Annotated in this window: 61 protein-coding genes (1 of these 61 running past the window's edge); 19 read left to right on the plus strand and 42 right to left on the minus strand. The window is 43.4% G+C overall.

Translation table 11 applies throughout. From position 1 onward, the window contains the following. Positions 1–113: 113 nt before the first annotated feature. A complete protein-coding gene (locus Q1Q15_RS20095) occupies positions 114–653 on the minus strand; it encodes an IS1595 family transposase (protein ID WP_300464027.1) in 540 nt (179 codons plus the stop codon). 412 nt (positions 654–1,065) lie between these two features. Here Q1Q15_RS20095 and Q1Q15_RS20100 point away from each other — a divergent pair, with 412 nt between their 5' ends. From Q1Q15_RS20100 to Q1Q15_RS20115, 4 genes are all read left to right on the plus strand, one after another. Further along, a complete protein-coding gene (locus tag Q1Q15_RS20100; protein ID WP_300464029.1) occupies positions 1,066–1,911 on the plus strand; it encodes a hypothetical protein in 846 nt (281 codons plus the stop codon). Positions 1,912–3,425: 1,514 nt separating this feature from the next. Continuing rightward, positions 3,426–4,067, plus strand: a complete 642-nt coding sequence (locus tag Q1Q15_RS20105; RefSeq protein WP_300464031.1) for a methylenetetrahydrofolate reductase — start codon at positions 3,426–3,428, stop codon at positions 4,065–4,067. Positions 4,068–4,413: 346 nt separating this feature from the next. Continuing rightward, positions 4,414–6,534 carry a 5-histidylcysteine sulfoxide synthase gene (ovoA, locus tag Q1Q15_RS20110; RefSeq protein ID WP_300464033.1) on the plus strand — a complete coding sequence of 707 codons (2,121 nt, stop codon included), beginning with the start codon at positions 4,414–4,416 and terminating at the stop codon, positions 6,532–6,534. Positions 6,535–6,586: 52 nt separating this feature from the next. Beyond that, positions 6,587–6,712, plus strand: coding sequence for a lipocalin family protein (locus tag Q1Q15_RS20115; RefSeq protein ID WP_300464139.1), 126 nt, complete (start codon positions 6,587–6,589; stop codon positions 6,710–6,712). 95 nt (positions 6,713–6,807) lie between these two features. On the opposite strand, the gene Q1Q15_RS25555 is transcribed toward Q1Q15_RS20115, so the two are convergent. Next, on the minus strand, positions 6,808–7,128 hold the full coding sequence (locus tag Q1Q15_RS25555) for a DUF523 domain-containing protein (protein ID WP_363321021.1): 321 nt from the start codon (positions 7,126–7,128) through the stop codon (positions 6,808–6,810). Between the two features lie 204 nt (positions 7,129–7,332). Here Q1Q15_RS25555 and Q1Q15_RS20130 point away from each other — a divergent pair, with 204 nt between their 5' ends. Genes Q1Q15_RS20130 through Q1Q15_RS20145 form a run of 4 tightly spaced genes read left to right on the plus strand, consistent with a single transcriptional unit; the run spans position 7,333 to position 11,971 of the window. Next, complete coding sequence (locus Q1Q15_RS20130; RefSeq protein WP_300464035.1) at positions 7,333–8,868, plus strand: SDR family oxidoreductase; 1,536 nt, start codon at positions 7,333–7,335, stop codon at positions 8,866–8,868. Between the two features lie 18 nt (positions 8,869–8,886). Beyond that, a complete protein-coding gene (locus Q1Q15_RS20135; RefSeq protein ID WP_300464037.1) occupies positions 8,887–9,342 on the plus strand; it encodes a pyridoxamine 5'-phosphate oxidase family protein in 456 nt (151 codons plus the stop codon). Further along, complete coding sequence (locus Q1Q15_RS20140) at positions 9,339–11,534, plus strand: PEP/pyruvate-binding domain-containing protein (protein ID WP_300464038.1); 2,196 nt, start codon at positions 9,339–9,341, stop codon at positions 11,532–11,534. The genes Q1Q15_RS20135 and Q1Q15_RS20140 overlap by 4 nt, the downstream gene beginning before the upstream one ends. Positions 11,535–11,557: 23 nt before the next feature. After that, positions 11,558–11,971, plus strand: coding sequence for a DUF2177 family protein (locus tag Q1Q15_RS20145; RefSeq protein WP_300464040.1), 414 nt, complete (start codon positions 11,558–11,560; stop codon positions 11,969–11,971). 80 nt (positions 11,972–12,051) lie between these two features. Here Q1Q15_RS20145 and Q1Q15_RS20150 read toward each other — a convergent pair whose 3' ends face one another. From Q1Q15_RS20150 to Q1Q15_RS20170, 5 genes are all read right to left on the minus strand, one after another. After that, entirely contained in the window at positions 12,052–12,387 is a 336-nt protein-coding gene (locus Q1Q15_RS20150) for a hypothetical protein (protein WP_300464041.1), read from the minus strand. Between the two features lie 82 nt (positions 12,388–12,469). Next, entirely contained in the window at positions 12,470–13,375 is a 906-nt protein-coding gene (locus Q1Q15_RS20155; RefSeq protein ID WP_300464043.1) for an acyltransferase, read from the minus strand. 95 nt (positions 13,376–13,470) lie between these two features. After that, positions 13,471–14,841: a glycoside-pentoside-hexuronide (GPH):cation symporter gene (locus Q1Q15_RS20160; protein WP_300464045.1), complete on the minus strand. Its 1,371-nt coding sequence runs from the start codon at positions 14,839–14,841 to the stop codon at positions 13,471–13,473. Further along, entirely contained in the window at positions 14,841–15,440 is a 600-nt protein-coding gene (locus tag Q1Q15_RS20165; protein WP_300464047.1) for a chalcone isomerase family protein, read from the minus strand. The genes Q1Q15_RS20160 and Q1Q15_RS20165 overlap by 1 nt, the downstream gene beginning before the upstream one ends. 80 nt (positions 15,441–15,520) lie before the next feature. After that, positions 15,521–15,664 carry a hypothetical protein gene (locus Q1Q15_RS20170; protein WP_300464049.1) on the minus strand — a complete coding sequence of 48 codons (144 nt, stop codon included), beginning with the start codon at positions 15,662–15,664 and terminating at the stop codon, positions 15,521–15,523. A 287-nt stretch (positions 15,665–15,951) separates the two neighbouring features. Between Q1Q15_RS20170 and Q1Q15_RS20175 the strand changes: the two genes are divergently transcribed. Both Q1Q15_RS20175 and Q1Q15_RS20180 read left to right on the plus strand, forming a co-directional pair. Then, complete coding sequence (locus Q1Q15_RS20175) at positions 15,952–17,232, plus strand: FAD-dependent oxidoreductase (RefSeq protein ID WP_300464051.1); 1,281 nt, start codon at positions 15,952–15,954, stop codon at positions 17,230–17,232. Continuing rightward, the gene (locus Q1Q15_RS20180) at positions 17,229–19,190 is read left to right on the plus strand and encodes a DUF1365 family protein (protein WP_300464053.1); all 1,962 of its coding nucleotides are present in this window, start codon (positions 17,229–17,231) and stop codon (positions 19,188–19,190) included. The genes Q1Q15_RS20175 and Q1Q15_RS20180 overlap by 4 nt, the downstream gene beginning before the upstream one ends. Positions 19,191–19,231: 41 nt before the next feature. Here Q1Q15_RS20180 and Q1Q15_RS20185 read toward each other — a convergent pair whose 3' ends face one another. Beyond that, entirely contained in the window at positions 19,232–20,662 is a 1,431-nt protein-coding gene (locus Q1Q15_RS20185; RefSeq protein ID WP_300464055.1) for an SDR family NAD(P)-dependent oxidoreductase, read from the minus strand. Positions 20,663–20,809: 147 nt separating this feature from the next. On the opposite strand from Q1Q15_RS20185, the gene Q1Q15_RS20190 reads away from it, so the two are divergent. Next, positions 20,810–21,613: a class III extradiol ring-cleavage dioxygenase gene (locus Q1Q15_RS20190; RefSeq protein ID WP_300464057.1), complete on the plus strand. Its 804-nt coding sequence runs from the start codon at positions 20,810–20,812 to the stop codon at positions 21,611–21,613. Positions 21,614–21,680: 67 nt separating this feature from the next. Here Q1Q15_RS20190 and Q1Q15_RS20195 read toward each other — a convergent pair whose 3' ends face one another. The 19 genes from Q1Q15_RS20195 to Q1Q15_RS20285 form a co-directional block, all read right to left on the minus strand. Beyond that, positions 21,681–22,175, minus strand: coding sequence for a ferritin family protein (locus tag Q1Q15_RS20195; RefSeq protein ID WP_300464059.1), 495 nt, complete (start codon positions 22,173–22,175; stop codon positions 21,681–21,683). A 24-nt stretch (positions 22,176–22,199) separates the two neighbouring features. Continuing rightward, positions 22,200–22,751 (minus strand): peroxiredoxin-like family protein, encoded by a 552-nt coding sequence (locus Q1Q15_RS20200; protein WP_300464061.1) that lies wholly within the window; start codon positions 22,749–22,751, stop codon positions 22,200–22,202. Between the two features lie 17 nt (positions 22,752–22,768). Continuing rightward, on the minus strand, positions 22,769–24,133 hold the full coding sequence (locus Q1Q15_RS20205) for a deoxyribodipyrimidine photo-lyase (RefSeq protein WP_300464062.1): 1,365 nt from the start codon (positions 24,131–24,133) through the stop codon (positions 22,769–22,771). Between the two features lie 202 nt (positions 24,134–24,335). Next, positions 24,336–25,352, minus strand: coding sequence for an ADP-ribosylglycohydrolase family protein (locus Q1Q15_RS20210; RefSeq protein ID WP_300464064.1), 1,017 nt, complete (start codon positions 25,350–25,352; stop codon positions 24,336–24,338). Between the two features lie 8 nt (positions 25,353–25,360). Then, entirely contained in the window at positions 25,361–26,092 is a 732-nt protein-coding gene (locus Q1Q15_RS20215; protein WP_300464065.1) for an SDR family oxidoreductase, read from the minus strand. 62 nt (positions 26,093–26,154) lie between these two features. After that, a complete protein-coding gene (locus Q1Q15_RS20220) occupies positions 26,155–27,414 on the minus strand; it encodes an NAD(P)/FAD-dependent oxidoreductase (protein WP_300464067.1) in 1,260 nt (419 codons plus the stop codon). Positions 27,415–27,526: 112 nt separating this feature from the next. Further along, positions 27,527–27,829, minus strand: coding sequence for a hypothetical protein (locus tag Q1Q15_RS20225; RefSeq protein WP_300464069.1), 303 nt, complete (start codon positions 27,827–27,829; stop codon positions 27,527–27,529). A 281-nt stretch (positions 27,830–28,110) separates the two neighbouring features. Further along, entirely contained in the window at positions 28,111–28,872 is a 762-nt protein-coding gene (locus Q1Q15_RS20230; protein ID WP_300464071.1) for an SDR family oxidoreductase, read from the minus strand. Between the two features lie 217 nt (positions 28,873–29,089). After that, positions 29,090–29,686, minus strand: coding sequence for a CIA30 family protein (locus Q1Q15_RS20235; protein WP_300464073.1), 597 nt, complete (start codon positions 29,684–29,686; stop codon positions 29,090–29,092). A 114-nt stretch (positions 29,687–29,800) separates the two neighbouring features. Then, entirely contained in the window at positions 29,801–30,217 is a 417-nt protein-coding gene (locus Q1Q15_RS20240; protein WP_300464075.1) for a PAS domain-containing protein, read from the minus strand. Positions 30,218–30,457: 240 nt separating this feature from the next. Continuing rightward, entirely contained in the window at positions 30,458–30,871 is a 414-nt protein-coding gene (locus Q1Q15_RS20245; RefSeq protein ID WP_300464077.1) for a hypothetical protein, read from the minus strand. 13 nt (positions 30,872–30,884) lie between these two features. Then, on the minus strand, positions 30,885–31,871 hold the full coding sequence (locus Q1Q15_RS20250; RefSeq protein WP_300464079.1) for a hypothetical protein: 987 nt from the start codon (positions 31,869–31,871) through the stop codon (positions 30,885–30,887). Positions 31,872–31,890: 19 nt separating this feature from the next. Then, positions 31,891–32,163, minus strand: a complete 273-nt coding sequence (locus tag Q1Q15_RS20255) for a redoxin domain-containing protein (RefSeq protein ID WP_363321022.1) — start codon at positions 32,161–32,163, stop codon at positions 31,891–31,893. A 9-nt stretch (positions 32,164–32,172) separates the two neighbouring features. Next, on the minus strand, positions 32,173–32,376 hold the full coding sequence (locus tag Q1Q15_RS20260) for a hypothetical protein (RefSeq protein WP_300464080.1): 204 nt from the start codon (positions 32,374–32,376) through the stop codon (positions 32,173–32,175). Positions 32,377–32,457: 81 nt separating this feature from the next. Next, on the minus strand, positions 32,458–33,054 hold the full coding sequence (locus tag Q1Q15_RS20265) for a hypothetical protein (RefSeq protein ID WP_300464081.1): 597 nt from the start codon (positions 33,052–33,054) through the stop codon (positions 32,458–32,460). Positions 33,055–33,196: 142 nt separating this feature from the next. Next, positions 33,197–34,450: an FAD-dependent oxidoreductase gene (locus Q1Q15_RS20270; protein WP_300464082.1), complete on the minus strand. Its 1,254-nt coding sequence runs from the start codon at positions 34,448–34,450 to the stop codon at positions 33,197–33,199. A 158-nt stretch (positions 34,451–34,608) separates the two neighbouring features. Continuing rightward, positions 34,609–35,148: a hypothetical protein gene (locus Q1Q15_RS20275; protein WP_300464083.1), complete on the minus strand. Its 540-nt coding sequence runs from the start codon at positions 35,146–35,148 to the stop codon at positions 34,609–34,611. Between the two features lie 87 nt (positions 35,149–35,235). After that, positions 35,236–35,814, minus strand: a complete 579-nt coding sequence (locus Q1Q15_RS20280; RefSeq protein WP_300464084.1) for a lipocalin family protein — start codon at positions 35,812–35,814, stop codon at positions 35,236–35,238. Next, positions 35,795–36,181: a hypothetical protein gene (locus Q1Q15_RS20285; protein WP_300464085.1), complete on the minus strand. Its 387-nt coding sequence runs from the start codon at positions 36,179–36,181 to the stop codon at positions 35,795–35,797. Before Q1Q15_RS20285 ends, Q1Q15_RS20280 begins: the two co-directional genes overlap by 20 nt. Positions 36,182–36,217: 36 nt before the next feature. Between Q1Q15_RS20285 and Q1Q15_RS20290 the strand changes: the two genes are divergently transcribed. Both Q1Q15_RS20290 and Q1Q15_RS20295 read left to right on the plus strand, forming a co-directional pair. Beyond that, positions 36,218–36,838, plus strand: coding sequence for a hypothetical protein (locus Q1Q15_RS20290; protein WP_300464086.1), 621 nt, complete (start codon positions 36,218–36,220; stop codon positions 36,836–36,838). A gap of 128 nt (positions 36,839–36,966) precedes the next feature. Further along, the gene (locus tag Q1Q15_RS20295; protein ID WP_300464087.1) at positions 36,967–37,284 is read left to right on the plus strand and encodes a hypothetical protein; all 318 of its coding nucleotides are present in this window, start codon (positions 36,967–36,969) and stop codon (positions 37,282–37,284) included. 292 nt (positions 37,285–37,576) lie between these two features. On the opposite strand, the gene Q1Q15_RS20300 is transcribed toward Q1Q15_RS20295, so the two are convergent. Continuing rightward, positions 37,577–37,912 carry a helix-turn-helix domain-containing protein gene (locus tag Q1Q15_RS20300; RefSeq protein WP_300464088.1) on the minus strand — a complete coding sequence of 112 codons (336 nt, stop codon included), beginning with the start codon at positions 37,910–37,912 and terminating at the stop codon, positions 37,577–37,579. Between the two features lie 198 nt (positions 37,913–38,110). Between Q1Q15_RS20300 and Q1Q15_RS20305 the strand changes: the two genes are divergently transcribed. Continuing rightward, positions 38,111–38,614, plus strand: coding sequence for a lactoylglutathione lyase family protein (locus Q1Q15_RS20305; protein WP_300464089.1), 504 nt, complete (start codon positions 38,111–38,113; stop codon positions 38,612–38,614). A gap of 490 nt (positions 38,615–39,104) precedes the next feature. Here the strand turns inward: Q1Q15_RS20305 and Q1Q15_RS20310 are convergent, their stop codons facing one another. The 5 genes from Q1Q15_RS20310 to Q1Q15_RS20330 form a co-directional block, all read right to left on the minus strand. Further along, complete coding sequence (locus Q1Q15_RS20310; protein ID WP_300464091.1) at positions 39,105–39,788, minus strand: type 1 glutamine amidotransferase domain-containing protein; 684 nt, start codon at positions 39,786–39,788, stop codon at positions 39,105–39,107. A gap of 15 nt (positions 39,789–39,803) precedes the next feature. Then, the gene (locus tag Q1Q15_RS20315) at positions 39,804–40,853 is read right to left on the minus strand and encodes an NADP-dependent oxidoreductase (RefSeq protein WP_300464093.1); all 1,050 of its coding nucleotides are present in this window, start codon (positions 40,851–40,853) and stop codon (positions 39,804–39,806) included. Next, positions 40,840–41,976 (minus strand): NADH:flavin oxidoreductase, encoded by a 1,137-nt coding sequence (locus tag Q1Q15_RS20320; RefSeq protein ID WP_300464095.1) that lies wholly within the window; start codon positions 41,974–41,976, stop codon positions 40,840–40,842. The genes Q1Q15_RS20315 and Q1Q15_RS20320 overlap by 14 nt, the downstream gene beginning before the upstream one ends. A gap of 103 nt (positions 41,977–42,079) precedes the next feature. After that, positions 42,080–43,237, minus strand: a complete 1,158-nt coding sequence (gene yqhD / locus Q1Q15_RS20325; protein ID WP_300464097.1) for an alcohol dehydrogenase — start codon at positions 43,235–43,237, stop codon at positions 42,080–42,082. A gap of 59 nt (positions 43,238–43,296) precedes the next feature. After that, positions 43,297–43,893, minus strand: a complete 597-nt coding sequence (locus Q1Q15_RS20330; protein ID WP_300464098.1) for a TetR/AcrR family transcriptional regulator — start codon at positions 43,891–43,893, stop codon at positions 43,297–43,299. A gap of 553 nt (positions 43,894–44,446) precedes the next feature. Between Q1Q15_RS20330 and Q1Q15_RS20335 the strand changes: the two genes are divergently transcribed. The 5 genes from Q1Q15_RS20335 (at position 44,447) to queC (ending at position 47,975) form a co-directional block, all read left to right on the plus strand. Further along, a complete protein-coding gene (locus Q1Q15_RS20335; RefSeq protein WP_300464100.1) occupies positions 44,447–44,674 on the plus strand; it encodes a hypothetical protein in 228 nt (75 codons plus the stop codon). A gap of 144 nt (positions 44,675–44,818) precedes the next feature. Beyond that, entirely contained in the window at positions 44,819–45,319 is a 501-nt protein-coding gene (locus Q1Q15_RS20340) for a hypothetical protein (RefSeq protein WP_300464102.1), read from the plus strand. 931 nt (positions 45,320–46,250) lie between these two features. After that, the gene (gene queD / locus Q1Q15_RS20345) at positions 46,251–46,631 is read left to right on the plus strand and encodes a 6-carboxytetrahydropterin synthase QueD (protein WP_300464112.1); all 381 of its coding nucleotides are present in this window, start codon (positions 46,251–46,253) and stop codon (positions 46,629–46,631) included. Further along, positions 46,632–47,276: a radical SAM protein gene (locus Q1Q15_RS20350; RefSeq protein WP_300464114.1), complete on the plus strand. Its 645-nt coding sequence runs from the start codon at positions 46,632–46,634 to the stop codon at positions 47,274–47,276. It begins immediately after the preceding gene. Positions 47,277–47,285: 9 nt separating this feature from the next. Continuing rightward, entirely contained in the window at positions 47,286–47,975 is a 690-nt protein-coding gene (queC, locus tag Q1Q15_RS20355) for a 7-cyano-7-deazaguanine synthase QueC (RefSeq protein ID WP_300464116.1), read from the plus strand. Here queC and Q1Q15_RS20360 read toward each other — a convergent pair. The 9 genes from Q1Q15_RS20360 to Q1Q15_RS20400 all read right to left on the minus strand — a co-directional run. Next, positions 47,950–49,314, minus strand: coding sequence for a (Fe-S)-binding protein (locus Q1Q15_RS20360; protein WP_300464118.1), 1,365 nt, complete (start codon positions 49,312–49,314; stop codon positions 47,950–47,952). The genes queC and Q1Q15_RS20360 overlap by 26 nt on opposite strands. Continuing rightward, positions 49,307–50,554, minus strand: coding sequence for a phosphoserine phosphatase SerB (serB, locus tag Q1Q15_RS20365; protein WP_300464120.1), 1,248 nt, complete (start codon positions 50,552–50,554; stop codon positions 49,307–49,309). Before serB ends, Q1Q15_RS20360 begins: the two co-directional genes overlap by 8 nt. A gap of 33 nt (positions 50,555–50,587) precedes the next feature. Next, a complete protein-coding gene (locus Q1Q15_RS20370; RefSeq protein ID WP_300464121.1) occupies positions 50,588–51,760 on the minus strand; it encodes an MFS transporter in 1,173 nt (390 codons plus the stop codon). Next, complete coding sequence (locus Q1Q15_RS20375) at positions 51,733–53,040, minus strand: CCA tRNA nucleotidyltransferase (protein ID WP_300464123.1); 1,308 nt, start codon at positions 53,038–53,040, stop codon at positions 51,733–51,735. The genes Q1Q15_RS20370 and Q1Q15_RS20375 overlap by 28 nt, the downstream gene beginning before the upstream one ends. Continuing rightward, a complete protein-coding gene (locus Q1Q15_RS20380) occupies positions 53,040–53,906 on the minus strand; it encodes a UbiA-like polyprenyltransferase (protein ID WP_300464125.1) in 867 nt (288 codons plus the stop codon). Before Q1Q15_RS20380 ends, Q1Q15_RS20375 begins: the two co-directional genes overlap by 1 nt. Positions 53,907–54,105: 199 nt before the next feature. Next, entirely contained in the window at positions 54,106–55,116 is a 1,011-nt protein-coding gene (amrS, locus tag Q1Q15_RS20385) for an AmmeMemoRadiSam system radical SAM enzyme (protein ID WP_300464127.1), read from the minus strand. Positions 55,117–55,118: 2 nt separating this feature from the next. Then, entirely contained in the window at positions 55,119–55,886 is a 768-nt protein-coding gene (locus Q1Q15_RS20390; RefSeq protein ID WP_300464128.1) for a class I SAM-dependent methyltransferase, read from the minus strand. A 2-nt stretch (positions 55,887–55,888) separates the two neighbouring features. Further along, on the minus strand, positions 55,889–56,653 hold the full coding sequence (locus Q1Q15_RS20395) for an AAA family ATPase (protein ID WP_300464130.1): 765 nt from the start codon (positions 56,651–56,653) through the stop codon (positions 55,889–55,891). Between the two features lie 68 nt (positions 56,654–56,721). Next, positions 56,722–57,671 carry the 3' portion of an ATP-binding protein gene (locus tag Q1Q15_RS20400; RefSeq protein WP_300464132.1) on the minus strand. It continues 1,438 nt past the right edge of the window, so only the last 950 of its 2,388 coding nucleotides appear in the window; its start codon lies off the right edge, out of view; the stop codon is at positions 56,722–56,724.

Genomic DNA, 57,671 nt, shown 5'->3' on the forward strand with positions numbered 1-57,671 from the left:
GAGTCTTTGGGGGAGCTTTGTGACATAGTAAATAAGGAAAAATTTTTATACCCCGGGACAGAACTGAAACTGGTATTTAAGGCTGCATAAGCTGCATTTAAATTTGGCTAATGTCAGGAGCTCTGAACTTCTGCAGCTATTGCAACAATTATTGCTTGTTCTGTATTTTGCCCGTGTATTTTGAACTTCTTCCCACCTTGGATATGGAATACACCCATTTCGATGACTCCAGTCAATTTATCCCATTCAGGATTCACCATACAGCTACGAAGCTTGTGAAGCCAAGCCCATGTTGTGTTGTAGCTCCCCATTTCGAGTTTTTTTTGCAAACTAAAGGCGTTTATTTTATACGTTTTATCCGTCATCAACCAAATAGCCATAAACCAGGTTAGCAAAGGTTTACGTGTCTTATGAAATAATGTCCCAGATGTAATTGAAATTTGACGATTACAATTTTTGCAAAGGAAAAGGCCACGAGCTGTGGCAGAAGGGTTATCCGTAGTTTTTTCACAACTCTCACAGTAAAACCCATTTGGCCAACGAAGTTTAAAAAGATAATCCATACAATCTTGGTTACTTTTAAAATATTCATTAAATGCTTTAGTTGATCCCGGAAAGGCAATCTTTGTTTTTAAACCTTGTGAAGTAGCCATCCCACAATAATATTCTATTACTCTACTTAAGTAAAGTGCATATTAAATCTTCAAGAAATATTTATGCAATTAAATTAATAATTATTTATATCTAATAATTTAAGATAGTTACATAATATTATATGCTAAAATATTGTTAATTTAAAAAAAACATCATTCATAAGTGAATTCCAAACCCCTTCTTTCTATTAAATAATTACAAACGTAATGATTTTTTGAATAGGAGGAAATGTAATGGGAAAGAAAAAAGTAATAGCTACAGCAAGGGGGATTGCAACCCAAAAATTTGATGAAATGCTGGCCAAATGGTGAGTTCCAAATTCTCAACTAAATACAAGGGGGAAGCCTAAAAAGATATACCTATAATAATAAGAATTTAATACCACAAGGTGGTAGATGGAGATTGATTCCCATGGCAGATTTTATACCGAGCTGGAACAAGATTTTGAAGGGCAGGGAATTTGTCTCCCATGTAGACAATGTGGTTTGCAATATCAGGTTGTCTACAATGGGAATCAAATCAAAAGGACGACCAGCTCTAACTGTTTATAAGAACCTGTTTGATGCTTCAGGCGTTCTCAGAAGTTTTCACATAACTGGAAGAGACAAATATGGGGCTACTTACCAACTTAGGGATGAAGAAACAGGCGTTGTGATCAAGTTTAGGGGCTCATATCTAACCATTGCCATGCCAAGGCATTGGACCACCTATGACCAAACCAGGGTCACCTATAACCAGATTTTGACAACCATGGTTTCCAACCTGCTATCCCTGAACTTCATAAAGTTCGGCACCGGGAAATCAAACTACCAGACCGCCCGCCACCTGCTATTAACCAGGGGAACCATTTATATTGAGCACGCCATTGACTTGATAGAGGTGAAAGCCTGCCCCCTTGTCGAATCAGATAAAAAAAACAAATGGTATCAGCGCAAAGGACTTTCACGCCTGGAGGTGGTTTTAGCCTTCAAATACTGTGACATCAAGCACGCCCTGAAACAAAGGAATTCCCTACCCCTGATAAATGAAATGGGAATAAATGACGTTGTTAAAAGGCACACCAAGAATATCATGAACAAGATGCCGCCATGGAAGATAAAGGAGGTTTTCGGAGTGAAACCGGGCAAAGACCGAGCCTATACTGTACAGCGGTTAAAACCGGTGCTGCGTGAGATCATCACCAACCACGACATCTCGGCCTTTCCAGCGGCAACTCAAATCAAGTTACATGGCTACACCCATCAGAACTATATATAACCCCGTATGTATAATGCCCATCCAAATTATGCTGTCTACATCCATTCCGATTGGCAGGATATAAAACTGACAACTCAACCTTAATACCAATGAAGGATATTACAAATCATTCTGAGAAAGGGGATGGTTTTGATAATTTGGGTGTAAAAAAGGCTGTTTAACCCAATGAATGACGTCATAACCCATATTATGTAAATCTTTTATTTTGACATGGTAAAAGGCTCTTGCCGATAAATCTCTCCGGCGGTCTTCCCGGAGGTATCAATCAGCGGGACAAGGTCGCATGGAGGAATTGGGATGGCATATAAAGAGTAAGGATTCAAAAGTGGAGCTGGCGGAACTTATGGATGCCTACGCTTTGTGCCATACCAGCTCTGGAGTAAACCCCGCCTCAATATCAAGCCTTACGGCGTTTGAGCCCTTAAAATTTAAAAAGAATGGTGGGTGATGCGATGGGGGTTCTGGAAGGGATAATGGCCCGGTTTTCTGTTAATCAGAAAGTCCCCTCTCATATGCCCTCTTTTTAGGTACCAAGGGGCGATGACGTTATCAGGCAGAATCTCATGCAAAGCCCTCACGTTCGATTTAAAGGCCATTTGTCGTCTTCTGGGGCAATGACATATCCAGCAGTCCAAAAACAATTCTTTGCCACCGCAATGCTAACCAAATGATAAGTAATGGATATCTGGAGTAATGAAATTTGAATTTTAGAGATGTGTGTCGCTTTTCTTTTTTGGTTCAAGATGGAATTATTAAAATGTATTTCCATAATAATTTTGGGGACTTTGTGATTTAAAAAGGAAATATAAATACATCTCACACAAGAGCTTTTTAGGTGCATTTAAAGGCCTTTGTCATTTCTCTATACACTGCCATATCTGCCAGTCCAAAAAGGCTTATTTGATACTTTTAATTAATCGACATAATAAGTAATGGATCTATGGAAGTAAAAGATTTGTGGGTGTTTTTGATTAAACTTTTTCTCCAATAAAATTTACAGCAAGCTTTTTAAATTTGACTTCAGGCTATCCCATATAATTTAATTTTAAATCTGAGGATGAAAGATTTGTCCATACCAGATATGGTATTCTGGAAATAATTAAAAAGCCCGGACTGGTGGATCAAGCGCTCGGTAAGTTGGGGAGTTTGACTCGTCTCTATAGATACCATCTATAGTCGCGAGTAATTCGGTTGAAACTTATGAATTCTTTTTGCATTATTAGAATGTTTATTATATTGTGAATTTGGTCCAATATGCTTAAAGACATTAGTTGAATTTTTGAGGGTTCAAGAAACAATGACTATTGCAAGTATGGCAAATTCTAAATTGAAGAGTCATTGTTTATGATATGTCTAATGAGGTAAACATGTTTAATTATCCTTATATAATCGAATTACTGTCACCTAAAAGGTCCATTGAGGGTCAAGCGGTTGATCATCATCTGGATAGATTCGCAGATCGATATCAGAGAATCATTGATGTTGGGCTCGGTCTATCGATACCGGATAATCCCATGGGCCAGCCACGAATGGGCGCACTGGAAAGTATTGGGCTAAAAAGGCTTCAAATAGATCCCAATAGAATTTTTATGAATTTGAACACGTTTCATACAAAAAATGAACTTGACGAGATGTTGAAAAAAGCGGCGTCTGCGAAATTAAGATATATTCTGGTCGTCAGAGGCGATGGAGGACCTTTACTTTCTAAACTCGAACCCAAAAGCATCGGTGGTGCACGAAGCATTTCGACATCTATTGATTTAATTCGATATATCAATGTGGAATTTCCTGGTAAGTTCATAACTGGGGCCGCGTATAATCCCTACAAACCTCTGTCATTCGAGCTAAAACACATGACGCAAAAGATAAAAGCTGGTGCAAAGTTTGCGGTTACCCAACCAATCATCGGTCAAGACCAGAGTGTTGACGAACTGAAATTGTTGAACATTCCGATCATCGTAGAAGCATGGATGTCGAAAAACGTAGATCTACTTTATAAGAGTGTTGGAAAAAAGAAAGATGAAACGGCCGAGAATTATGATCCCATTGACAATCTGAAGGCTCTACATGCGATTTATCCGGAATGCTGTATCTATCTTTCAATGCTAAGCTTTATGCAAGATTGGCATCAAATCTTGCCAAAATCTATTGAATAGCATCCGTAGCTGATTGAGGACCCAGCTCATACAGCTTGTTCTGTCAGCAAACAGACTCATTTGATGATGCGTTGTTCATATTTCCATGATTCTGCGGCATATTTCAGCTCATAGAATAGGGGTTGGTTAGAGACATAATTAATAAGTTTTTGATGTAGTAAGAATCGTTCCGTCAAGGTCCGGAGAAATATCTTGTCGTCCACAACTAATTGATCTATAAATAACCCAAGAAAATGTTTATATGAACTGAATTCCTTTGATATCCGTGCCCCATCGTGAACAAAAAAAAGTTGGCTGTAATACGGCACGCCGGTCCTACGAGAATCTTATCGAGGAGGCATAGAGCATGAATTTACGCAATACCCGAACAATAATTTTGAATGAAGGAAATGCTGAAGAGAAAAGAGCGGCGGTTCGTGATTATTTTCACAAGACATACAGCATCGATGAACAACTCTATGAAACCCTTCTGCACGAGGAAAGTTTTTATATCCGAGCGGAGCCGTTGAGGCATCCTCTGATTTTTTATCTGGGCCACACGGCTTGTTTTTATATCAACAAGCTGATCACTGCAAAAATTATTGAACACCGAATCAACCCCGCATATGAAGCTATGTTTGCTGTTGGCGTGGATGAAATGTCATGGGATGATCTGGATGAATCTCACTATAATTGGCCTGCTGTGTCTGAAGTCAAAGCATATCGGGATAAAGTCCGTAAATTTTTGGATACCTTGATCACTACTATGCCCCTGACGATGCCCATTACCTGGGACCAGCCTTTCTGGGCAATCATAATGGGTATCGAACACCAAAGGATTCACCTTGAGACCTCTTCGGTCATTATCCGACGACTGCCCATTGATCATGTCCGGATGCTCCCCTTGTGGGAGATCTGTGCCGAAACCGGCGATGCCCCGGAAAATGAATTGCTGCCCGCGGCAGGTGGCCGGGTAACCTTAGGAAAACCCCTGGACAGCCCTCTCTACGGCTGGGATAATGAATTTGGCCACCATCAGTTTGATGTTTGGGATTTTTCGGCTTCCAAATACCTTGTTTCCAATCAGGAATTCTTGGGTTTTGTAACGGATAAGGGGTATTCCCGTCATGGGTTGTGGACAGAGGAAGGGCTGCGCTGGGTGGGTTTTACCCGAGCCGAACACCCGTTTTTCTGGATAAAAAAAAAGAACCGGTATCGGCTTCGGACCATGACTCAAATTATTGACATGCCCTGGGACTGGCCCGTTGAAGTCAACTATCTTGAGGCCAAGGCGTTTTGTAATTGGCTCGGAGAAAAACATAACCGGGCGATCCGGCTTCCCACAGAAGATGAGTGGTATCGTCTGAGGGACCTTCACGACATCCCGGATCAGCCTTTCTGGGAGCAGGCGCCGGGAAATATCAACCTGGAACATTGGGCCTCACCCTGCCCGGTGACCCGGTTTGGTTTTGGAGACTTCTATGACATTATCGGAAATGTCTGGCAATGGACAGAAACACCCATTAGCGGATTCCAGGGATTTAAGGTCCACCCGTATTACGACGATTTTTCCACCCCGACGTTTGACACCCGGCACAACCTGATAAAAGGTGGTTCCTGGATTTCAACGGGGAATGAAGCCACCCGTGATTCCCGATATGCATTTCGGCGCCATTTTTTTCAACACGCAGGATTTAGATACATCCACTCAGAGCAACCTCTGGAGGAGCCACAAGCCATGTATGAAACCGACAGCGCCGTATCACAATATTGTGAGGCGCACTATGGACCTGACTATTATAAAGTTGACAATTTCCCTGCGACCTGCGCTAAACTGGCACTCGGGTATCTGTCAGATCGTCCGAAAAAGAAAGCGCTTGATCTGGGGTGTGCTGTAGGACGCTCGACATTTGAACTTGCCCGGTCGTTCGATGCGGTGACCGGTCTTGATTTCTCTGCCCGTTTTATCCGTATGGCCATTCAAATGCAGGAGAAAGGCACGATTCATTATGAATTGGCAGAAGAGGGGGATATTGTATCATTCCATGAGAAAAGACTGGAAGAATTTGGGTTGGAGCAGTTCAAGAACAAAGTGGAATTTTTTCAAGCGGATGCTTCTAATCTTAAGTCTCGGTTTACGGGTTATGATCTTATTCTGGCGGCCAATCTTATCGACAGACTCTACGACCCGGTGAAATTTCTTACCACTATTCACATGCGACTTCGTATGAACGGATTGCTGGTGCTAACCTCTCCTTATACCTGGTTGGAAGAGTTCACAAAAAAAGAGAACTGGGTGGGCGGGATTCGAAAGGCCGGCGAGCCATATACCACACTGGATGGGTTAAAAGAACTTCTCAGCGCTCATTTCAAGATGCTCGATGAGCCCCGTGATATTGAATTTGTAATTCATGAGACCCGGAGAAAATTTCAGCATACAACAGCCCAGATGACGATGTGGGAAAGAGTAAATCCAATCGAAGACTAAAAAGATGAAAATTTTTTTTCTGAGTATCGTATCATTGGTGTTGGGCGGATGCATGGGGATTCTGGAGTCTGTGTTGCCGGTCAAAGAATTCGAACTCGATAAATATCTCGGTAAATGGTATGAAGTTGCTAGTTTGGATCATTCTTATGAGAGAGGGCTGGAACAGTTAACCGCCTGAGTATTCATTGCGAAAAACCGGGGGTATCCAAGTCAAAAACATCGGTTTTTCGGTGAAGACAAGCGAATGGCGAACAAGCTTCGGCAAGGCCTTTTTCATCCGAGAATCAAATGAAGGGTTCTTGAAAGTTTCTTTTTTTGGCCCATTCTATGGTTCCTATATCGTGTTTGCATCTGTGCTGTTTTGTCCACCCCGGTTTTCTGCGTCAATAATCTTGGATTCTCGGTGGGGCCTACCAACCTGACCGCTTCACGGGGGGTTGGCATACCGCATTCAACTTCGGGACAGACAGGTACATACGCTGCAAACAGTCCAAGCGTTTGAGTCAGGAATCTATCATGAATGTGTCCACCGTCATAACGAACTTTATTTCCTAAAAGACAGGAGCTGATGCCTATTTTGATGGGTGTAAGCATTTGGATTCTCCATTAATCAAGATAAAACTGCCCAATATTATCAAGAGCTATGAGTGAATTATATAATTATCGATTAACTATATTAGTTTTTGAAATAATTGACACTCATTTTCTTGATTAAACCGTCTTTTTATCGGTATAAGTCATATACAGACAACATTTTCATTCTTTGATTCTGACAACAGATTATTTCAGGGAGCCCGGATGATTAACGTAAAACCCATTTTAGTGACAGGAGCAACCGGCTATGTTTCTGGCCGTCTTATCCCTTTATTATTGGCAGACGGCTACAAGGTGAAAGCTATGGGGCGTTCCATACCCAAAATGACCGACCGGCCATGGGGGCAAAATAAAAATGTAGAACTGGTTAAAGGAGATATCCAGGATATAGCGTCGCTAAAAAATGCGACTAAAGGATGCGGGACTGTTTATTATCTTGTCCATTCTATGATTTCCCAAAAAGGCAAATACCGAGATGCAGACAAAACTGGTGCAAAGAACATGGTTCAAGCAGCCGCAGAGGAAGGATTAGAGCATATTATATATTTAGGTGGCCTTGGAGACATAAGCCATAAAAATATCAGCAAACATCTTATTTCCAGAAATGAAGTTGGTAAGATTCTCATGGAAGGACCTGTTCCAACAACGGTTCTTCGAGCTGCCATGATCCTGGGATCAGGCAGTGCCAGTTTTGAAATATTAAGATATCTTGCCGAGCGGTTGCCTGTAATGGTCACTCCTAAATGGGTAAGTATGCCCACCCAGCCGATATCCATAACTAACGTTTTAGGATATTTAAAAGGCTGTTTAGAACACCCTGAAACAAAAGGAAAAACCTTCGATATTGGCGGACCTGACGTTGTCGCATATAAGGATCTGTTCCGAATCTTTGCCAATGAATCAAAATTACCAGTTCCATTTATGATTCCGGTCCCCGTATTGACGCCCAGATTATCATCTCTTTGGATTCACCTTGTAACCCCGGTTCCAGCGGCCATCGCACAACCCTTAGCGGAAGGTTTAAGCGTTCCCACCACCTGCACAGAAGACAGCATTAAACAGATTATTCATCAGGATCTGATCTCATGTGCCGAGGCAATTCGCAGGGCACTTGAGCCGGTCATCCAGGAACAGGTCGACACCTGCAGGGCTGATGGAGGTAAAATCAAACACCCTGAATGGTCACATTATGGAGACGCTTCCTATACAGGCGGGACCCTCTTTTCCTGTGGATATCAGGCTATTGTAAAAGGAACTCCCGGCGATCTATGGAAACCCATTGAAAAAATCGGCGGAAGGACAGGATATTATGGAGCAGATATATTATGGAAAATTCGTGGTATCATCGATACATTTGTCGGAGGTGTCGGATTATCCGACAGCAGTCACTCGAAAAAAGCGCTAAGGGTTGGTGCCACAGTTGATTTCTGGAGAGTCCTTGAGATGGCACCTGAATCAAAACTGCTTTTACTGTCTGAGATGAAAGCTCCTGGGCAAGCACTTTTGGAACTAAGAATAGAGGACATGGATAATGGACAAAGCCAAATTATTTTGCTGTCACGTTTTCTGCCCAAAGGATTAATAGGTCTTTTATACTGGTATATTTTATTCCCATTTCACCAATATGTATTCATACAAATGTTAAAAGGACTGGTAACCGCTTCCGGTTTAAAATTGTTGACACAACCGGGAAAATATCATCCACACCCTTCAGATATCTGTCGGTGGTCGAACAAATAATTTTAATAGGATACTTTCATGAGCGATAACAAAAAAGAAAAATTGAATAATATCTCTGAGCTATTTGAATCCCAGAGTCTTGCTGTACTCTCAACCCAGAAAAACGATCAGCCATATTCAAGTCTTGTTGCATTTGCTGCAAGTTCCGATCTTGAATCTGTTTATTTTTTAACCCCCAATACAACCCGCAAATATGAGAACCTGATAACCAACCCCAAAGTCACTATACTGGTCAATAACAGCGTGAATCAAGCCGATGACATTTATAACGCAATTTCCGTAACCGGTATCGGAACTGCAGCAGTTGCAGCGGCATCTGACCGAACACAACTTTTAAACGTGTACTTAAAGAAACACCCTCATCTTAAAGGATTTTCGAAAGCGCCTACAACCGCTTTTATCTGCGTATCAATGAAGCGGTATTTTATGGTCAACCAGTTTCAGAATGTCGTTGAAATCCAGGTAAACTCATGAAACCGGTCCTCGAGATAGAAGACTTTATAAATGCCGGTATTGACCAAGTCGGTGGAAAGGCTCTCTGCCTGGCCAAAATCCATGAACAGGGATTCATCGTTCCCAAAACAATTTGTATCCCTTGTCAGATATACGAAACTTATCTCAAACAGACCCGGCTTAAAAACACGATTCTTCTTGAGATCAACCGAAAGCCGTTCAAACATATGCGTTGGGAAGAAATCTGGGACATCTCCCTTCGGATCCGAAATTTATTTTTAACCACACCGATTCCACCGAACATCCAAAAAGACCTTTTTTCTTTAATCGTTGAATCCTTTGGGGATCATCCGGTTGCCGTAAGATCCTCGGCACCTGGTGAAGATAATGCGGCCAGCTCTTTTGCAGGCCTCCATGATTCTTTCCTGAACATTATCGGAGCCGATAATATTGTCAAACATATCCGGTTGGTATGGGCTTCGCTCTATTCAGATGCTGCGCTTTTATATCGAAAAGAGTTAGGGCTTGACATTCATACCAGCCAAATGGCGGTTGTTCTTCAGGAATTGATACCCTCTGACAGGTCCGGTATCTTTTTTGGGTTGAATCCATCCAATTCAAACGAATCGGTTATAGAATCAGTCTATGGCTTAAACCAGGCCCTTGTAGATGGTGACGTTGAGCCGGATCGATGGATTTTAAGCCAATCTTCAGGCAAAATATTAAACCATATCGAACCTGTTCGAAAACAATACGCATACCCCAACGCACAAGGGGTTGGTTTCGCTGATTTGTCCGAAAGAAAGAATCAGACACCCCCTTTGGATGATCAGGAAGTTTTCCAAATATGGGAAACCGGCAGAAAAATGGAAGCATTGTTCGGCAGACCCCAGGATATGGAATGGACGTTTTGCAACGATCAGTTGATTATCCTTCAGTCAAGGCCGATTACCAGTGTTGGCTTTAAAGACTCCGATGATAAAAGAAGCTGGTATTTAACATTGCATAGAAGTTACGAAAATTTAAAAAAATTATACGTTAAAATTGAACACCATTTGATTCCCCAGATGATTGACGAAGCAACGCGTCTGGGACAGATAAATTTTCAAACCATGACCACAAAACTGCTCTGTCAGGAGATAGAACAAAGACAAACGCTATATGATCATTGGGTAAAGGTTTACTGGGCTGAGTTTATACCCTTTGCCCATGGTATTCGATTGTTCGGGCAGGTTTACAACGATGCTGTCACACCGGATGATCCCTATGAGTTCATGGCCCTTCTTGAAAATACCGGCCTTAAAAGTATGGCCAGAAATCATCTGCTTGAAAAACTTGCCCAAATGATCCGGTGTAATATGGGTCTAAAAACGATGCTGGACGATGACATGATCCCAGAAATGGATCACCCCTTCAGGCGCCTGCTGGACAAATTTGTTGAAGAGTTTGGTGACCTTTCCTGCACCACCGGCAGCGGGAACGAATGTCAGCATGGGAACAATGGTATTATCAGACTTTTGATCGAATTTGCAAAGCAGCCGCCCAGACAAAAACACACAGATGGACCTGATGTTAAGCGCCTTCAAGAAAATTATATGGACAGTTTCCCCGCCCCCAAAAAAAAGTTTGCAGCAGATGTACTTCATTTGGGACGTGAGAGTTATCGACTGCGGGACGACGATAATATTCATCTGGGCAGAATAGAAGCCCGATTAATCGAATCGGTGTGGGAAGGGCAGTCCCGGCTGTCAGACCCCCTAATCGACACAGACGAACAAAAAATGCTCGCCCAAATCCCCGCCCTCAGCAGGGTGCCTGATGAACCATCGATATCCATTGAGCTAACCTTATCTGATAAGACGTCCAAGAGATGGTTCAAATCCCGCCAGATCGTCGGTCATCCGGCAGGACCGGGTATCGCAACCGGAAAAGCAAAACGTATTCAAAATCCCCAGGACCTGCTGGATTTTAAACAGGGGGATGTCCTTGTCTGTTCGGGAGTGGATCCGAATATGACATTTGTAATACCGCTGGCATCCGCCGTAGTGGAAGAACGCGGGGGCATGCTCATTCACGGTGCCATTATTGCCAGGGAATATGGATTGCCCTGTATTACAGGCGCTTCCCAGGCCATGCAGCTTATTAAAAATGGCGATCAGATAACGGTTGACGGATATCTTGGCATTATCACATGTAAAACAGATGAACTGTAAGTCTTGTTCTCAAGGGAGACAAAATGATTCGCTGCCTTAAAGTATATGGCGTTGCATTATCTGCATTTCTTGTCGTTGATCTGATATGGATCGGTTTTATTGCCCGAACCTTTTATAAGGATCAACTGGGTTTTATTCTGGCATCCTCCCCCAATTGGATAGCAGCCATCATTTTCTACCTGATGTTCGTTGCCGGTCTATTGTTTTTTGTTGTCTTGCCTGGATTGAAAGACAATTCTTTAAAAATGAGTTTTTTGCGAGCCGCCGTTTTTGGGGCCCTGACCTACGGGACCTATGATTTAACGAACCTTGCACTCATTGAAGGCTGGCCGGTTTTGGTCACTGTTGTGGACATAATCTGGGGAATGGCATTGAGCGTAATTGTAAGCCTGGTAAGCGTGAAGGCCGGCAGGCATTTTGATTCACCGTCAATTTAATTATTACCAAGCCCCGTGCCCCCATGACAAACATGATGGGCCTAAAACTGTCAAGGCGGACACGGGGGTTGATTGGTGTTTCATACAAAATTTAATATCATGCTGTCATTGGCAGTATACTGCGTAAAAGGTAAATTCGCGGTCTTTGCAATATATTCGGGTACGGCTAATCCATTGGCGTACTCAGCATAATTGACAAATGTACGGCCGTCAATACGCACCTTCATTCCAGGCTGTGGATCTTTCAACGCCACCACCCCCTCTCGTTTCAGGTATTTCTTGTGAAGGGTTTTGAAACCCAACTCCAATGCAACCTTGCCAATATCCACGTTAAGATAATTGCGTGCACCGGACATTGCTTTATCGCGGTATGTTATATTTATATGTTCGAGAACTTTCATCAGTTGTTCGTTCATTTTTTCACCTCTCGTTACGGTTAAATCCGAACCATAAAATAATAAAATCACCAGGTTTCAAATAGCCTGGATTTTTTGATTACTATGCACTTGAACCATACTTTTGTGACAGATGTGTCAGGGTCGCATCTTTTTTTTCCCAAAGCCCATTTAACCAAACCTGAAAACGGGATTTAAATTCTGAATCCATAAAATAGTCACCCAGGATCTCTTCGGTAACTGGCAGTTTTTCAACTCTGACAACCACTTCGTTGACTTCTCCGCAAAAAAACTGCCAGATTGCCTTAGCTCCCTGGGGATAATAAATGGTAACATTCAAAATTGCCTGCAGCTGCGTTCCTAAGGCGTCCAGGACAAGCGCTGTCCCACCCGCCTTAGGGCGCAAAATATTTTTATACGGAGACTGCTGATCCTTTTGCTTTTGGGGTGTAAACCTTGTTCCTTCCACAAAATTCATCACAGATACCGGAAGTTCCTTGAACTTTTCACAGGCTTTTCGGGTAATCTCTAAATCTTTTCCCTTGAGATGCCTATTTTTTTCTAAGAATTCTTTTGAATACCGTTTCATAAAAGGGAACTCCAGGGCCCACCAGGAAAAACCCAGTACCGGAATCCAAATCAGTTCCTGCTTGATAAAAAATTTCAAAAAAGGAATCTTGTCAAGAAAGATCTTTTCAAGAACAAGGATATCAACCCATGTCTGATGATTACAAATGACCAAATAAGAATCCGATTTTTTTAAATTTTCAAGCCCCTGGACATCCCACCGGACATTCTGCATCAGATCAATGAGTCGGTTATTCCAGCTATTCCATCTGGCGCAGACATATGTGACGGATTTGTTACAGATTTTACGAAATTTGGCAGCAGGTACTAAAAGCTTGAAAATCCCTGATATAAAAAGTGGGATCATCCAGAACAACGTATTCATTATCAAGAGGATTAGAAATGCAATAGCGCGAAATTGGCGGGTTATTTTTTTCTTCACAGCTCTCTCTTTTCCTCTTTCTGCCTGCCTCTTTTAAATCTGAATCAATAAAGTTTCTCAAAAAAAAATTACTATATTTAAAAAAACAGACCTTTTCAATGTCTATTTTTTTCAATATCAGACCGAATTTGGGCATGATATTTTTCTGTAATAGGATAAAAAGAAATAATCAGAATGGACAGGCCATTGCAGATAGAAGGCACCAACGCATATAGAACCCTCAGAATATCGACTGTTTTAATATCCTGTTCAACGTTCGGCTGATAGCCGGTACTGCCCAGCAGCAAAAGCCCAATTCCAATCCCAAATGCAGCCGCCATTTTCTTTGAAATAGACCATAGGCCAATATACCGTCCCTCTCGTCTTTGACCGCTCATCAGTTCATCATAGTCAATCACATCCGCCTGAATGGATGACGGCAGTGCCAATCCTGCACCAAAACCAATTCCTGAAACAAATACCAGTATGCCGTAAAGTTCAACGTCTCCCGGTCCTAAAAAATATACACCCGTAAAAGCACCGGTGTTGATGATCATCGATATGATCCATGCATTTTTTTTGCCGATCTTCTTTGAAATCCCAACCCAGAAAGGTAAAAATATAATCCCGGTTATGAAATAAATTAGAAGAAATCCTTCGGCATGGTCTGCCTGTAATACATACTCCACGTAATATAAAATAAGGGTTGCCGGCAGGTTACTTCCAAAGGCACTGATGGTATACGCTAGTATAAGAATAACAAACGGCCGATTTTTCATGACATCCGCCAGCCCCTGAAAAAAAAGATCTTTTCGGACGTTCGGATAAATAAGGACTTCTTTTACCTTCCATATACAAATAACGGACGAAAGGAGAATCATCGGTGCATAAACATATGCCATGATAGAGAATCGAAGGTTTTCAGAAGATTTTTGGTTCAGCATTTCAAGCGCCTGGTCAATCAATACAGGAAAAGACGCCGCCAGAAGTGTTCCACCGATAAGGAATCCATCCCTGAGACCGAACAGCGCTGTACGCTCGTGGTAATGGGTCGTCAGTTCAGGACCAAGAGATTCATATGGGATGGTAATCAATGTCCAAAACAAAAAAAGGACAAACAACCAGAACCCAAAATAGAATGTCAGATTTGTCCCGGAAGAAACCGGCGGTATAAAGAGAAAAAGTATGGAAATACTTAAACCGGCAGCGCCGAGAGCAATAAATGGCTTTCGCCTTCCAAACCGTGTTGATATCTTGTCGGACGCATAACCGATCACAGGATCTGTCAGTGCATCAAAAATCCTTACTGCCATCAACAGCATTCCCACAGTTGATATACTGATTCCCATGGTATCACTGTAAAATTTGGGCAGATAAACATAGACAGGAATACCGATAACGGCTAATGCCATTGCCGGAAATGCATATGAAAACCGTGTAACCCATGAAAGGGGGATGTAAGGACTTTTTTTAATTTGGTTGGCCATTATATTTTCCCAAGAAGTCTGTCTCGAAAGCCCACATCTATCGGATTTTCACCTATCCAGATCGAGAACAGCGCTTTGGAAAATTCTATCCCTTCAATGGTGCCGAGAGGGATTGTGTTGTAGGTCAATGTTGTTCCTTTCCCCGGAATATAGGTCAACGCATACCGATCTCCAGAATTAACATCTCTGTATAACCGGTTTAATTGATTTATCTTTGGATAAAGTCGATTGTAAACCTCATTGCTCACAGATTCTTTTATCTTTATTGTTGTTGCATCAGCAAATTTACTTGCAGAAATGCCTACCCGGTAGTCCAGAACCAGATGTCTGGGTATATTTTTAAGCGCTTGATCTGATCTGATATCTTCCGGCAGATAAAGCGCACCGGCATATGCCTCTATAAATACAAGATATCTCAATAATGCTGTACCTTTGAGTTGAAGCTGATAATCCGAAACCGTCAGTATTTTGTAAAAGGATGTTCCATCAACGTTTATCGTCTGAGCATACACCACACTTTTTGAAGACAGCAGTATAAACATAAGGGACAGGTTTATAAACCGCAAAGCAAATTTTTTTATGTCGTCTGATATTTTCATTATTTTTCGACCTTTTGAATAAAAAAAGGCAGAGCCTCAAAGAGGCTCTGCTGTTTCATATTTCTGTCTCAAAGTTTGTATCATCCGGCAACATCGATTCCAGGATCGCAACCAAGGTTTTTATCGGGTGTTTCACACTCAAAGTTTTTACTACGGGTATCTTCGTGACCTTCTTCTGACTCTTCTTTGCTTTCTGTATAATCTTGAGTTTTATTTGTCGTCATTTTACCACCTCATTGCTTCGGGTTAATTGAAATTATATTCGGTTAATTAAAATATAAACTAAGTCTGAATTCCAGTATTTCAATAAGAGCAAAAAAAGGGTTTAATGATAGGTTAAAACTATTATTTTTTGGCTCTAATATTGATATACGGCAATCGTATGAACCTGTTACCAGGCCAAAGATAAAATAAAGATTGAAATTTCTTCTCCATCGCGATTAAATAAGTCCATTAAAGGCAGCACCCTGTGATGGATACAAACGTATGCTGGAATTAAAGGACGGTTCTCGTGAATCTCATCAATAAGAACAACCTGGATATTGCCGTGATCGGCTCTGGTATCTCCGGAATCTGCAGCGCATATCTGCTTCAACACCGCCACAACGTCTCTCTTTTTGAAAAAAACGATTATTTTGGCGGTCATACCCATACGGTTATGATTCCTGAGGGACCAGACAAAGGAACCCCTGTAGATACCGGCTTTATTGTGTTAAATGAACGGACATACCCCAATTTCATTGATTTTTTGAATCAACTCGGGGTTGAAAAATGCCGGACCAACATGTCATTCAGCTATTATGATCAAAAAACAAAACTTTACTATGCCAGTAATAACCTGAACAGTATATTTGCCCAGCGACGCAACCTGGTTAAACCCCGTTATCTCAGGTTTGTATATGAGATGGTTCAGTTTATTAAAATTCTTCGCAAGACCTATCTTGAGGGTCTTCTTGAAGATATCACTCTGTCTGAATATGTAGAAAAAAAAGGCCTTCATCGCGAAGTGGTTGACCAGTTTATCATTCCCATGGCCGCTGCTATCTGGTCCGGTTCAGACCTCCAGATGGGTAAATTTCCTATCCGCACATTTGCCCAATTTTATGAAAATCATGGTCTTTTAGCGGTGACAGGACACCCCCCATGGTACTTTGTCAAAAACGGCAGCCATACCTATGTGAATGCCTTTTTAAAATCCTTTAAAGGGAAACCGATAAAATCGTCAAAAATAATATCCATTTCACGACAAAACGCAAAGCCTGAAATCCATTTCGAAAATAGTGCGCCACAAACCTTTGATGCGGTTATCATTGCAACCCACGCAGACCAGGCACTCAAGCTGCTGGAGAACCCCAGTAAAAATGAAGAACGGCTTCTGGGAGTGTGGTCCTATTCCAATAATAAAACCTTTTTACATACAGACAAAACGGTCATGCCGCCGAATAAACGCGCCTGGGCCAGCTGGAATTATACACGATATAACCCCATCGATTCAATGGCGCCGGTGACGCTCAGTTATGATATGACACGGCTTCAGAAGCTTGATACCCAAAATTCTTATTTTGTGACACTGAACCCTCAACGCTCAATACCCCAGGCGCATATTATAAAAGAAATAAATTATACCCACCCACAATATTCTTTTGAGGCATTCGACTCCCAGCGAGACCTGCCGTCATTAAACGAAAACCAAAACATATTTTTTTGCGGCAGTTATTTCGGGTATGGGTTTCACGAGGATGGTGTGAATTCGGCGCTTGCTGTGGGTAAAAAGTTTGGAGTGTCGCTATGAATTCATTGATTTATACCGGCACCATTGAACACCGACGCTTCGCCCCGATAACCCATCAGCTGTCATACCCAATCTACATGTATGGCTTTGATCTGGAGGATCTGCCGCACCTGGGTCGCAGGTATCCTTTGTTTGGATATAACCGAAAGGCAATAACATCCATTCATGACAAAGATTATCTGCAACCGGGTGACATGCCGATTAAACAAAAAATTGATCAATTACTCGACCAGCACAATGTTAAAGAATCAATACAGTCTGTAATGATGATCACCTCTGCCAGATATTTCAACTATGTTTTCAACCCCGCCAATTTTCATTATTGCTTTTCAGCGGACAACCGACTGGCCACTATCATAGCTGAAGTTAATAATACCTATGGTGAACGTCATCCATATGTATTGACACAAAACACCCATACGTCCCCTGACTGGCTGGCAAGCTATCAGGCGACAAAAGCATTTCATGTGTCCCCATTCAATAAAATTGAAGGACATTACCGTTTTTATTTTTCAGCTCCGGAAAACCAGATAAATATCAGGATTGAACTTGTTCGCGACCGAACAAAAGTGATGGAAGCTGTTTTGCGTGCACAAGCCATTCCGTTCACAGGCCGTAATCATTTAAAAACGTTGGCGAAGCACCCCTTTGCTCCCCATTTGAGCGTTCCCAGGATCTATTACCATACGTTCAGACTTTTTTTCCAAAAGCGACTCAAATTCAATGATAAACCCTTACCCAGGAGCCCCATCACAATGCCCAGGCAGACCCCCAACCTTTTGGAATCCATCAGCAAACGATTGATCCTTTCTGTGTTAAAAAAAATGAATACCGGAAGCCTTGACTTGCAATTACCCAACAAAAAAACCATGACCATCGGCAGGATCGACCCTGTAAAAGATGCCGTCATCCAAATAAAAGATTTTTCTTTTTTCCCAAGGATCGTTTTTGATGGAGAAATCGGATTGGGTGAAGCATACATGGCCGGAGAATGGGACAGCCCTGACCTGGTCGCTGCGTTAACAAGGCTCATTGAAAACAGGGACCGATTCGGCGATGGAAACCTTTTGTTATCCATCCTGACACGGATCCAGGAAAAACTGGCGCATGACCGACGCAAAAACACCATTGAAAATACACCCGGGAACATTGCCGCCCACTATGATTTAAGCAATGAGATGTATGCCCTCTTTTTAGATCAGAAAATGCTGTATTCCTGCGGCCTTTTTCTCCAAAACCATGACACACTGGAAATCGCCCAGACGAATAAAATGAACCGAATTTTAAAACAGGCGGATATAGGACCTGGGCAACACCTGCTTGAAATAGGCTGCGGCTGGGGAGGTTTTGCCGTCTTTGCCGCAAAAAAGACAGGATGTCGTGTCACCGGTATCACTGTTTCCAAAGCGCAATACCAGCGGGCCCGTCAACGGGTCAAAGCGGAAGGGTTAGAGGATCAGATTACGATTCTCCTCCAGGATTACCGACACACCCGAGGAAACTTTGACCGCATTGTTTCCATAGAGATGATTGAGGCGGTTGGACCTCAGTTTTTAGGACAATATTTCAGGCAATGTAAAAATCTCTTACACGCTGGCGGAAAAATGGTTTTCCAGGCCATTACCATTGTAGACGAACGATATGATCAGTACTGTAAAGAAAGGGACTGGATACAAAAACATATTTTTCCAGGGGGTCATCTGCCATGTCTTAACATCCTTGAACAAACCATTCACGACCATACCGATTTCACGGTCACCGATATTTATCATATGGGCCCTCATTATGCCACAACACTGTCACGCTGGCGGGAAAGGTTTGCCGAACGCTGGGATGATATCATTGCCATGGGCTTTGACAAAACCTTTTACCGAAAGTGGATGTACTATTTTTCAATCTGCGAAGCCGGGTTTATCACGGGTGGTATTGATGATATTCAGGTAACACTGCAACGATGACCGTTTGATTTAAAACAATTAACGATGGGTTTTAAATGCGATCATGCCGTTTCAAATGGACGGGTCAGCCGGTTTAATTTTTCCCATAACACCTGCCTCGCCTCTTCAGATTCACCGGTTTTGGGAAATAAAACAGTTTCATGGGGCCGTCTGTCCAGCCAGAATCTACCGGTTGATTCTCCTGCCTCTTTCGAAGCGGCAAGCCATACGATGGTATCTGCACCCTGGTCAGGCGTCCTTAAAACAGAATTTACCAATGAATGAAACCCTGGTAAAGCGGTTTCGATGCCGGGTGTATCCACCCAGCCGGGATGCATGGAATGGACCGTTACGTTTAAATGATGCATCTGCTGCGCCCAGAGCCGGGTGAGAATGACAATCCCTCTTTTTGCTCTGGCATAGGCTTTTGCACCCGCATAGGGGACGGCTTTATTTTGAAGATCGTCCACAAAAATCCCTTGGGTATACATGCCCCCGGAGGAAACATTGACGATCCGGCCGCCTGTCGAGGCAAAACAGTCTTTCAGCAATTCGGTAAGATAAAAAACACCCAAAAGATCTGTGGCAAAGGTTTGTTCAAACCCTTCAACTGTCTCTTTTCTTTCATTGAAAAGCGCCCCCGCATTATTGATCAGAACATCTATGGTTTTTTTGCTGTCCCTTAATTTTTTTACGACATGCTTAATATCTTCCATCCTGCTCAAGTCTGCTATCAAAAAATCCACATGGGGATTCCCGGTTTTTTCAATGATCTGCTGCCGCACTCGCTCCGCCTTTTTTCTATTTCTGGCAATGATGGTCAGGCAGGCTTTTTTTTCCGCCAGTTTTATGGCTGCCGCTTTTCCAATACCAGAGGTTCCCCCTGTTATGACAACCTTTTGCCCAAAAAGCGTTTCATGGTTTTTGGCCCAGAACCTTTTGCTGAATGAATATCCTAAGTTGCTGAACATCAGCATACCTGGCAAAATCATATGATCTGCAATATAATCGAATAAAGTTGATCCTGAAAAAAACCAGCTGCTTTGTTTATAAATTCTATTTTCTCCACTCAGTTTGGCTTCGAGCCCTTGTATGGCTTTTCGCCCTGTATTTTTTAAAACAGGCGTTAATAATTTTTCCGTGCGTTTTGAAAACCCTGAAAAAAATATTTGGGCCTCGTAGTCAATTCGCGTGCCTGTTGGGGTTTTAAAAAACGAGATGGTGTCAACCGCACTGAAAGAGTCTCCCCTGCCTTTTAAGATTACCTTGGAAAAAGGAATATAGGCGGTGATCGTATATTTCATTTTGGGTCTGAACGGCCCAAACCGCAAAGTGAGATCATAGGTTGACCCGACCTGGGTTCCGCCTTTTGATCTCTTTTGGGATACTGCCACACCCGGATCCCAGTCTTTGATATTGCTAAAATCGCTGGTATAGGTAAAAGCGGCCTCTAACGCGTTTGGAACATGAATGAATTCGTTTAATTTTATCATGGGACACCTTTTTGATTCGTTACCACATCCAATTTTAAATATGATCATGATTTAAAGGACTTCAACCAAATTAAAAAATAGTTTATAATTCAATTTGTCTTTTTTTTCAGCAAGAACGGCTATACACCCAATGGAGAAATAAAAAAAATGACAATTAAAAAGAATACCGGTTTAAGTGTTTTATATATTCCTCACGGTGGCGGCCCCTTACCTTTACTTGATCACAAAGGACATCTTGAGTTAATTCAGTTTCTAAAAAAAATCCCTGAGCAGCTCGAACCACCAGACGACATCATTATTGTCAGCGCCCATTGGGAGCAGTCAATTCCCACCCTTACCGCAAGTGCTTCTCCGCCCTTGATTTATGACTATTATGGGTTTGCACCGGAAGCTTATGAAATCGACTACCCTGCGCCGGGAAACCTCCGGATTGCAGAAAAATTGCTTTCTCTTCTATACGAACAAAACATTCAGGCCCAACTTGATAAACGTTGGGGGTTTGACCATGGCATGTTTGTTCCCCTTAAGCTGATGTACCCGGATGCCCGGATACCCTGTATTCAGTTGTCATTGGTTAATGGTTTGGACCCGTTGCAGCATATCAAATTAGGATGCGCATTAAGGGCATTGGGAGATGAAAAAATATTAGTTCTTGGATCAGGGTTTTCTTTTCACAATATGAAAACGTTTGGAGAAACAGGACAGGATCCAAAAAACATTGAATTTGATCAATGGCTCGTAAAAACAATGACGGATCCTCTTTTGTCACCTTCTGAGAGGAAAAACAGACTGGTTAACTGGCAAAACGCTCCCCATGCTCGATATTGTCATCCAACAGAGGAGCATCTTCTGCCCCTGCATGTTTGTTACGGCATTACTGAAATGCCGGCCAGAGTGGTTTTTCATGGATCTGTTCTTGGCAAAAAAAGCTGCGCTTTCCTTTGGCAGTGAGAAGACTCTTTTCAATTCTGTGTCAAAGGTATGCCAAATGCCTGCCAAGTTGGTTTTTATCGATCTGTTATTTTTGAGCTTTTTTCAGAAAACCGCTCAATTGGGCGACATGTTTTTTTTCCTCTTCAATAATCTCATCTATCTTTGACCGTCCCAGCTTGGCAGGAACAATATCTTTGAGACCGATATAAAACAGGATGGATTCTTTTTCTAACCCAATGGCTGTTTCAATGACCTGAGCCATTGTTTCTTCACCGGTTAATTGGTCGGCCACATCCGGGTTCCCCTCACCCCCATGCGCATCCGCCATGGCTTTCAAATACGAGACCAACTCTTCTTGGGGATCAAATACCGTCTGTGATTTTTCCATGTCAGACACGGCAACTTTCATTTCTTCAAACCCTGATTGATGTCTGTCTTCCATACGGGCAATCGATTCAAGGAACTCTTTGTTCGCCTTATTCTCCTGAAGAGAAGCTGCTTTCCTGTAAAATGCAGCACCGTTTTTCTCTATTTGAACGGCCATTTCAAATACTTCACCAGCATTAAAGTCGTATGACATATTTGCTCTCCTTTCGTGCCTGAGTCACAACGGCTGCAAATTATCAACAGCGCTGATCAATTCATTTATTTTAGGATGGTCCCCTGCTTTTTTACCAGAAAAAAAATAGCAGACAGCACCTGATACGTCAATCAAAATCGCCCCCCCCAACTGCATGGCGCTGCCTTGAACTGACCCCTGTCGATGGCCTTTTTTCAGTGCAGATGCCGCCTTGAAGACAGAACTGATGCTCATAAAACCTGCCAGCCCCTTTGAAAAGCCTAAAAGAGAGAAAGCTGCCAGAGAAGGGTCAGAAAAAAGAAGGCCGCCATATCCGGTTGTTTTTTTAAACGTTTCAAAATGACGGGGGTCACCTGAACCAATGACCGCAAGCGTTACATTTTTGTCATTAAAATATTGAGAATTTTCTGCCAGTTCAGCCACCTGCTGACGGCAGAACACTCAGCCAAAATGACGGACAAAAACCAATAGAGCGGGTGTTCCCTGCCATAGGGTAGATAATTTCACATGCTCATTTCTATCATTTAGGACACCCAATTCTCCAAGATCTTCAACTGATACATTATTTGTTTCCATATTTGCCCTGTTTATCTTTAAATCATTTGGTTTATTCTGCTGACATACCCTTTAATGTCGCATTTTCGCTCTAACCCAGATGCTGCCATATAGCGAACTTTGCCAAAGACAGGTCTTTCAAACCAGGCACGATCATGCAGCCCGAAAATCCATCCAACACCTGCATGGGAATTGGGATCCCTGCCGTCTAAAAAATATGTATTGTTGATTGCCAATAAAGTTTCCCAGGCCTTTTCAGGTGTTTCACTCCACTCAAGAATTTTTTTCCCCCAATACATCCGCATATAATTGTGCATGAAGCCTGAAACCTTCATTTCGCGCATTGCTGCATTCCAGTAAATATCGTGTGTCTGACTGTTCTCAAGCTCAGATTTTGAATACACAAACGTGCGGGTATCTTTTTTATGGGCATCCAAGGTTTTTCTGGCCCAGTTCGGGAGGCACTCCAGAGAACCATAGGCCGGGTTGAAATAGACAAAATTCATGGCCAGCTCTCTTCGAACAATCAATTCCTCCAGATAACTTGCCTTGGCCTCTTCAAGCGAATCCTGGCAGCTTTTAATTTTAAGCGCCAGATAAAGAGAAGAAACTTGACCAAAATGAAGATAAGGGCTCATGAAGGATACATCTAATGTTTTGGGCTGATTCCGGTGCGCCACATATCGCTCGAAACAATTTTCAACAAAATAGTTAAACCGGTCTTTTGCCTGGGATGTCCCTCCCTTGAAAAATTTGGGGACAGCCGGAACACTTCGGTCAATATCCAGCTGATCCAATACCGTTTGAATATTATCAAGCTCAAGTCCTTTTAAAGGAATAGACAAGGATGAATGCGATACAATTCTCGGTACCAGATCTTTCAGATACATATCAAGCTGGCGGTTTATTTTCCGACGTATCGTATACGCCGCATATTCTGCCTTGTCCGAGACCTCCTGGATTGGAACAATCGCATCACTTTCAACCTGCACAACAGCACAGGCGGCTTTTTTTGCAATTTTTTGCCGCCACCCTCTTTGATGCCTCAAATATCCCCTGTCGCAGACAATCATGGATGCATTGCGTCCAAGATCCAGGACCACCTGTACCGGATCCCCATACCGGACAACCATCTGGATGCCCCTTGATGCCAGCTGTTGTTTTGTCTCTTTTAATCCTTCCAGCATGAAGGTGTAATGCCTCAGGTTGGCCTCCGGATAATCATCGGTCAAGGCAAATAACACAAGGATCGGTCGGCCCTGAATATTTGCCTGCTCTATGGCATACTCTACCGCATGATTATACTCAGCCCGCTGTGCCTGCTGCATCCAATACAATACAAACCTACCGGAAGATGGGGGTAACTGGTTTAAGTCCTGTATGCGGGATGCTTGAATCGTCATTCTTTAATCTCAATAAATTTATATATCATTTCCTATTATCATCACCGACCAGTGGACGCTGCCGATCAAGTTCAAAAAACACAAGGAATCTGTCCTCGCCGGGATCGAACTGTTTTTTCCTGCGTTTCAAAATAATTTTTCAGTTCCATTTTTTTTTCTTTCCTTTTCAATATGATTTTCGTGTAACGGCACTCAAATTTTATTAAACCAGTTTAGAAATATCATATGGGGTGATATCAATCAATCCATTCCGCCATCTGCCCGGCCAGCAATTCACCCCCCCAGCAGCACCCAGCAGGGCCCCCAAAACGGATCCCCTTCCAGCATTATCGCCCCCGCACATCGTGTTTGCAATCAAGCCAGACGCCGATGCCTGACCGTATTTTAAGGCCAGATAAAGGGTCGCAGGTATTGACTGATCCATGTAACAGGCGGATGAAAAATGCTTTCCAACGACGATATGATCCGGAAATTCAATTAAAGATTCCAATGAAGTTGCGGACACATTTCCCCCTTTGTATCGTCCATGGGCAGCAATGGCATTTTCAAGGGTTTCCCCATGAAGCACATCAAGGATAATCTGCGCTATAATTTTTCCGCCATACTGCATGGCCGGTCCCCCATGAGTCAAGTTCATATGACTTAAAGCTGTTTTTAACGCATATTCCCTGTCTTGTCCCAATACAATGAGAAGCGGCAGCATGAGACTCAATCCGCCGATATGGTTTTCATCCTTTCTACCGCATTCCATCACGTCACACCCTTTACCGTATTGGGTAAAAAAATGTCTGAGATATTCCTCAACATAGGTATCATTATGATTGCCCGGAGTGGTCATAAAGGTGACCATATGATTCAACCATAGACGCTCATCATATGCGCGATTATGTTGAAACAGCAGCAGTTCCCGGGCAAGTTTTAGATTGAGGGTATTTTCTCCGGCTTTCAGGAATTGATGATAATGTATCCCTCGCTGGCCCCAAAATTTTGATTGGTTGTGCAAAATATCAACGCGCTTATTTCGTGGAGAATACGATGACCGCCATAGAATCGAATCGGGGTGCGGGTTGCGGGGTGCCACATAATCCTCGACCAATCCGTAATCTCTTTTCAAGGCGTTGGTATCGTAGTACCAATGAACCGGCATTGCCAGCGCATCTCCAATGAAAAGCCCAACCAATGCGCCGGCTGCCCGGTCCTGGAATGTTAATTCATTCAACACGTTTATTATCCTTTCACTTCGATTGTTGAGCGCCCCCCATCAACCCCGATGATCTGACCTGTGATCCATCCAGCGTCCTCGGAAATTAAAAATGCGGCAAGCGCGGCCATGTCTTCGGGGGTTCCCAGACGGTTTAAGGGATGCTTATTTTTAATCGCCTCAGCCATGGATGGGTTTGACAGGATCTTTTCAGTAAGAGGGGTCTGGGTAATAGAGGGAGAAATTGCATTCACTCGAATTAGAGGTGAAAGCTCTGCAGCCAGCGAACGTGTCAACCCATTTACGGCACCTTTGGCCATAGCGATGGACGTATGCATTGAAAATCCCCTTTGAGCGGCCACACTCGAAAACAGAACAATAGATGATATGTGTTTATTTTTTTTAAGTTTAGTTAAAGCAGACTGGACTGCCATGGCAGCACCTAATGCATTTACTTTAAAATCGAGAAGAAAATCCGTTTGTCTGAACTTTCGAATGCTGCCCAGGTTGATGGTACCCACGGCATAGACAATTCCCCCGATTTCACTTCCAGCATCATCGTTCACACGTTTGAACAAGTCTTGATCCGTAACATCTCCAATGGTGATCCCGGCGTTAAGATCGCTGGCCAGATCGGCAAGCTTCTCCGGGTTCCTTCCGACCAAATGAATGCGAAAGCCTTTGTCAAAGAGTATTTTTGCCGTAGCAGATCCAATTGCACCGGAGGCTCCATAAATAATAATAGTTGGTTTCATCATTACCCCGCTTATACTTTATTTCAAGCGGCCATATGGATTTTTCTCATCACTATATGACCCACTCACATGAAATGGTTTTCGTTTATTATCTGCTCTGCTGTCAACCGACCGGACAACAGGGCCCATTGGATGCCGGGAATACGTTGATATTCACCGCAGGTGTATACGCCATCCCTTACCCTGCCAGAATCCATTGCCGGATTTGATACGGGTGGAGACTGGTCCGGCAGCGCATGATCAATGTGATATGTTTTTATATGCTCCCAGTTTCGGACCGGGTCTCCAAACCACTGGCGCAATTCGCTTCGAACCGAATGTTCCAATGACTCATTGTCCATTGATGGATGATCCAGCACGACAACAGCAATCAGATGTCTACCAGAGGATGAATAAGAAGGTGCCGTCAGGGTTGGTATGGCAATATTGTTAATGAGCCCTTTTCCTTCGCCATTCAAAATCAAAAACGGGCTGGAAATCGGAGGTTTTTCAGCAGAAAAATATAGACACCGCTCTCCCTTTGAATTAGACTTGACGGGAAGTTTTAACAATCGTTGCGTCTCTGGTCCCTCTGTTGCGATTACAATTGTTCTGCCGGTAATTTTCTGGCCGTTTGTGAGTGTCACACCGTCATCACCAATCAATTCCACGCTTGCACCCAAACGGATTTGATTTGCTGGAATACCTTCAGAAAGCTGTATCGGGATTGCGCCCATTCCTTTGGCAGGAAGCGCGGCATCTCCTGAAGCGAATATATTAAAAAGATATCTGAAAACCCTGCTGGATGCATTTAAATCAGGATCAAGGCAGACACCAGCGAAGAAGGGTCTGAAGAAACGCTCGATGATGCGGTCAGAAAACGGGTATGACCTTAAAAAATCTATGGTTCTCATATCCGTTGATTCAAAGATGCCCTTGGACCCTTTAATTTTATTCCCGGCAAAAAGTCTTAGGATTCTCAATCGATCCGTTATTGTGCCAATGGGTGCCGTCAGCGTACCCCATAAATCCTGCGGTCTTCGAATGGGATCAGAAATGTAAAACAATTGTCCATTTGTCCTTACAGCAACGCCTGGTGAAAATAGTTTTAAATCGAGTGCATCGAAATCTAACAGACTGCGGGCCTCAGGATAAGTGGTTTGCAAAACTTGAAACCCGTGATCAAGGATAAACCCATCAACACGGTCTGATTTTATCCTGCCCCCCACGGTTTGACCGGCTTCAAGGACCAGAAATCGTATCCCTTCTTTTATAAGCCTTTTCGCGCAGGACAAACCGGAAATTCCTGCCCCAATAATGATCACATCTGTATTTGATTTTTCCATGAATTATCTCCAGATTAGAATTCCGTGATCTGAACTGGAAAAAAAGGCCCCCCAAATGAATTGAGGGGCCTTTCATTTAGTTAGCGCCATCTTAACAAAATGGCGATGGAGACTATCCGCCTACACTTCCAGCATCAAGGTCTTTCCATGCTCTGTCAACACTGCTTCCAACTGTTCCAAAAAGGTCATCAAGTTCATTTTTCATGGGCGACCAGTCTGATGGGCACTCGTTCTCTAACTGATCAACTCGAAGCTGCGCCGCTGTCACTTCTTGATCAAGTTGCCCAATTAATGGTAAAATTTTTTCTTTTTCAGCAGATCCGTAAGTGTCTGCAACTTTTTTCATCGCTTCAAGTTTTTCTTTCCAAGCGGAAACTTCTGACAACATTGCTTTACAGTAATCTTTCACTTCCATGATTTCTCCTCCATGATTCAGGTTTATGAAATAATAAATTAGCCATATAATCCTACTTAAAGTAGTGTAAAACTCAATACCCAGATCTGAATCAACTCAGTTTATGAAAGGTTAAAGAGTTTTGGAAGTAGGGCTCTTTAAATTATATGATTCATCACAATACGGTTAATCAAGAAAAATGTCACGCGATATCTCACCTTATGATTATCGACAAGTCGGGGAAGAAAAATCAATTTGGGGTTCCTGATCTACATCTGTTTTCTCGGCATAGGAAGATCGTTTTAAGGATAATTCATGCGCGTGGGCCTCACCACTGCATTACACAGGTGAACCTGGGGAGGCTGGGAAATGATATAGTGGATGGTATTGGCAATATCTATCACATCCAGCAGAGGGCCGAATTGTTCCACCATGGTCTGAATGGTGTCATCGCCGTATCCAGCACTCGACTGGAATCCGGTCAAACAAGCTCCCGGCTCTACCAGTGAGACCCTTACACCGGATGAAGATAGTTCCCGGCGAAGTCCTTCGGTCAATGCATGAACAGCCGCTTTAGAGGCCCCGTAAACAGTACTGAATTCAGAGACATGCCGCCCCGCCACCGAACCGATGACAACGATGTCTGCTGCAGCATCTGGAAATCGGCTTTTTTGCCTGTCTTCCATATTCCGGGCCGCCCATTGCATCAGTTTCAATGCAGCCGTCACATTGACCTGAATCATCTCCTCCAGTTCAGATAAATCAGCGTCTTTTACAGAGCCACCCAATCCACGGCCGGCATTAACCACAACAATATCAGCCGGTTGCCCGAACCGTTCCGCGGCCATTGAAAACAGACGGTCAAGAACGACTTCGTCTGCTGCATCACCGACCACAGCCGAAAAATTGGGTTTAAATTTTTTCTCCATCATTTCCAGACGAGATTGGTTGCGCCCAGACCCTACAATTCCAAATCCGGAATCGATAAATTTTTTAGCCGTGGCCTCGCCGATTCCTGAGGTGGCGCCGGTAACAATGGCCACGCGGGGAAATTTTTTTGACATGCTTACTCCTTACTACCGAGTTGATTAGTTTTGAGATATTGAATCACTTAACATTTCAGTCGCTTTGTGTCTGTCTTGAATTGCTGTGGTCTGATACCGGTCTTCCTTGAAATTGCCTTGAATATTTGTAACTATCTTTCTATAAGGGTTGGTGCATTTGGCTGATACGATTCCATCCCTATTCAACCTAATACCAAAACGCTTGTTACAATTGCTACTATTTGTATGATCTAATCCAATCAATTTCAAGTTGGAATTTTTCAGCTTTTTTATTTGATATCAGGAATCCGATTTGTTGAATTTTTTCAGGATGCAGTGGCTTTAGGTTTTCAAGAATACGCCCTCTGAACACCGGCACACACTCATGGAAGGGAACGCTAACTATTGTCCAAGTATTCGGTTGTGTTTCAAACTGATATCGATACGATATACCATCGAAACGATCATTTGTTCTTATCCGAAATTGGTATTTTTTCCCATCTCCTTTTACTCGAAGCAGAATGCCATTATATCCATCCAACTCATATGAGCGCGGCAGTGTTCGCATTGATGCAAAGCCACCATTGTTTTCCAAAGAAACAATACCTTTAAAAATAATTAAATTGTTGCGGAAGACAATTTCACTTTCTGATAACCCACCCATAACGCCATCATTTACGATCTGCCAATTTTTAATTTCATCTGTATTCTTGAAGTCAAATATAAGCTTTTCCGCTTTATTTATGACGTTATACGTTTCATTTGCCCGAGCTTCTGACAATAAAAATAATAATGACACCACCATTAATATAAACTGTATTCTGACAGGTTTCACTATTTAGCCTTCCATTTCTTATTAAGGAAAGAATCTTGAGCACTTTATATAGACCATCTATAAGAAGGTCAGTGCAATTGGGTATCCGCGCTTTTGTCTGATTCTTTGATAAAACTAGTCTGTGACATCCTTTTGTATAGCCAGATAATGGCTAATCCTGTCATTCTTACCATTGATAGGAACGATTTTCCATTCCATCATAAATTCGGAGCCATCCCGCCTGTAGTTCAAGGCTCTTCCATGGAACAGTCTGCCGGCCCTGATATCTTCATTCAGTTGTTTGATAACAGCTGGATCGGTTTCTTTTCCCTGAAGCATTGACGGTGACTTTCCCAGGACTTCATGGGGACCGTAACCTGTCATTTCGCAGAATGCTGGATTAACATACACAATCGGGTAACCTTTACTGGCTTCTGTAATGATTATTGAGTTAAAGGACTCTTCCATAGACTGCTCCAACAACCGTTTCATAATGAATTTATAGTTATCGTCATGGTCAAAAAGATCAAATATTGATTTTGGATTTTCCATTAAATTGACTCCTTTTTTGTCTGATTATGGCCATCTATTAAAAAATTTAAAGGAACGGGTTTCAAACACATACGTATCATTAAAGATTATTATCACTATTTCAATTTTTTAAAGAAAATAAATTCACAAACCCATCTTTTTGCTTTTATTGGGATTTGGCAGGCATGTTACTGAAGCAATTTAACTTGTTAGAGTTAATGTGGGCAGTGACAAATGTAATAAAGATTACGAGATTTATTATTATTTTTTGGCTTCCAATGCAGCGATGAGCCGTCCGTAAAGGTGGATGAGGTCATCTCCCGGAAAGCGCCGAAGGTCGCATTCAAGCAACGCGCCTTGCTCAGCTTTCATACCCATGGTTTGGTAAAGCAGCCGGGCTTGATGCCAGGTCGGCAGCCAGACCAGTTTTTCGGAAATCTGCCCGACACTTCCCAGGATATCGATAAACCGGGGCAGGCTCAGGACAAAGTAGACACGGTTTGGGAACGGGGATTCAGACGAGATAATACCGTCCGGGTCCCATGCAAAACATCCCACATGGGGGTGCCAGATCAATCCCGATTTCTTCATTTTCAAGGCCAGTTGGCAGACCTTTTCATCAAATGGAATGGGTGCCAGATCTTTTTTACCGTCAAACTTAACAGGTTTTATCATTTTTTACCTCTTTTTAAAAAGATTGCGAAGGTGCCCTTTCTGACTGTTTTGTGTTTGTATAAGCCGAAACGATACGGCGGGCATCGGCAGTCCCCTCCTGCCGGATGAGGGGATAAAGATGGAGACAGTCTTTGATCTTGAGTGTCCGGGCCATCCGGATACAATCCCGTTCATCGGTAAGGTGCAAGAATGTCCTTGCATCCTCACGGCTTTCTTCTTTTTGAATAATTTTGGAATAAACAATGGATTGTGCTGCCATCAGTGATTCCCACGTTTCATCTGCCAGGCGGGGATGAAAGATATAGGCCAGGGTCAACTGGTCGCCCGGGCTGTAAAGATGCTGTGGCTGATTTGGTACCTGCAATGCCACCCGATCAAGGAAAACCGGCTGAACCCGGAATGACCCTGACAATTGGCGCCAGAGCTTCTGCCACAACAGATAGTGAATCGTACCGGCTTCAACAAAGATGCTCTCATACCCCCCTGTCTGCTGGGCAATCGCCTGGGCACGCAGGGAGTCTCTCAGCCGGAACCGGGCCGCGTCTGCCCTTGCAAATTGCCTGATGGCCTCAACCGTGGCTTCAAAAGGACCGGTCACAGCGGTTCGATAATATTTTAACAGCGCGCCGGTGGCGTTTCGCTCCGCCAGATAAACGAAATACGGCAGCGTGTCCTGTTCCAGCTCTTCGGGCGTGTTTCCCTGTGCAAAAAATTCATGAACGGACAACAGGGCCTCGACAAACGGTTCAACCTGGATCAATTGTTTGCCCCTGGCATATAGTTCCTGCTCAAGATGGCACATGCGCCGGCTGAATTCGGGGTATTCCAGATCTAACGGCATCAGGTAGTCGTCCACCCCAAGCGACCGGTTCAACATATTTTCAAAGTTGACTTCCGGGGGTTCCTCCAGGAAAATCACGTCATGCTGCCCCATGATCCGGGCCATAACAGGAACCATTTCCGGCCGGTGAATGGAAAAACCGATGTTGATATGCTTCATTTGACTGCCCGATCTATTTTTAAGGCATCGCTTTTAAGGCATCGATAAACGCCCGATTGTCCGGAACACCTTTTTGCTTGAAACGGATGATACCTTTTTTGTCAATTAAATAGGTCACCCTTCCTGACCCATAGCGTTTTTTTATTGTTTTGTCTTTGTCAGAGACAAGGGGAAACCTGATGTGGTTTTTCCCTGCAAATTCCTTGTTGTCTTCAAGACTGTCCGTGCTGACACCCACAACCTGGGTATCCCATTTTTCAAATTCTTCCAGATCCCGCTGGAAGGCAATCAGTTCATCCGTTCAGACGGGTGTAAAAACTGCGTAATAAAGTGCCAGCACCACATTCTTTTTTCCGGTAAACTCGCCGAGCGAAACCATCCCCTGTGTGGATTTGCCACTAAATGACGGGGCCTTGTCGCCAACGTCAAGGCTGAAGGATACAGCCGGAAAAAATAAAAAGCCCAGCAGGACCGCACAAGGTAAAAGCAATCTTAATTTTTTCATTTTTATCTCTCCTGGAATGTTTTTGCATGTCCAAATTATAAGTCGGTTCCGGCAACTTTCAATGCCGGGACCTGCCTTTCCTCACTCGGCTGTCATATATTCAGGATTGCGTGGTTCCACCAAATGTTTTAAATCAAACCAGAACCGGGCCCGCTGTTCCGATTCCGGTGGCTGTTGAATCGGTAATTCAAGAAAGGGAACATCCATATTCAGGGCATGAAATTTTTCAGATAGGATTTCTGCCATAATACCCATTAGTACTGGATCTTCAGTACTGGGGGTGTCCACCGGCATGGGCGATTCTGTATGATACCTGTTCACCTTGTGCTTGCCCCAGTGAATCCCGCAGGTCGGACTGTTGCGCAGGCCAATATAGGCGACCAGGCGATAGTCATTTTTCAGGAATTCCTCAACCATAAGAAATGGGGTTTGCAGAAGATCTTTGCAATGATTACGGAAAAACATATTGTCATATTGCTGTCTGCCCTGGGGATTGCGCTGTAATCCCATGGCGGTAGTTTCAGGGCAAAGGTATTGGATAATGCCGACCCGATATTTCATCAGATAATCCATTAATTCATGTGACAAGGGAAAATTCTGTCCAAGCACATGAACACGACAATATGGATTGATTAAACACTGCGCGACTAAAATGATTTTTTTATCTTTCTTGCTCATAATGGGGTTCCTTGTATTTAAAGCTGTCATCTTTATCTTTTCCCCCTTTTTCTGTTGGGATACAGGGGCCGTCATCGTTACGTTTTCGCGTGACCGATTGTCGCCGGCGATATCAAGATCCGTCATAATGACATTGGATTACTCACATGCCAATTGGAACCAACAAACGATTCGCTACTCGAAGAACTGAAAGAACCGCACTTTCCAAAAGGGGCACCCCTTCAGCAGCATAGGATCCACAGAACCAAATCCGCCTGCCAGCCTTCTGATGCAACAGCTTCAATAAATCTAAGCCAGCCAATGATTGTTCATTGACGACAGGCCGTTGCAGGTTATACTGAGCGATTATAGTCTCTGGCTGAGGCTCAATCAGAGGATTGATGGTCTGGATAATGGGTTGGTCAATCTGCCAATCCGGATTAAAGCGGTTCATCAAAACACTACACATTGTGGCACGCCGGTCCGGTGCAATGAGGAGATTGATATGAGCCCATTTTTTCCTTTTAACAGGCATCAAGGCCGAATCCTGATGAACTATAATGGGAACGTCGTCATAGCTAAAAGAGCTGAGCATTTTGCATTCAGTCTCGGAAGGGTTGGATAAAATATCGAGGGCTTGATTTGCCTGAGTGGCAACAATCAGATGATCAAATGTTTCTACCTTTCCCTGTGTCGTTTCCAACCGCACATCGGACGGCGTTGGTTCCAAAGCACAGACCTCTGTTCCATACCGAATATCATCAATACCACGGCTTAAACGCCTGACAACGTCTTGCGCGCCATATTTTGTTCGCAGTAGGGGCTGGGATCCAAATAAGTTGAGTAATGTCTCTAAAATTACAGGGGCCGGGTAAGCATTCAGACTGTCATAAGAACATGTACAAACCGTTGAAGCGAGTATTGGATATAGAAAATCAGTGATAAAGGCTTGAGAATAATCCTGACGCTGCAAATAATCAGCCAGGGTTGTTTGAGCTGATAAACCATCAGCCAAATCCTGAGAAGCGCCAAGGGCAAGTCGGGCTATATCATTCATAATTTGATTCAACTGTTCTGTGATTTCAGATCCGTCTGGCACTTGAGGCTGATAGGCGACATCCACATTCAGAAAATTCGGTTGACCGATCAGACAAAAAGATTGTGATGGATCGATAGGGTCAAAAGCTACCCCCACCTCACGATAGAGATTGAGTAAATTGGGCCACTGAGTGACATTAAAAATACGGGGGGGCACGTCCGTACGCAGGGCGACCCCCTTCTGTTCAAAGGTTATTGAATGCGCGTCCATGCCCAGGGTATGATGTTTCTCATATAGTGTCACCCGGTGTCCAGCCCGATTGAAAAGCCAGGCCGCACTTAAACCGGCAATGCCGGTCCCAATAATTCCAATTTTCATACCAATTCCCTTATGATGACAGTTGAATATACGTGTGACAGTCTGCACTTGGATATTTGTAATTATTCTCAATGACCGTCATCATTAAAACAGTCCCCTTTATAATACCCAATAAATAAATCGGCTCGTTATCGTAACAAATTTGACGCTGGCGTCATCTACTCACATTTCATACCCCCCTCTATCCAGGCCATGACCTCTTTTTTCCACTCATCCAATCCGCCTTCGACCATATCAGTTTCTTTCTTTTTAAACGGCAGATTACCGCTCTCTGGTGTGGCGCCTTCTATGCCCCAAAGTACTCTTGGATCTTCTAATAGATGATGTTCCAAATCCCTGGCAAGTAACTCCCTGCTCTTGAATTTGGCAAATAACACTTCCATAATTTTTTCACAGGTTGTTTTCGCGTCCATACCTGAGATGTAAAGCCCAGGTTGAGCGAACCAGTCGTCACTGTGTTTAAATCCTGTTACGCTGCTTTTATGGCATTTAGTACAACGATTCACATCACTGCGTTTTTTATGGTTCGTAAAGGCAATTCCATTTTTATCATTCTCCCAAAAATCATGGCAGATGGTACATGAGCCAGCATGGAATTTCGCGAAAAGATTAGTGCTGAACAAAGTATCATCTGCGTGAGCAAGACTAAAGATAAAAAACAATATCGCAGGTAAGACATATTGAATTTTTTTTTTCATTTCCCCTCCTTTTTATGTTTGGACTATCCGACTACAATTTTAGACGGACTTCAAAATTCATCCTCGCCACTTTTTTAATCAACTGAATTAGCCTTTTTTAGGCAAATTTTCATGATTGACAAATATTAACTGGCTTATGTCGAAACCAGCTTCTGCTGCTTTTTCTAATAGCGCAGACTTTATGCCTTCTTTCATAGTTGGGTTTCTTCCAAGAATCCACAAGTAGGATTTATCCGGCCCGCATACAAGTGAATATTGGTAACCCTCCTGGTCAAGTTCAAAAATTATATAAGAACCATAAAAAGGGCCAAAGAAGGAAACTTTAAAGTAACCCAAATCTGACGCTTCTACAAAATACGCCTTTCCTTCATCTTCTTTCCATGAGTCTTTCTCCGCGGAGTATCCACGATTTATGACTTTGATACCACCGTCATTCCGCAATTTATAATCTGCGGTCACATGGGACAATCCTCGTTCAAATGAATGGTCCAGTCTTGCAATTTCATACCACTTACCCAGATATTTTTCTAACTTGAAATTATTAACGGGTTTTACATTTTCAGGTATTCCAGTACACCCAATTAGAAATATAAAAAATAAGATTGATACCTTTTTTATATTAGAACCTTTTTGGCCAAATCTGTTTTCAGTTCGTGAAATCTTCAAGGTCAAAATCCTTGTTTTTAATTGAAGTTACAAGCTTTTTGATACGATTAAGTGCAATCAAGCAGATAATTGAATAAGGGATGGCCCAGATCGGCATATCAAAGAACAACATACAACAATCCTCATTAATTGGAATAATGCGATGCCCCGTGGCGTTGATACCGCCAACGGACCATGTCCATTCTCTTTCTTTTTTTAAAGATGTAATGGTTAAAGCAAGAGAGAAACCCATAACAGTTTTTACAGAACCCTTGCTGCCATATAAAATGAACCTGTTAATGCAATTCACATCCACAACGGATGGCCCCCATTGAGGCCAGAGAGATGTGTCTGTAATGATCCGCCATACAAAACTTGAAGGCGCCATTATAATTAGCCCTGCCGAGAATCGCCCGGAATTTATTTGAAATTCGGGTCTGCTGTCCATGAGATCGTTCAACCAGTATTGCAAAAATCTACCTATACAATCTTTTTAAAGACTTCATATCATGAATCGTTTTTTACCTTTAATGGATTTAGGCTTGTGGAAGTTCGTTACCGCAAGTCCATTTTAAGCTATCCTTTACAGCTTACCCGTTTGTTGCATAAAGAAATTAGAAAATTAGCAAATAAAAAGCCTGAGGAACCTATGAATAAGGGTTATAATAAGTTATCGAGACAAAAAATAACCAACTCCAGGAGACCACCTCAAGTGAAGCCCAGTAAAGCACAAATTTATACTAAATACCATAAAATTCCCGAAATTCGATTCGAAGATCAGCAGCTAACTTCTTTCTCTGGTATCATAATTTTTCAGTTGTTATTTGGACGACTCAATTTAAAGGCCAAAATTAAAAAATGTTTCTCGCATTTAAAAGTATCACCGATTTTTGGACACCACCTGATCGTCATACTGCTTATCCTTCACTTTACCCTGTCGCCTATTTTCGGGTTTGTGCTGGCCGTTCCGGTCACAGCCCTGGTCATTTATATTTTTCGACTCCACTTGAATGATCAGTGCGAGATTGATTTTCCAAACAAATAAGTGTCTATCTAAAGGGCTTTTTGATTTTTTTTAAAATGGCCCTTTTTTACCCCTTACCCCATCTTTTTGAAAGAGATTTACCCAAGTTGAACTTCGTTTTGTGATTTCTGAAAAGTAGGAGGAGGATCATGTTCACAAAACCCTTGAGTTCAGACTTACCGTCAACCATTGACGAGGCGGTCAGAATACTTCTGGATGATTTGCGATTACGGGATCGAACCCAGCTGGGGTCGATGACAGCCGAAGATTTAAATTTGATCAATAAGGTCGTTGGGCTTCAAATTACCTGGGATTTTCGATTATGGAGCGGCAATGGGTTACTATTGCATGCATGCCTGAATGCGATGGAGGATACTGGCAAGGAGTATGCCGATCCAACCATGGCCATTGTCCACTCCATGTGGAAAAAATTACAGGAAACCCATGTATTGAGGTTGGTAAAATAAAACAGGTCAGCCATGACTGCTGAGCTTATGGATAAAACCTATCATCAATGGATTTCAATGTGCGTCCCATATCGAATAATATCTATGTCTTAAAACTTCCTGTGGCGTTCATTTAGTCTATGAAAGGTCTCTATATTCCTACCAAAGATAGGTGAGCACTGGTGTTTCAAGCCATGGGTGAAATTTTAATTCGCGGTATGTTTGATAATACCATTATGCACATGAGGAAAACCATTAAAAAATGATATGCAATATAAGAAAACATCCATAATATCTATAGAGAATGTCAGATTCAATCCGATTCGACCAAACCCAGCTTGCCGACACCCCAAGAGTGCATCATTTCAAGGATTGGGAATGTACTTTGGCCAAGCTCAGTCAAAGAATATTCCACTCGGGGTGGGATCTCTGGGTATACCGTTCTAATCAATAACCCATCTCTTTCTAATTCTTTGAGTTGCTGAGTCAACATCTTCTGGCTCACGCCGGGTACGATCCGTTCAAGTTCTTTGTACCTCTTGGTTCCATCATGCAAATGCCAAAGCATGAGGCTTTTCCATTTCCCACTGAGAACATCCATTGTCACTTCAACCGGGCAACGATATTCTTTGCCGTTCCATTCAATCATTTTTTATCCTTCTTAAAAAAAATATCTATTTAGCCGGCCCGAATATCAGCAATTCGAACCAAATGGTCCGTAACGAATTTAAAAGTGCCTTCTTGTTAATAAAATTCAAATACTTATTATTATGACATATCAGCTACACCAAGATGAAATATTTATTGTATCATAAATTAAGAATCAATTTTTATAAAGGGGAAAGAAATGACTTATCCGAGAACTTTTTCACACATTGGGCTGTCTGTAACGGATCTTGACAAGGCCGTTGAGTTTTATACAAAAGTAATGGGGTGGTATGTAATAATGCCACCAACAGAAATTGTTGCTGATGACTCAGCAATCGGTGTCATGTGCAATGACGTTTTTGGTGAGGGATGGGGTAGTTTCCGTATCGCTCACATGGCAACAGGAGATAAGATCGGTGTTGAAATTTTTGAATTTAAAAATGCTGAACAAAGAGAGAACAATTTTGAGTACTGGAAAACCGGGGTTTTTCATTTCTGTGTTCAAGATCCAGATGTAGAAGGCTTAGCTGAGAAAATAGTTGAGCATGGTGGCAAACAACGAATGCCAGTACGTGAATATTATCCTGGTGAGAAACCTTATCGCATGGTTTATTGTGAAGACCCTTTTGGAAATCTCATCGAGATTTATTCTCACAGCTACGAACTGACGTATGCTGCTGGTGCTTATCAAGATAAACTATAAGTTATATGTTTATATGGGGGGCAGAATTTACAGATTTTGCCTCCTCGTCTTAATCTAAAATATCCTTACTGGTCCCCAATATTTCAAAAAATAACTTCGTCCAAGTAAAATAATGGTCGCAGAAAGTGTCCAATATGTCTATGACCTGTCTCAGTTTTACTATAAAAGGTAGGCGAGCACTGGCATTTCAAGCAACCACTGAGAATATGTAAAAAGGGGATTGAAAATTATCCAATCCCCAATTTTTTAGCAGCTTTCAGAAACTATTTTGTTTAATTTTCTGCTGTCAAGGTCGTGGTGGGTTTATATACCATAAATGCTTGTTAGAAAATTATACCAAATCATTTAAGATCTTTGCAATATTTCTATTGCCCTGAACCTTAGACTATTTGTTTATAGTTAAGATTCAGGGTGGTCTGTTATGACGTGTATTCCAGAGCAATTTTTAACCAGATACTTTGCCGTTCATTTCAGGCACGCGTCATGATATCTACTTATTGAGAAGCTTATTCATCATTTCAATCGCAACTGCCTTTGAGGATGCAGGATTCTGACCCGTTAACAGATTTCCGTCAACCTCAACATGACTTTCCCAGTCAGCTCCCTTATGATAAAGACCCTGATTAGACTTGAGCATATCTTCAAGTAAAAAAGGGACAACCTCTGTGAGTTGCACAGCTTCTTCTTCAGAATTGCTGAAGCCGGTTACTCTTTTTCCTTTCACCAGGGGAGAACCATCCTCAGCTTTCGTATGACATAGAACTCCGGGCGCATGGCAAACCAGTCCAATCGGTTTGCCTTGCTGTGAAAAAGTCTCCAGGAGTGAAATGGAACTTTTGTCTTCAGCAAGGTCCCAGAGAGGTCCGTGCCCTCCAGGATAGAAAACGGCATCGAAATCTGAAAAGTCCAGAGCGTCTAAACGGAGCGTGTTGGCGAGGTGCTTCTGAGCGTCTTCGTCATTGCGGAACCGCTCTGTTGACTCTGTCTGGAAATCAGGCTCGTCGCTTTTGGGGTCTAAAGGGGGATTCCCTCCTTTAGGAGATGCTAAGGTGACATCAACATTCTGGTCTTTAAATACGTAATAAGGGGAGGCGAATTCTTCCAGCCAGAAACCGGTTTTGTGTCCTGTGTTTCCAAGTTTATCGTGGGAGGTGAGTACCATTAATATTTTCATAAAAAATTTCCTTTTTTAAACGATCAATTCGTCTTTGTCATTAACCCGGACAACCAATTTCCCGAAGTTTTGACCATCCAACATGCCGATAAAGGCGTTCGGTGCATTCTCTAACCCATTGATCATATGCTCACGGTATTTTATCTGTCCTGTGCTCAGCCATTGAGACATCTCTTTTGCAAATTCGTCGTAGCGGTGGCCATAATCATCAAAAATAATGAATCCCTGAACCTTTAATCGTTTGACTAAAATTGTACCCATCAGAAGAGACATACGGTCCGGTCCATCAGGAAGCTGTGTCGCATTATACTGAGAAATAAGTCCGCATACTGGAATTCTGGCCTTTGTGTTGAGCAGCGGCAAGACTGCATCGAATACTTTTCCACCTACGTTCTCGAAGTAGATGTCAATTCCCTTGGGACAAACCTGGCTAAGATGCTGGGCAAAATCCAAAGATTTGTGGTCCAGACACTCATCAAATCCAAGCACCTCTTTTGCGTAGTTGCATTTTTCGCTACCACCGGCAATACCGACAACACGACAGCCTTTCAACTTCCCTATTTGTCCTACTGTTGCACCAACAGGGCCAGTGGCAGCAGCGACAACCAGGGTCTCTCCCTGTTTGGGTTGACCAATATCCAATAATCCCATATAGGCGGTAAACCCTGGCATACCCAGGATCCCCAATGCATAGGAGGCATTTTTGGGATTTTCGCCTAATCGGGTGAGACCGGAACCATCTGAAAGCGCATAATCCTGCCAGCCACTATACGCAAGTACCCACTCACCTTCTTTGTAATCAGGGTGACGGGATGCTTCGATCTGAGAAATTGTTGCCCCCACCATCACTTGATCAATCTTAACAGGTTCTGCATAAGATGGCGCATCGTTCATCCTGCCCCGCATATAAGGATCAAGGGAAAGATACTCGGTGCGCAGCAGCACCTGACCTTCAGCCGGCTGAGGAACAGGTGTATTGACCATGCGGAAATTATCGGGAACCGGAGCCCCCTTAGGGCGCGCAGCGAGCACGATGGAACGGTTGTGTTCTTTATTTTGAACCATGATTTGCTCCTTTTTCTTTTTTTAAAGATTCTTTTTTTTCAATGGCACAATGCAACGCCTCTTCCATGGCGAGAGTTGAAAAGCACTTATTACATGAAATGCAGGATGCTTTTTCTCTGTCTCCTGCGGCCCATCTTTTGACAAGGTCTGGTTCCCTGATAAGCGGCCTTGACAGCGCAACATAGTCTGCGACTCCTGATGTTATGATTTCTTGTGCAATATTAAAGGACAGAAAACCGCCCACAAGAATAAGCGGAATCTTTATTTCCTTCTTGAAATCTTCAGCAGCTTTTCTGTAGTAGGCTTCCCGCTCTTCAGACTTTGATGTGCCGGCCCTGGAGGGAATGAGCTTGCCCGATTCGAAGGTTCCGCCGCTCATCTCGATGGCGTCTATTCCACGATCTTCAAGCATATGGCAAACCGTGATGATCTCATTTACCGTGATCCCCCCTTCGAGAAAATCTTCCGAGTTGATCTTGACCAGGACCGGGAATGACTGGCCCACCCTCTGCCTGATTTCTTCGTACACCTGGACAAGAAACTTTGCCCGGTTCTCAAGGGTTCCACCGTATACGTCATCACGCTGGTTATAAAAGGGAGATAAAAACTGACTCAGCAGATAGCCATGGGCAGCGTGGATCTGAACCGCATCAAAGCCCGATTTTACGGCTCTTTGGGCAGCATCACCAAAGGCAGTTACCGTTCTTTCAATCTCATCTACCGTCATTGCAGATGCTTTTTTAATACCATCTACAATTACGTCTGAAGGGCCCAGGGGTGCATATTCGTCTTTTCCGATGCCGTTTTTTCCAGCATGGGCCAGCTGCACGGCAACAAGGCCGCCATGTTCGTGAACAGCTGAAGCAACCTGTTTTAAGCTGTCGATCATTGCGTCGGAATAGATGCCCATCTGTCTTGGGCCTGCCTGACCTTCCCTGATCACATGGGCATGGCCGGTAATAACAAGTCCGACTTCACCAAGGGCAAGTTGTGCCATGCAGCTCAACAACTTGTCATTTACCCTTCCATCAAGCCCTGCCATTGCTTCGTGGGTAGCAGATCTGACAAACCGATTTTTTATGTTCATTCCATTTATCTTGGTTGATTCAAATAATCTGGACATTTTTTTCCTTTGATATTCATGTTTGACTTCGGTTGACAATGACGGCTGACATACGTGTATAACAACATGCAGCCGATTTAATTGATCAAAATTAAGGTTAGGGTTACAGGCTAAGTTCCAAAATTTTCCTGCTGACATCCAATGTGATTTCCTGGCGCTCGCCCAAGCGAATCATTCCATGGGCCTTTAGCTTTTCCTCAAGATCCGGGATGCTGTCGGTACCAATGCCATAATCAGACAAGCGGGTTTTTATCTGCATCCGCTCAAAGAATTTACGGGTCTGATCAATGGCAGCATCAATCCGCTGGTCATTGTCGCCTTCATTAAAGCCCCAGATGCGCTCGGCATATTGAATCAATTTTTCCCGCTTGCCCTGCCTGCACACCTCCAACAGATTTGGCAGAATAACGGCAAGTGTCTGAGCGTGATCAAGGCCATGCATGGCCGTCAGTTCATGCCCGATCATATGAGTGGCCCAATCCTGGGGCACACCAGCCCCGATTAAACCATTTAATGCCAGCGTTGACGCCCACATCAGATTGGAACGGACCTCGTAATCCTTTGGGTTTTCAAGTGCTTTGGGCCCCTCTTCAATCAAAGTCAGCAGCAAGCCTTCAGCGAAGCGATCCTGAATTTTTGCGTTCACCGGGTATGTCAGGTACTGCTCGACCACATGAACAAAGGCATCAACCACTCCATTGCTGATTTGTCGCAACGGCAGGGTATAGGTTTTTTCAGGGTCCAGTACAGAAAAAAGCGGGAATACATGGGGGCTCATGAAGGCCAGTTTCGCCTGTAATGATTTTCGTGTGATAACGCTGCCGCAATTCATCTCCGAACCCGTCGCCGGAAGGGTTAGTACCGTTCCCATGGGCAATGCCTTTTTAACCGGGGTGCCACCTTTTTCAAGAATCGACCACGGTTCTCCTTCAAATAAAGCCGCTGCTGCAATGAATTTTGTTCCGTCGATGACAGATCCCCCGCCAACTGCCAGGAGAAAATCAATTGACTCCTTATGCACGAGTTCAACTGCTTTCATAAGAGTTTCATAAGACGGATTGGGCTCAATACCACTGAATTCGAATAAGGTGTACCCATGAAGGGCCGCAAAAACCTCATCCAGTGTTCCGTTCTTTTTAACACTGCCTCCCCCGTACAGTACGAGGACCCTACTTTCGGAAGGAATACACTCTTTAATAGTAGCTATTTTTCCCTTGCCAAACAAGATATTGGTAGGGTTCTTGAAATTAAAATCTAACATATAATTATCCTTTATTCGTCTGTGTTGAATTTATTGTTTAAATAATGGGTGAATCTTAATCAGGGCCTTAGAAAAAAATCAAAAAGGAGACTTATGCATTCTTTGACCGGCGCTGTTGAGTTCACTATTTTCATATTCAACAACGCCCCTTCCCAGGCATTCCAGATGAATTCTGTTAAGGCATCAGCTGAAATATCACCCCTGACAGTTCCCATGGTTTGACCTTGACTGATCTGTTTTGAAACACGATCTTTCCAGACAGCCGTTGCCTGATGCATTTTTTGCCGACACAGATCACTGGCCTCGCTAATCTCCGCCGCCAAATTTCCGATGAGACAACCCGTTCTCACTTCACTTTGTTCATGATGGGAAATGATCATCTCAAAACTGTATCTCAATGCCCCAAACGGTTCCTTTGGGCCGCTTTTGAGCAAATCGTCCCAAAGGATCGATAAGTTATCCGAATAGAACTGAATAATTTCAACGGTGTAGTCTTCCTTGCTTTTGAAATAATTATAAAATGACCCTTTCGGCACACCGACTTCATCAACAATTTCCTTAATCCCTGTTCCATTGAAGCCGTTTTCTCCAAACAAAATAAGTCCGGTCTGAAGGAGTTTTGTTCTGACTTCAGTTTTTTGCTTTCTTTTTTTCATGGTTATAAAATATGACCGGTCGTCTTATTGTCAAGAAAGTTTTTTAAACATGCTCCTTCCTCCAAAAAATAGACACAGATTAAGTCAATTTTTTTAGATAAAAGGTCCTTCTTTAGTGGATAGTAAAAAAGTGTCTATGTCTATCATTATGGGGTTTCAAGCTGTGATGGAACGGTGAGAACTGGAAAAAGAAAGTGTCGCTTTTAGCTGAAATTGACCAATACCATATATGGTATATGAATATTTTTCAGTTTTGAAGTTTTGATTCCACTATATGAGCCGCAACCGCAGTTACAACCCAATTTTGAACTATAAATTTTATAATATATATACATCACATTTTGGCAGATTTCAGAAAATTCCTTCCCGGGGTCTGAACAAAAATCAAGTTGGTCTCCAATAAAAAACATTTTACCAGATCCTTCCTTAATCAATTATATTTTCATGATAGTTGATATTTCGAAATATCTTTACAGGCAGCATGAATATTGAGTAGAGTGTATGATCATAAATAAATGCTGATCAGTCATTAATTTGTCACTTCGAGGGTAAAATGTTTGATGATAAAAGCTATTTATATAAGCACACAGAAATGCCCAAAGGAAAGTCAAGTGCAAGGTTGCATGTTACGAAGGCTATCGAAAGATTAGAATGGAGAGACAATAAAACTCAATACGTCAAAATTGATGGTGATCGATTGAAAGAGTTTTATGATGAATACGTTGAATTAGAGACTAAACTCAAGAAAATTAGGGATATATTTGGCGATACCCAATCTTAAAAACAACGCATAACCATCCGGCTTCACCAGATCGCAGGGGTCGGGGCGCTTTGGAAACCTTTGGGTTAATGTAATTCATAGAGATTTAAAAATTCTTAGTAGCCCCTTCGCCAGGTGATCCGGGGCGTTATTAATAGGGATAACATGAACTATCTTGAACTGATAAAAAAAGAGTGTTTTGAGGAATCCCCTTACTTCAAAGATGAAATAGATTTTCTTAAATCATTATTTATTGAAAGAAACTATTTTGATATTATCATTATTGCACCCCAACTAATGGAAAAAATCGCATACGAGATTGATGAATGTTATGATCAATACTTAACCAGGAAAATGGGAGAACCTTCTGAAGAGGAAAAAGAGGTACATAGTTTATATAGTAGGGTTATCAAAGAAGAATCAACAAAAGCGAGGGTTGCAAAAATACTTATAGACCTATATCAAAATGAACATTTCGATTGTTCTTTTTCAAGAAATGAATTTATTAAATATTTTACCAAATTGGAAAACATAATATCTTGCCGTAACCATCTTGCCCATGATTTTTACAAGATCCAAATTTCAAAGAAAAGAATTAAACAAGTTGCAAATGAAGCAATTGAACTCATTGAATTATTGGCATATTATCCAGGATTAGGATATTAAAATTCACAATTCCGACTGCTGAAGCAGATCATTAAACTATATTTTTTGATAAGCTTCATATATTAGGTACTTCCTCATAGTGGTTTTTTTAATATAAAAAAAACATTCCCCCCCTTCAGGCATAAGAATATCTTGCCAGATTACATTTATTCTTGGATCTTTGCCTGCCAAATGATTTATGGCAATATTTGATATATCCACAGCATCCACCTGGAAGCCTTTTTTTAAGCAAGGAATCTGCTATTTCTGCCATTTCCACAAGCAAGATCCAGGGTGTTCCCATGAGATGCCAGAGAGATATACTTTTTTAAAATATTTGAAGGATGATTGTCAGGTTTCAGAACAGACAAATCAAACTTGATACCAGTGAGGGATATTACAAATCATTCTGAGAAAGGGGATGGTTTTGATGATTTGGGTGTAAAAAAGACTGTTTAACCAGTTCCCCTATAGTCCCATATGCAAAACTGATAATGCAAATTTTTTTCTGTATTTATAATCCGTATACAAATTGAATGGTATCAACACCCTTTATTTACCTTATTATTTACTCTTGTACAAAACCCTGATACACTTATACATAGAATTTAACTGAAACATGCAGGGAACAAGAGTTTCCGTTGGTAGCAGTTTGATTGCAAACAAATCTCTGCGTCGCTACCAAAATAATGAAGAGGCTTGATACATAAGCCTTTTAACATAAGCGAAACCCCCGTTTCCAATGGTGTACAAACGCATCAGAAACGGGGGTTTTTTTTAAGATAATGTTCCCAAGTTCATGATTTGTTGTCCATTTCCTCTGCAATGGGCTGACATTATGCTTATTTTATACACTTTTTGCCCTGTCCTGCCCCTTGACATTTTTGATTCAGAACAAAGTTTATGGGTATTATTAAAACCGTAATTGCAGGATCTATATAAAGGAGTGTGTATGACGGGTGTATATGAAATTTATATAAAAGATCATTTTTCCGCTGCCCATGTGTTGAAAGGGTATGATGGAGATTGTTCCAATATGCATGGCCACAACTGGATCATTGAGGCCTATATTCAGTGCACAAAACTCAACGAACTGGGAATTGGTATTGATTTCAGGGATGTAAAGGAAACGGTAACCAATGTACTCAGTAAGCTTGACCATACCACACTCAATGACATTGCAGAGTTTAGCAGCATCAATCCAACATCTGAAAACATTTCCAAATTTTTATATACCGAACTGTCCCGACGGCTGAACACCGACCATATCACCGTCAGCAAAGTCATGGTATTTGAAAGCCCCGGATGCGGGTCTTCCTACCAGGAGGGATAAGTGCAGCTGAACGTCTGCGAAATTTTTTACAGCCTTCAGGGGGAATCCTCATTTACCGGGCTGCCCTGCATTTTCATACGGCTTTCCGGATGCAATCTGAAGTGTTCATGGTGTGACACCGGGTATGCCAACACAGAATTTCACGCCATGACATTTGACCAGATCCTGAAAAAAGTGGATGCGTATAATTGCAATCTGGTTGAAATCACCGGCGGTGAACCTTTGCTGCAAAACGATACATCCAAACTGATATCCGTACTGTTAAAAAAAAAATACCAGGTTCTCCTTGAAACCAACGGCAGTAAAAGCATTCAAAATATCCATCCGGACTGCATAAAGATCATGGATATCAAATGTCCGTCCAGCAATGAATCAAATAGTTTTTTGTTCGATAACATCCCGTTCTTGACAAAACAAGACGAGATCAAATTTGTCATTGGTTCCAGAAAAGACTATGTGTTTGCCAAAGCCATCATTGAAAATGAATTAACCGGTATTTCCCAAAAAAAAATCCATCTGTCACCGGTTTTCGGACACATAGCGCCTGACGTCATTGCTGCCTGGATGATAGATGACAATCTTCATGCAAGGCTTTCCCTGCAGCAGCACAAAACCATATGGGAACCGGACAAAAGAGGGGTTTAACACAGACAAATGACTGACAAAGCCATTGTACTTTCCAGCGGCGGGATTGATTCCACCACTGCCATGGCCATTGCAAAATCAAAGGGCAAAGAGATTTACGCCCTGAGTTTCAGATATGGACAACGCCATGCCCTGGAACTTGAAGCATCCAAACAGGTGGCCATTTCTCTGGGGGCAAAGGTCCATAAAATCATTGACATTGATTTAAGGCAATTTGGCGGCTCAGCCCTGACCGATGATATCCATGTTCCCAAACATGACACAATGGATGATATTGACAGGGACCAGATTCCCATCACGTATGTTCCCGCCCGAAACACCATTTTTCTGTCCTATGCCATGGCCTGGGCTGAAGTGTTAATGGCCACATCCATATACATTGGTGTGACAGCCGTGGATTATTCCGGGTATCCTGACTGCAGGCCCGAGTTTATTGATGCATTTGAACGAATGGCCAACCTGGCCACCAAAACCGGCGTCACAGGACAAGCCATCCTGACCATTGAAACCCCTTTGATCCATCTGTCAAAAGGAGACATTATCAAAACAGGAAATGACCTGGGGGTGGATTATGCGTTAACCCTTTCCTGTTATGACCCCGATGCCAACGGCAGGTCCTGTGGCAGATGTGACAGTTGCCTTCACAGGATAAAGGGATTTAAAGAAGCCGGTATTAAAGATCCGACGGTTTACGTTTAGCCCCAAGGGCTTGCGCATAGATCTCCACCGGATGTTTCACCGCCACCGGCTGTTTTAATCTGGCCAGCATATCAGATATCTGCATCATGCATGCAGGACAGGAGGTTGCCACTGTGGAACACCCGGTATCAATAATGTTCTGGGCTTTTTTCAGGCCAATTTGGGTTGAAATGTCATAGTGGGCAAGATTGAAACTTCCCCCCATGCCACAGCAGGTGTCACTGTCCTTCATTTCTTTTATATCATGGCCGGCAGCAAGAATGACTTGCCGGGGCTCATTAAATATGCCCAGGGATTTTTTCAGGTGACAGGGATCATGATAGGTAACCTTTTTTTTGCCCCCCTCATTTTCTGGAATTGCAGATGTCAGGTCAAACCGCTTTTCCATGAGCCAGCTGATATCCACGGTTTTTTCAGCCAATGCTTCAATCCGGCGTAACAATAGTTTATCCCCTTGTTTTAACAGGGAGGGCCACAGGTTTATAATGGTGGAGGAACAGGTGGCACAGGCCGTCACCAGATAATCAAATTTTTCTTTTGAAAAAAGGTCTATATGGCGTTTTACAAGGACCTTAAAGGTTTCAAAATCGCCGGATGCAATGGCAGGAATACCACAGCAGCCCTGATGGGAAGGGATAAACACCTGGGCATTAAAATGGCTTAATACATCCACCACGCTGTGGGCAATATTGGGAAATGCCTTGTCAATCAAACACCCCACAAAAAACGCCACCTTTACCCCTTTCCCGTCAATCCGGCAGTCTATGCTGCCAAGGGTCTGGTTAAAAGCGGTGTCGTCCAGGGGAACCATATGTCGATGCCGCAGCAGTGGCGAGGCAATCCTGGCACAGGACGTTTTCTGGACATTGTGCTCTCGTTTAAAAAATATTTTTTGAAATGACGCAACCCGCCCCATGAGACCATTGAATGTATCCGGGTGAGACAGCAGTTGTTTAAACACTATTTTTTTTGCAAAGGGTAATCCCAGATATTGCGCAATGATGACCCGGGCCTTTAGAAATATGTCAAGAACATTCACGCCACTGGGACATCCATGGGCGCAGGATCCACAAAGAAGGCATCGTTGGAGACGCTCGTTCACCCCTTTTGCATCATCAAACATCTGGTCAATCAATCCATTGATCAGTACCAGCTTCCCCCTTGACACATCGGCTTCTTTTCCGGTCTGGGCAAACAACGGGCAATTGGCCTGACACATCCCGCAACGGGTACAAGCGGCCAGTTGATCTTCCAGCTTTCTCACATCCCGGGCAAGCTGCTGCATTTTACCGGTGGCCGCCAGGTTACGTGTTACCTTCAGGCTATTCAGGTTAACCATATGAATACTCAGTGGCCTGCCGAACTTCCTGTTTGATCTCCCGTTCATGAATACCGATCAGGTACAGAAGACCGTCCAGCCCAACACTTGAAATGGTATTGGAGGCTCGCTGCCGGACAACCGGTTTGGCATTGAAGGCAACCCCTAAACCGGCAATGCTGATCATGGGAAGATCATTGGCCCCATCGCCCACGGCAATGGTCTGTTCAAGGGCGATCCCCTCCTTTTGGGCAATCTGTCGTAACAAGATGGCTTTTTTCTCACCATCTATAATCTCCCCTTTCACCTCGCCGGTGACCACGCCATCTTCCATATCCAAGTCATTGGCATACATATAATCAAATCCCAGCCGATCCTTTAAATATTCACCCACAAAGGTAAATCCACCGGACAGGATCCCCAGCTTGTAGCCCAGGCCTCTCAGGGTCTTGGTCACCAGGTCCGCTCCCTCCGTCAAGGGCAGGGTCTTTGATATGTGAGCCAGCTGTTCTTGTTTTATCCCTTTTAACAATGCCACCCGTTTTCTAAAACTTTCTTTAAAATCGATTTCCCCCCTCATGGCAGATTCAGTAATTTTATCCACCTGCTGCCCCATCCCCACCAGCTTGGCCAGTTCAACAATGACTTCGGCCTGAATCAAGGTGGAATCCATGTCAAAAACAACCAGTTTCCTGTTTTTTCTGTAGATGTTGTCCACATGAAAAGAGATATCAATCCCGGCTTTTTGAGAAATTTCCATGAATCTTTTTCTCATATCAAGAATATTCAACGGTTTTCCACTGACGGAAAGCTGCACACTGGCCCTTGGATTATGCTGGGTTTGTTTAAGGGAAATCCTGCCTGTCAAGCGGGAAATACCATCAATGTTCAAATGATTATCAGCGATGATAGAGGCAACAGCGGAAATCTGCTGGGCCGTTATGGTTCTGCCCAAAAGGGTAATAATCCGTCGTTCTTTGCCCTGGGCATGAACCCATTTTTCATAACTCTCCGAGTCAATCGGCTTTATGTCAATCTGGAGACCCATTTTATGGCCCTCATACAACATATCTTTGAAAATGGGGGAAAAATCCCTTGACTTGGGAATTTCAGCCAGAATCCCCAGGGAAATATGCTCATGGATAACCGCCTGACCAATATCCAGGATATTCACCTCATATTCTGCCAAAATCCCTGTAAACTTTGCATCCAGGCCTTTTCTATCCCTGCCGGTAATGTTGATCAATACGACATCACTCATTGCCCTTATCCTTCACTTCATATTTAACGGTTATCATTGTTTTTTTACCCTTAATATCAGCATCGCGGAAATCAAATAAAACCCTGCAAACAAAGGGAACACCATTTTAAAATTTGACCCGGTCATATCCAGGATGATGCCGGACAGCCATGGGCCTAAAATCCCTGCAACAAATCCGTATGCCGTAAATACCAGCCCGAACACTTTCCCAAAATTTTCAAGCCCGAACACCTCGGTCACCAGGGGGGCTGACACCGTAAACATCGCACCAAAGGCAAGCCCGATAAAGCAGGCCAGAAAGCTGATGATATACAGGTGGCTGACCCACGGCATCAACAGGTACGCCCCCGATGCCATTGAAAAAACAATCATCAGGATGTGCCCCTTGGAATAGTGATCCGACAGACGGCCGCAAACCAGGCGGCCGATGCCGTTTAACACATTAAAACAGGTCAACATATAGACATATTGTGTGATATCATATCCCAGTTTCTGCCCAAAGGATGATGCCAAAACAATCAAGGAAATTCCCGCAGCACCGGACAGGGCCCATACCCCCCAGATAAACCAGAAAGAGGACATCCTGAGTATCTGCTTTGATGACAAGGTGGTTACGGAGTGTTCGGCCGGGTCTTTTTTTTGTCCCGGCATCCGTATGAACAAGGTCAGGGATGTGCCGAAAACAAGGGAACTGATACCGGCAAAACTGGACGTAAACGCATAGCCTTTTGAAACCAGCAGACCGGTAAAAACCGGTGCCATAATGGCAGAAGATCCCCCAAAGGTTAAATTAAAAATACCGGTGACCAATCCTTTCTTGTCGGGAAACATTCGTTGAAAAAGGGTAAGGCAGGGGATATAAACAAACCCACTGAAAAAGCCTTCAATAAACGCCCACAGATAAACGTGTTCAATGGCGGTGGCCTGACCCACCGCTATCATGGCAAGGGAAAACACCAAACTGCCCGTAAAAATAATATAGTGGCTGGGGATTTTTTCCTGTAGTTTTCCAGCCAGGTACATTGAGAACCCTGTTCCGGCAAGGATAAAAAACATGAGCTGGCCTATCTGGGCCTTATTCACATGGAACAGGGCCTGCCACTCCGAGGCCATGACACCGGGGAACCCAAACACAAATGCACCATTGAAAAAAATGGTGAGACATCCGAAAACAAGAATTATTCGTTTATTGGTAACGACCGGCATAGCTTTTTCAACTCCTGATGGGTGTTCAGCCTGGGATCATCCAATACCTTTTCAAACAGCAGGCGTTTTATCTTACCGATATCGGGACCGGGGGGGATCCCCAGAATCCGGACAATATCGTTCCCTTTAATGGCAAGGCCGTCCATCCGGAAAACGGATGGTTCAGCCATTACATTGAACAACTTTTTGAGCCTGATCCGGATGTCAGACAGGGTATAGGGCCTTTTGGCCAGATTCCCTTTTTTGTCTGCAATCCTCATTTGCATAAATGCCCGATAATCAAGTCCGTGTTCATCCAGCATGGACAGCAGTCGTCTGGCTGCCCTGGGTGTTGTCTGATCGGTCAACGGTCTCATATGGGTCTTTATCAAAGCCGTGATATAGGTGATCTCCTTAATGGGAAATCTTAAGGCAGTCAGATCCTGGATCACCGAGCGGGTATGATTCTCATGCCCGGGAAATGTCAATTTGCCTTGTTTTATTTCTGCAGCATCAAATTTACCGGTATCATGTAAAAACCCTGCCAGCCTTAACATTGGAAGGGTTGCCGGCACGGCATCTCCCACCAGCATGCAGTGGTCAAATACGGTTTCACCATGATGGGGACCGCCATCAAGGTCATGGCAACGATCAAGGCTGGGAAAAATTTTTGACAATAACCCGGTTTTTTTTAATGCCCTGAAAAAAAGAGAGGGCCGTTGCAACCCCAGTGCCTTCACGATTTCATGGTGAATTCTCTCTTTTGCAATGGCAGTGTCCAGCAAGTCCTTACAGGCAAGGATACTTTTAAGGGAAGAGACGGAAAGCGATCCGTCTATCATGGCCATGAACCGGCAGGCCCTGATCATTCTGACAGGATCTTCCCGAATTCTTTTGTCCGGATCATTGGTAAATCGGATAACAGCCGTTTCAAGATCTTTTCTGCCGTTAAAGGGATCAATGATCTTTTCAGCAATGGGATCATAGGCCATGGCATTAATGGTGATATCTCTTCTGGCCAGGTCTGATTCAGGAAAAGAGGAGAGATCAACAGCCCCCCGGCCGGAAGAAACCTCAAACCCGTTTACCATACAGATGGGAAAGGTTTTACCCACCTGTTTAACGGTCTGACCCGAAAAAAGGGATTCGATCTCCCGGATGGCGGCATGAGTCAGGATATCCACATCAACCGGCGGTCTTTTGAGCAGCATGTCCCGGACAGCCCCCCCGGCAATGTAGGCTGCAAATCCATTTTTCTGCAGGGTGTCTAAAATAAACTGAACAGATTTTCCCCATTTCATTAAAAAAAACCCTGGATCAGCACACCGATAAAAAGGAGAACGGAAATCACTGAATTAATATGAAAAAAGGCCATGTCAATCTGTGTTAAATTGTCTGGTTTCACCAGTTGATGCTCAGCGAGCAAAAGCACACCGATAATACCCAGAAACCCTAAAAAAACAGGGTGCATGGCAAAGGCAACATACATGGCCAGCAGAAACATAAAGGTCCCCACATGAAGCAGGGAAGAAATCTGCATGGCGCGTTTTGCACCCAGTTTTGACGGCAGGGAAAAAAGTCCTTCCTTCCGGTCAAACTCAATGTCCTGGCAGGCATATAAAATATCAAATCCGGCAATATAGGTCATCAGGCCCAGGCCCAGGAAAAGGATACTCCATGACAGGGTGCCGGTAATCGCCACCCAGGCCCCCACCGGCGCCAGGGAAATGGCAAACCCAAGGTACAGATGGCAGAATCGGGTAAACCGCTTGGTATAGGAATACCCCATTAACAACAACAAAACCGGGACGGAAAGCATAAAACACAACGGGGACAACATGGCTGCAGAAAAAATGAAGACCAGGCAGGACATCCCGACAAAGAGGACCGCTTCCTTTTTTGACAATTTACCGGAAGGAATTTCCCGGACGGCCGTTCTTTCATTTTTAAGATCAATATCCGCATCCACAATCCGATTAAACCCCATTGCAGCGGATCTTGCCCCCACCATGGCCAATAAAATCCAGGCAAGGGCCCCCATGGACGGCGGCTGTTTTTCCCAGCCCATGACCACAGCGGACAGGGCAAAGGGAAGCGCAAAAATGGTATGGGAAAACTTGATCATTTGCCCGTACACCTGTATTTTTCTATTTAAAACAAAATCCATTTTAATTAAACCTTTGGGCTTGATCTTAACGTCGCCCATTTGTCGTAATTGTTGGTTCGACGGGGTCAGGCTTGTGTTATTGTGCTTTTGATAACAGCCTGTAATAACAAACAAATTCAGCAAAAGCGTCCATAACGCAAGCCTGACCCCTCCTGAGTAAACTTCTCATTGGCCTAAACGATGACCAAGCCCAAACCTTTTAATAGATACCATAGGCAATGGTATCACAATTGGGGCATTTCCCCCCTTCCTGAAAATAGGTTTCTATCTGATACGCATATCGTTTTACCAGCACGGCATTACAGGAATGGCAATAGGTATTCTCCGACGACTGGCCCGGCACATTCCCAATATACACGTACCGCAGGCCGGCCTGTCGGCCCGCTTCATATGCCCTTTCCAGAGAGGATAACGGCGTTGGTGATCTGTCCATCATCTGGTAGCAGGGATGAAATCGTGAAATATGCCAGGGGGTTTCCCTGCCGATATCCGTGGCAATAAAATGGGCCATGGCCTCAAGGTCGCTTTGACCGTCATTCAAGCCCGGAATCAAAAGGGTGGTGATTTCCACCAGGATACCCAGGTCTTTCATGCGTTTGATTGTTTCTTTCACCGGCTCAAGCCGTGCCTTGCAATAGGTTTTATAAAACCGGTCATCAAAGGCTTTCAGATCCACATTGGCCGCATCCAGAACCGGCGCCAGCATGTCAAGGACCTGGGGGCTCATATACCCATTGGTGACAAAAACATTCAGCAGGCCCTGTTTCCTGGCAAGCATAGCGGTCTCAAGGGCCAATTCAACAAAAACAGTGGGTTCGGTATAGGTATAGGCAATACTGTCACACCCGGTTCCCAGGGCTTCGTTGACAATGGCTTCAGGGGAAAACCCGCTTCCCTGGATCATCCCCTTATTATCTGACGGCATATGGGCAATATCAGCATTCTGGCAGAACGCGCATTTAAAATTACACCCCACCGTGGCAATGGAATAGGCGAAGGATCCCGGTTTCAAATGAAACAGGGGTTTTTTCTCTATGGGGTCAACACTCCGGGCAATCACTCGTGGATATACCAGGGACAAAAGCCGGCCGCCTTTGTTTTCACGGACCCCGCAAATCCCCCGTTTCCCTTCTTTAATGACACAGAAATGGTGACAGATCTGACATTTTACACGTTGATCATCCAATTGTTCATAGATAAGGGTTTCCATGTTTAATCTCTCATCCGGGTGACCATTCCGGTTACCGGATTATACGCTTTTGATTTCTTCACCTTCAGCAATAAGGGCCGGGTCCGAAACGTTGGCACCGGTTTGATTCTCATACCAATAAGGGTCCCGCAAAATGATTTTTGAACAATGGCTATATTTTCAATGGCCGCAGCGATTCCACCGCAGGCAAACGGGAATTGCACGGTTGTTTTCCATTTTACAGGCACATTGCCCAGGATGGCAAACAGAATCTGTTTGAGCTCCCATATACTGAAAAAATGGGCCTGGCTATAGATATTGGGCACAAAAAAACTTTTAAACCGGCGCACCATGTTGATGGGGGCATACCGGTTTAGAACGCAGAGAACCACGGTATCCTTTGTCACCCTGCAGGCCTCTTCAATGGCCTTGGCCGGCCTGTCCGTAAATTCCAGGCTGGTGAACACGAACGCACTGTCAAAGGCATTGTCTTCAAACGGCAGATCTTCAGCCGAGCCCCGGTGAAGATCTGCCTGATGTCCCAGCCGTTTTGATGCCAGGTCCAGCATGTACAAAGAAGGGTCCAGCCCTGTCAGGTATAGCCCCCTGTCCAGTAGAGGCTCAAGGCTGATCCCCGTGCCGCAGCCGATATCAAGGATCCGCTGTCCTTTTTCCGGGGACAGCAGATCCATCATCAATTTGATTTCAAGATCCAGAAAATACCGGTTCCGGGGTTGCTCAAACCAGGCATCATATGCGCCTGCATCTTGAAAATCAAATACATAGCCCATGGTTATTCGATCATCTCTTTTACCTTTTCCATCATCTGATGGACGGCGACAACCGCTGGAGAATCTTCCTCCATTTCAAGAATCGACCGTCTTTCCATATCAAACTCAAGAAGATTTTTATCTTCGGGGATAATGCACACGATGGGAACCCCAATACTTTCAACCTCATCCAGGAAGGCTTTGCTTAAGGTTTCCGGGGCCCGGTTTACAATCAGACCCTTTTGTCGCACCTCCAGCTTGAGATCCCCCAGCATTTCATTGATTCTTCCCACGGCTCTCAGGCCCCTTAACGCATAGTCGGTAACCAGTAACAAGATATCCACCTTACCACTGGTTCTGCGGCTTAAATGCTCCATCCCGGCTTCATTATCCACCAGCAGGTAGCTGTAATTTTTTTCCAGTTCGTCGGAAAATCGATTCAGGATATTATTGACCATGCAATAGCATCCCTGACCTTCCTGACGGCCCATGACCAGAAGATCAAACGTCTTTTGTTCGATCAATACCTGGTTCATGAGCATTTCCAGATACACTATCTTATCCATACCCGAAGGAACGCCCTGGGGGTTTTTCATAAAATCTTCACGGATGTCACCCACTGTTTTATCGATATTCAATCCAAGGGTTTCTCCCAGATTACTATTGGGATCTGCATCAATTGCCAGAAGCGGATCCTTCTGATGTTTTGTAAAATATCGGGTCACAAGTGCAGAAACCGTTGTTTTTCCAACTCCACCTTTGCCAGCCATTGCGATTACTTTGCTCATATTTACTCCAAATCCAGTTATTTAATTCCACATTTCCCTAACATAACGCAATCTTAAAAAAAAGCAATCTATCTTCCATATTGCAGGGACAATTTATGATATTTTTTCAATTTTTCCTGAACCTTACCAAAAACCGTTTCTATGGGGTAGTGGCCGGCTGCATCTGGTTGACCGGCCTTGACACCGGTCAGCACTTCAATCCCTTCATCAATGTTGCTGACCCTGTAAAGATGAAAGGACCCGTTTTCAATGGCCTGGGCAACATCCTTTCTTAAAACAAGATTCTTGACATTTGAGACGGGGATCATGACACCCTGGGTTTTTGTCAGGCCTTTTTTCACACAAATGTCATAAAACCCTTCTATTTTTTCATTCACCCCCCCAATGGCCTGGATCTCCCCCTTTTGATTCACCGACCCGGTGACGGCAATGTCCTGGCGGATGGGAACCCCGGAGAGGCTGGACAGGACGGCATACAATTCCGTGGATGAGGCACTGTCACCATCAATCCCCTCATAACTTTGCTCAAATGTGATACTGATACTGACACTTAATGGATACGCCTGGGCAAAGATTCTTCCCAGATAACCGGAAATGATCATCACCCCTTTATCATGGGTCTCCCCCGAAAGATCAGATTCATGTTCCACATTAATGATCCCGGCAGGTCCCATATAGGACTCTGCCGTAATCCGCGTGGGCCTCCCAAAAGCAATTTCACCCATATCATAAACCGCCAGTGCATTCACCTGGCCGACGATCTTTCCTGTCACATCAATCAAAACAGACTGGTCCTCAAATTGCGCCAATACCTTTTCTTCATACAGGTTATGGCGAAACCGCTGCTGGCTGAGTGCCCGGAGCACGTATGCCTGGGAAACCAGCCGGGCATTCTCTTTTTTAGCCCAATAATCTGCTTCCTTTAAAAGCCCCAGGAGCTGACCGAACCGAAGAGACAGTTTCTGCTGGTTTGCCACCATTCTTTTCCCATATTCAATCACTGCCCACACTCCGTCAG

It is taken from the genome of Desulfobacula sp., assembly GCF_030145145.1.
In the GTDB taxonomy this organism is placed as follows: Bacteria; Desulfobacterota; Desulfobacteria; order Desulfobacterales; family Desulfobacteraceae; genus Desulfobacula.

What these genes read in the sequence shown, in the direction of transcription:
- Q1Q15_RS20390 (WP_300464128.1), bottom strand. Translation starts at nt 55,886, where the DNA reads ATGGGCTATGTATTTGATTTTCAAGATGCAGGCGCATATGATGCCTGG.
- Q1Q15_RS20160 (WP_300464045.1), bottom strand. Translation starts at nt 14,841, where the DNA reads ATGGCCAACCAAATTAAAAAAAGTCCTTACATCCCCCTTTCATGGGTT.
- Q1Q15_RS20230 (WP_300464071.1), bottom strand. Translation starts at nt 28,872, where the DNA reads ATGTCAAAAAAATTTCCCCGCGTGGCCATTGTTACCGGCGCCACCTCA.
- yqhD (WP_300464097.1), bottom strand. Translation starts at nt 43,237, where the DNA reads ATGTTAGATTTTAATTTCAAGAACCCTACCAATATCTTGTTTGGCAAG.
- Q1Q15_RS20220 (WP_300464067.1), bottom strand. Translation starts at nt 27,414, where the DNA reads ATGGAAAAATCAAATACAGATGTGATCATTATTGGGGCAGGAATTTCC.
- Q1Q15_RS20150 (WP_300464041.1), bottom strand. Translation starts at nt 12,387, where the DNA reads ATGAACGAACAACTGATGAAAGTTCTCGAACATATAAATATAACATAC.
- Q1Q15_RS20140 (WP_300464038.1), top strand. Translation starts at nt 9,339, where the DNA reads ATGAAACCGGTCCTCGAGATAGAAGACTTTATAAATGCCGGTATTGAC.
- queD (WP_300464112.1), top strand. Translation starts at nt 46,251, where the DNA reads ATGACGGGTGTATATGAAATTTATATAAAAGATCATTTTTCCGCTGCC.
- Q1Q15_RS20380 (WP_300464125.1), bottom strand. Translation starts at nt 53,906, where the DNA reads ATGGATTTTGTTTTAAATAGAAAAATACAGGTGTACGGGCAAATGATC.
- amrS (WP_300464127.1), bottom strand. Translation starts at nt 55,116, where the DNA reads ATGGAAACCCTTATCTATGAACAATTGGATGATCAACGTGTAAAATGT.
- Q1Q15_RS20335 (WP_300464100.1), top strand. Translation starts at nt 44,447, where the DNA reads ATGTTTGATGATAAAAGCTATTTATATAAGCACACAGAAATGCCCAAA.
- Q1Q15_RS20250 (WP_300464079.1), bottom strand. Translation starts at nt 31,871, where the DNA reads ATGAAGCATATCAACATCGGTTTTTCCATTCACCGGCCGGAAATGGTT.
- Q1Q15_RS25555 (WP_363321021.1), bottom strand. Translation starts at nt 7,128, where the DNA reads ATGCTTACACCCATCAAAATAGGCATCAGCTCCTGTCTTTTAGGAAAT.
- Q1Q15_RS20340 (WP_300464102.1), top strand. Translation starts at nt 44,819, where the DNA reads ATGAACTATCTTGAACTGATAAAAAAAGAGTGTTTTGAGGAATCCCCT.
- Q1Q15_RS20260 (WP_300464080.1), bottom strand. Translation starts at nt 32,376, where the DNA reads ATGAAAAAATTAAGATTGCTTTTACCTTGTGCGGTCCTGCTGGGCTTT.
- Q1Q15_RS20165 (WP_300464047.1), bottom strand. Translation starts at nt 15,440, where the DNA reads ATGAAAATATCAGACGACATAAAAAAATTTGCTTTGCGGTTTATAAAC.
- ovoA (WP_300464033.1), top strand. Translation starts at nt 4,414, where the DNA reads ATGAATTTACGCAATACCCGAACAATAATTTTGAATGAAGGAAATGCT.
- Q1Q15_RS20170 (WP_300464049.1), bottom strand. Translation starts at nt 15,664, where the DNA reads ATGACGACAAATAAAACTCAAGATTATACAGAAAGCAAAGAAGAGTCA.
- Q1Q15_RS20205 (WP_300464062.1), bottom strand. Translation starts at nt 24,133, where the DNA reads ATGACGATTCAAGCATCCCGCATACAGGACTTAAACCAGTTACCCCCA.
- Q1Q15_RS20135 (WP_300464037.1), top strand. Translation starts at nt 8,887, where the DNA reads ATGAGCGATAACAAAAAAGAAAAATTGAATAATATCTCTGAGCTATTT.
- Q1Q15_RS20305 (WP_300464089.1), top strand. Translation starts at nt 38,111, where the DNA reads ATGACTTATCCGAGAACTTTTTCACACATTGGGCTGTCTGTAACGGAT.
- Q1Q15_RS20095 (WP_300464027.1), bottom strand. Translation starts at nt 653, where the DNA reads ATGGCTACTTCACAAGGTTTAAAAACAAAGATTGCCTTTCCGGGATCA.
- Q1Q15_RS20370 (WP_300464121.1), bottom strand. Translation starts at nt 51,760, where the DNA reads ATGCCGGTCGTTACCAATAAACGAATAATTCTTGTTTTCGGATGTCTC.
- Q1Q15_RS20320 (WP_300464095.1), bottom strand. Translation starts at nt 41,976, where the DNA reads ATGTCCAGATTATTTGAATCAACCAAGATAAATGGAATGAACATAAAA.
- Q1Q15_RS20190 (WP_300464057.1), top strand. Translation starts at nt 20,810, where the DNA reads ATGACAATTAAAAAGAATACCGGTTTAAGTGTTTTATATATTCCTCAC.
- Q1Q15_RS20115 (WP_300464139.1), top strand. Translation starts at nt 6,587, where the DNA reads ATGGGGATTCTGGAGTCTGTGTTGCCGGTCAAAGAATTCGAACTCGAT.
- Q1Q15_RS20285 (WP_300464085.1), bottom strand. Translation starts at nt 36,181, where the DNA reads ATGGCGCCTTCAAGTTTTGTATGGCGGATCATTACAGACACATCTCTC.
- Q1Q15_RS20310 (WP_300464091.1), bottom strand. Translation starts at nt 39,788, where the DNA reads ATGAAAATATTAATGGTACTCACCTCCCACGATAAACTTGGAAACACA.
- Q1Q15_RS20270 (WP_300464082.1), bottom strand. Translation starts at nt 34,450, where the DNA reads ATGAAAATTGGAATTATTGGGACCGGCATTGCCGGTTTAAGTGCGGCC.
- Q1Q15_RS20100 (WP_300464029.1), top strand. Translation starts at nt 1,066, where the DNA reads ATGGCAGATTTTATACCGAGCTGGAACAAGATTTTGAAGGGCAGGGAA.
- Q1Q15_RS20145 (WP_300464040.1), top strand. Translation starts at nt 11,558, where the DNA reads ATGATTCGCTGCCTTAAAGTATATGGCGTTGCATTATCTGCATTTCTT.
- Q1Q15_RS20185 (WP_300464055.1), bottom strand. Translation starts at nt 20,662, where the DNA reads ATGATAAAATTAAACGAATTCATTCATGTTCCAAACGCGTTAGAGGCC.
- Q1Q15_RS20265 (WP_300464081.1), bottom strand. Translation starts at nt 33,054, where the DNA reads ATGAGCAAGAAAGATAAAAAAATCATTTTAGTCGCGCAGTGTTTAATC.
- Q1Q15_RS20215 (WP_300464065.1), bottom strand. Translation starts at nt 26,092, where the DNA reads ATGATGAAACCAACTATTATTATTTATGGAGCCTCCGGTGCAATTGGA.
- Q1Q15_RS20295 (WP_300464087.1), top strand. Translation starts at nt 36,967, where the DNA reads ATGTTCACAAAACCCTTGAGTTCAGACTTACCGTCAACCATTGACGAG.
- serB (WP_300464120.1), bottom strand. Translation starts at nt 50,554, where the DNA reads ATGAGTGATGTCGTATTGATCAACATTACCGGCAGGGATAGAAAAGGC.
- Q1Q15_RS20275 (WP_300464083.1), bottom strand. Translation starts at nt 35,148, where the DNA reads ATGAAAAAAAAAATTCAATATGTCTTACCTGCGATATTGTTTTTTATC.
- Q1Q15_RS20300 (WP_300464088.1), bottom strand. Translation starts at nt 37,912, where the DNA reads ATGATTGAATGGAACGGCAAAGAATATCGTTGCCCGGTTGAAGTGACA.
- Q1Q15_RS20330 (WP_300464098.1), bottom strand. Translation starts at nt 43,893, where the DNA reads ATGAAAAAAAGAAAGCAAAAAACTGAAGTCAGAACAAAACTCCTTCAG.
- Q1Q15_RS20130 (WP_300464035.1), top strand. Translation starts at nt 7,333, where the DNA reads ATGATTAACGTAAAACCCATTTTAGTGACAGGAGCAACCGGCTATGTT.
- Q1Q15_RS20225 (WP_300464069.1), bottom strand. Translation starts at nt 27,829, where the DNA reads ATGGAAGTGAAAGATTACTGTAAAGCAATGTTGTCAGAAGTTTCCGCT.
- Q1Q15_RS20375 (WP_300464123.1), bottom strand. Translation starts at nt 53,040, where the DNA reads ATGAAATGGGGAAAATCTGTTCAGTTTATTTTAGACACCCTGCAGAAA.
- Q1Q15_RS20245 (WP_300464077.1), bottom strand. Translation starts at nt 30,871, where the DNA reads ATGATAAAACCTGTTAAGTTTGACGGTAAAAAAGATCTGGCACCCATT.
- Q1Q15_RS20315 (WP_300464093.1), bottom strand. Translation starts at nt 40,853, where the DNA reads ATGGTTCAAAATAAAGAACACAACCGTTCCATCGTGCTCGCTGCGCGC.
- queC (WP_300464116.1), top strand. Translation starts at nt 47,286, where the DNA reads ATGACTGACAAAGCCATTGTACTTTCCAGCGGCGGGATTGATTCCACC.
- Q1Q15_RS20195 (WP_300464059.1), bottom strand. Translation starts at nt 22,175, where the DNA reads ATGTCATACGACTTTAATGCTGGTGAAGTATTTGAAATGGCCGTTCAA.
- Q1Q15_RS20240 (WP_300464075.1), bottom strand. Translation starts at nt 30,217, where the DNA reads ATGGAAAATCCAAAATCAATATTTGATCTTTTTGACCATGACGATAAC.
- Q1Q15_RS20180 (WP_300464053.1), top strand. Translation starts at nt 17,229, where the DNA reads ATGAATTCATTGATTTATACCGGCACCATTGAACACCGACGCTTCGCC.
- Q1Q15_RS20395 (WP_300464130.1), bottom strand. Translation starts at nt 56,653, where the DNA reads ATGAGCAAAGTAATCGCAATGGCTGGCAAAGGTGGAGTTGGAAAAACA.
- Q1Q15_RS20105 (WP_300464031.1), top strand. Translation starts at nt 3,426, where the DNA reads ATGGGCCAGCCACGAATGGGCGCACTGGAAAGTATTGGGCTAAAAAGG.
- Q1Q15_RS20360 (WP_300464118.1), bottom strand. Translation starts at nt 49,314, where the DNA reads ATGGTTAACCTGAATAGCCTGAAGGTAACACGTAACCTGGCGGCCACC.